The 56,911-nt window shown below is 67.2% G+C and carries 53 protein-coding genes and 1 tRNA gene (1 of these 54 cut by a window edge); 36 read left to right on the top strand and 18 right to left on the bottom strand.

What is annotated here, in order from left to right:
• Nucleotides 1–754: the 3' portion of a DMT family transporter gene (locus E3O62_RS10065; RefSeq protein ID WP_134398402.1), read on the top strand. 215 nt of this gene lie to the left of the window's left edge; only the last 754 of its 969 coding nucleotides appear in the window; its start codon lies beyond the left edge, outside the window; its stop codon occupies nt 752–754.
• 202 nt (nt 755–956) lie between these two features.
• Here the strand turns inward: E3O62_RS10065 and E3O62_RS10060 are convergent, their stop codons facing one another.
• Nucleotides 957–1,883 carry an ornithine cyclodeaminase family protein gene (locus E3O62_RS10060; protein WP_134398401.1) on the bottom strand — a complete coding sequence of 309 codons (927 nt, stop codon included), beginning with the start codon at nt 1,881–1,883 and terminating at the stop codon, nt 957–959.
• 419 nt (nt 1,884–2,302) lie between these two features.
• On the opposite strand from E3O62_RS10060, the gene E3O62_RS10055 reads away from it, so the two are divergent.
• Nucleotides 2,303–3,274, top strand: coding sequence for a carbohydrate kinase family protein (locus E3O62_RS10055; RefSeq protein WP_134398400.1), 972 nt, complete (start codon nt 2,303–2,305; stop codon nt 3,272–3,274).
• A 15-nt stretch (nt 3,275–3,289) separates the two neighbouring features.
• Here the strand turns inward: E3O62_RS10055 and arsM are convergent, their stop codons facing one another.
• The 4 genes from arsM to E3O62_RS10035 form a co-directional block, all read right to left on the bottom strand.
• Nucleotides 3,290–4,126 (bottom strand): arsenite methyltransferase, encoded by an 837-nt coding sequence (gene arsM / locus E3O62_RS10050; RefSeq protein ID WP_134394848.1) that lies wholly within the window; start codon nt 4,124–4,126, stop codon nt 3,290–3,292.
• Between the two features lie 98 nt (nt 4,127–4,224).
• The gene (locus E3O62_RS10045; RefSeq protein WP_134394849.1) at nt 4,225–4,977 is read right to left on the bottom strand and encodes an SGNH/GDSL hydrolase family protein; all 753 of its coding nucleotides are present in this window, start codon (nt 4,975–4,977) and stop codon (nt 4,225–4,227) included.
• A gap of 48 nt (nt 4,978–5,025) precedes the next feature.
• Nucleotides 5,026–5,634, bottom strand: a complete 609-nt coding sequence (locus E3O62_RS10040) for a HEAT repeat domain-containing protein (RefSeq protein WP_134398399.1) — start codon at nt 5,632–5,634, stop codon at nt 5,026–5,028.
• A 49-nt stretch (nt 5,635–5,683) separates the two neighbouring features.
• Nucleotides 5,684–6,148, bottom strand: coding sequence for a GNAT family N-acetyltransferase (locus E3O62_RS10035; protein ID WP_166784525.1), 465 nt, complete (start codon nt 6,146–6,148; stop codon nt 5,684–5,686).
• 55 nt (nt 6,149–6,203) lie between these two features.
• On the opposite strand from E3O62_RS10035, the gene E3O62_RS10030 reads away from it, so the two are divergent.
• Genes E3O62_RS10030 through E3O62_RS10020 form a run of 3 tightly spaced genes read left to right on the top strand, consistent with a single transcriptional unit; the run spans nt 6,204 to nt 8,273 of the window.
• Nucleotides 6,204–6,650, top strand: a complete 447-nt coding sequence (locus E3O62_RS10030) for a MaoC family dehydratase N-terminal domain-containing protein (protein ID WP_134398398.1) — start codon at nt 6,204–6,206, stop codon at nt 6,648–6,650.
• The gene (locus E3O62_RS10025; protein ID WP_134398397.1) at nt 6,647–7,081 is read left to right on the top strand and encodes a MaoC family dehydratase; all 435 of its coding nucleotides are present in this window, start codon (nt 6,647–6,649) and stop codon (nt 7,079–7,081) included. Before E3O62_RS10030 ends, E3O62_RS10025 begins: the two co-directional genes overlap by 4 nt.
• Before the next feature lie 13 nt (nt 7,082–7,094).
• Entirely contained in the window at nt 7,095–8,273 is a 1,179-nt protein-coding gene (locus tag E3O62_RS10020) for a UDP-N-acetylmuramate dehydrogenase (RefSeq protein WP_134394853.1), read from the top strand.
• 65 nt (nt 8,274–8,338) lie between these two features.
• Here E3O62_RS10020 and E3O62_RS10015 read toward each other — a convergent pair whose 3' ends face one another.
• The 4 genes from E3O62_RS10015 to E3O62_RS10000 all read right to left on the bottom strand — a co-directional run bounded on the left by E3O62_RS10015 (nt 8,339) and on the right by E3O62_RS10000 (nt 12,339).
• A complete protein-coding gene (locus E3O62_RS10015; protein WP_134398396.1) occupies nt 8,339–8,911 on the bottom strand; it encodes a hypothetical protein in 573 nt (190 codons plus the stop codon).
• Nucleotides 8,911–10,242 (bottom strand): PspC domain-containing protein, encoded by a 1,332-nt coding sequence (locus E3O62_RS10010; protein ID WP_166786457.1) that lies wholly within the window; start codon nt 10,240–10,242, stop codon nt 8,911–8,913. Before E3O62_RS10010 ends, E3O62_RS10015 begins: the two co-directional genes overlap by 1 nt.
• A gap of 403 nt (nt 10,243–10,645) precedes the next feature.
• Entirely contained in the window at nt 10,646–10,906 is a 261-nt protein-coding gene (locus tag E3O62_RS10005; RefSeq protein WP_134398394.1) for a hypothetical protein, read from the bottom strand.
• A gap of 230 nt (nt 10,907–11,136) precedes the next feature.
• Nucleotides 11,137–12,339 (bottom strand): pyridoxal phosphate-dependent aminotransferase, encoded by a 1,203-nt coding sequence (locus E3O62_RS10000; protein WP_166784524.1) that lies wholly within the window; start codon nt 12,337–12,339, stop codon nt 11,137–11,139.
• 171 nt (nt 12,340–12,510) lie between these two features.
• Here E3O62_RS10000 and E3O62_RS09995 point away from each other — a divergent pair.
• The 5 genes from E3O62_RS09995 to rplA all read left to right on the top strand — a co-directional run bounded on the left by E3O62_RS09995 (nt 12,511) and on the right by rplA (nt 15,330).
• A tRNA-Trp gene (locus tag E3O62_RS09995) sits at nt 12,511–12,583 on the top strand.
• Nucleotides 12,584–12,625: 42 nt separating this feature from the next.
• Nucleotides 12,626–12,901, top strand: coding sequence for a preprotein translocase subunit SecE (gene secE / locus E3O62_RS09990; RefSeq protein ID WP_104170385.1), 276 nt, complete (start codon nt 12,626–12,628; stop codon nt 12,899–12,901).
• 134 nt (nt 12,902–13,035) lie between these two features.
• On the top strand, nt 13,036–14,013 hold the full coding sequence (gene nusG, locus E3O62_RS09985; protein ID WP_134398392.1) for a transcription termination/antitermination protein NusG: 978 nt from the start codon (nt 13,036–13,038) through the stop codon (nt 14,011–14,013).
• Nucleotides 14,014–14,116: 103 nt separating this feature from the next.
• Nucleotides 14,117–14,548, top strand: coding sequence for a 50S ribosomal protein L11 (gene rplK, locus E3O62_RS09980; protein ID WP_134394859.1), 432 nt, complete (start codon nt 14,117–14,119; stop codon nt 14,546–14,548).
• A 92-nt stretch (nt 14,549–14,640) separates the two neighbouring features.
• Entirely contained in the window at nt 14,641–15,330 is a 690-nt protein-coding gene (gene rplA / locus E3O62_RS09975; RefSeq protein WP_104100759.1) for a 50S ribosomal protein L1, read from the top strand.
• A gap of 77 nt (nt 15,331–15,407) precedes the next feature.
• On the opposite strand, the gene E3O62_RS09970 is transcribed toward rplA, so the two are convergent.
• Entirely contained in the window at nt 15,408–17,012 is a 1,605-nt protein-coding gene (locus tag E3O62_RS09970) for an APC family permease (protein ID WP_241973414.1), read from the bottom strand.
• Nucleotides 17,013–17,176: 164 nt separating this feature from the next.
• On the opposite strand from E3O62_RS09970, the gene E3O62_RS09965 reads away from it, so the two are divergent.
• The 3 genes from E3O62_RS09965 (at nt 17,177) to E3O62_RS09955 (ending at nt 20,311) form a co-directional block, all read left to right on the top strand.
• Nucleotides 17,177–18,388 carry a CaiB/BaiF CoA-transferase family protein gene (locus E3O62_RS09965; protein ID WP_174720130.1) on the top strand — a complete coding sequence of 404 codons (1,212 nt, stop codon included), beginning with the start codon at nt 17,177–17,179 and terminating at the stop codon, nt 18,386–18,388.
• Between the two features lie 38 nt (nt 18,389–18,426).
• Complete coding sequence (locus tag E3O62_RS09960; protein WP_134398408.1) at nt 18,427–19,581, top strand: acyl-CoA dehydrogenase family protein; 1,155 nt, start codon at nt 18,427–18,429, stop codon at nt 19,579–19,581.
• Between the two features lie 70 nt (nt 19,582–19,651).
• A complete protein-coding gene (locus E3O62_RS09955) occupies nt 19,652–20,311 on the top strand; it encodes a GntR family transcriptional regulator (protein ID WP_134394861.1) in 660 nt (219 codons plus the stop codon).
• A gap of 10 nt (nt 20,312–20,321) precedes the next feature.
• Here E3O62_RS09955 and E3O62_RS09950 read toward each other — a convergent pair whose 3' ends face one another.
• The 3 genes from E3O62_RS09950 to E3O62_RS09940 form a co-directional block, all read right to left on the bottom strand.
• Nucleotides 20,322–21,224 carry an ATP-binding cassette domain-containing protein gene (locus E3O62_RS09950; protein ID WP_134398390.1) on the bottom strand — a complete coding sequence of 301 codons (903 nt, stop codon included), beginning with the start codon at nt 21,222–21,224 and terminating at the stop codon, nt 20,322–20,324.
• Between the two features lie 293 nt (nt 21,225–21,517).
• Entirely contained in the window at nt 21,518–22,948 is a 1,431-nt protein-coding gene (locus E3O62_RS09945) for an FAD-binding oxidoreductase (protein ID WP_134398389.1), read from the bottom strand.
• Between the two features lie 82 nt (nt 22,949–23,030).
• Nucleotides 23,031–24,521, bottom strand: a complete 1,491-nt coding sequence (locus E3O62_RS09940; protein ID WP_134398388.1) for a helix-turn-helix transcriptional regulator — start codon at nt 24,519–24,521, stop codon at nt 23,031–23,033.
• A 186-nt stretch (nt 24,522–24,707) separates the two neighbouring features.
• Here E3O62_RS09940 and aceB point away from each other — a divergent pair, with 186 nt between their 5' ends.
• Nucleotides 24,708–26,390, top strand: a complete 1,683-nt coding sequence (aceB, locus tag E3O62_RS09935; protein WP_134398387.1) for a malate synthase A — start codon at nt 24,708–24,710, stop codon at nt 26,388–26,390.
• A 108-nt stretch (nt 26,391–26,498) separates the two neighbouring features.
• Complete coding sequence (locus E3O62_RS09930; protein ID WP_241973413.1) at nt 26,499–27,035, top strand: GNAT family N-acetyltransferase; 537 nt, start codon at nt 26,499–26,501, stop codon at nt 27,033–27,035.
• Here the strand turns inward: E3O62_RS09930 and E3O62_RS09925 are convergent.
• The 3 genes from E3O62_RS09925 to E3O62_RS09915 form a co-directional block, all read right to left on the bottom strand.
• On the bottom strand, nt 27,032–28,459 hold the full coding sequence (locus E3O62_RS09925; RefSeq protein WP_134398386.1) for a deoxyribodipyrimidine photo-lyase: 1,428 nt from the start codon (nt 28,457–28,459) through the stop codon (nt 27,032–27,034). The two genes, E3O62_RS09930 and E3O62_RS09925, sit on opposite strands and share 4 nt — an antisense overlap.
• Nucleotides 28,456–29,487, bottom strand: coding sequence for an NADP-dependent oxidoreductase (locus E3O62_RS09920; RefSeq protein WP_241973412.1), 1,032 nt, complete (start codon nt 29,485–29,487; stop codon nt 28,456–28,458). The genes E3O62_RS09925 and E3O62_RS09920 overlap by 4 nt, the downstream gene beginning before the upstream one ends.
• Nucleotides 29,488–29,894: 407 nt before the next feature.
• Nucleotides 29,895–30,587 (bottom strand): YqaJ viral recombinase family protein, encoded by a 693-nt coding sequence (locus tag E3O62_RS09915; protein ID WP_134398385.1) that lies wholly within the window; start codon nt 30,585–30,587, stop codon nt 29,895–29,897.
• Between the two features lie 237 nt (nt 30,588–30,824).
• On the opposite strand from E3O62_RS09915, the gene E3O62_RS09910 reads away from it, so the two are divergent.
• The 4 genes from E3O62_RS09910 to rplL all read left to right on the top strand — a co-directional run bounded on the left by E3O62_RS09910 (nt 30,825) and on the right by rplL (nt 34,198).
• Complete coding sequence (locus tag E3O62_RS09910) at nt 30,825–31,496, top strand: response regulator transcription factor (RefSeq protein ID WP_370448909.1); 672 nt, start codon at nt 30,825–30,827, stop codon at nt 31,494–31,496.
• On the top strand, nt 31,493–32,995 hold the full coding sequence (locus E3O62_RS09905) for a cell wall metabolism sensor histidine kinase WalK (RefSeq protein WP_134398383.1): 1,503 nt from the start codon (nt 31,493–31,495) through the stop codon (nt 32,993–32,995). The genes E3O62_RS09910 and E3O62_RS09905 overlap by 4 nt, the downstream gene beginning before the upstream one ends.
• Nucleotides 32,996–33,246: 251 nt before the next feature.
• Nucleotides 33,247–33,762 (top strand): 50S ribosomal protein L10, encoded by a 516-nt coding sequence (gene rplJ / locus E3O62_RS09900; protein ID WP_104100771.1) that lies wholly within the window; start codon nt 33,247–33,249, stop codon nt 33,760–33,762.
• Nucleotides 33,763–33,814: 52 nt separating this feature from the next.
• Nucleotides 33,815–34,198 carry a 50S ribosomal protein L7/L12 gene (gene rplL / locus E3O62_RS09895; protein WP_134394871.1) on the top strand — a complete coding sequence of 128 codons (384 nt, stop codon included), beginning with the start codon at nt 33,815–33,817 and terminating at the stop codon, nt 34,196–34,198.
• A 134-nt stretch (nt 34,199–34,332) separates the two neighbouring features.
• On the opposite strand, the gene E3O62_RS09890 is transcribed toward rplL, so the two are convergent.
• Complete coding sequence (locus E3O62_RS09890) at nt 34,333–35,367, bottom strand: LacI family DNA-binding transcriptional regulator (protein ID WP_134394872.1); 1,035 nt, start codon at nt 35,365–35,367, stop codon at nt 34,333–34,335.
• Between the two features lie 313 nt (nt 35,368–35,680).
• Here E3O62_RS09890 and E3O62_RS09885 point away from each other — a divergent pair, with 313 nt between their 5' ends.
• The 16 genes from E3O62_RS09885 (at nt 35,681) to nrdF (ending at nt 55,079) form a co-directional block, all read left to right on the top strand.
• On the top strand, nt 35,681–36,997 hold the full coding sequence (locus E3O62_RS09885; protein ID WP_134394873.1) for an ABC transporter substrate-binding protein: 1,317 nt from the start codon (nt 35,681–35,683) through the stop codon (nt 36,995–36,997).
• Nucleotides 36,998–37,152: 155 nt separating this feature from the next.
• Nucleotides 37,153–38,286: a carbohydrate ABC transporter permease gene (locus E3O62_RS09880; RefSeq protein WP_134398382.1), complete on the top strand. Its 1,134-nt coding sequence runs from the start codon at nt 37,153–37,155 to the stop codon at nt 38,284–38,286.
• Entirely contained in the window at nt 38,283–39,257 is a 975-nt protein-coding gene (locus E3O62_RS09875) for a carbohydrate ABC transporter permease (protein WP_134394875.1), read from the top strand. Before E3O62_RS09880 ends, E3O62_RS09875 begins: the two co-directional genes overlap by 4 nt.
• A gap of 102 nt (nt 39,258–39,359) precedes the next feature.
• Nucleotides 39,360–41,297, top strand: coding sequence for an ABC transporter ATP-binding protein (locus tag E3O62_RS09870; RefSeq protein ID WP_134398381.1), 1,938 nt, complete (start codon nt 39,360–39,362; stop codon nt 41,295–41,297).
• A gap of 10 nt (nt 41,298–41,307) precedes the next feature.
• Entirely contained in the window at nt 41,308–42,672 is a 1,365-nt protein-coding gene (locus E3O62_RS09865; RefSeq protein WP_134398380.1) for a cystathionine beta-synthase, read from the top strand.
• 23 nt (nt 42,673–42,695) lie between these two features.
• A complete protein-coding gene (locus E3O62_RS09860) occupies nt 42,696–43,850 on the top strand; it encodes a cystathionine gamma-synthase (RefSeq protein WP_134394878.1) in 1,155 nt (384 codons plus the stop codon).
• 277 nt (nt 43,851–44,127) lie between these two features.
• Nucleotides 44,128–45,144, top strand: coding sequence for a LacI family DNA-binding transcriptional regulator (locus tag E3O62_RS09855; RefSeq protein WP_134398379.1), 1,017 nt, complete (start codon nt 44,128–44,130; stop codon nt 45,142–45,144).
• A 277-nt stretch (nt 45,145–45,421) separates the two neighbouring features.
• On the top strand, nt 45,422–45,631 hold the full coding sequence (locus tag E3O62_RS09850) for a hypothetical protein (RefSeq protein WP_134398378.1): 210 nt from the start codon (nt 45,422–45,424) through the stop codon (nt 45,629–45,631).
• Nucleotides 45,621–47,171 carry a multiple monosaccharide ABC transporter ATP-binding protein gene (gene mmsA / locus E3O62_RS09845; RefSeq protein ID WP_134394881.1) on the top strand — a complete coding sequence of 517 codons (1,551 nt, stop codon included), beginning with the start codon at nt 45,621–45,623 and terminating at the stop codon, nt 47,169–47,171. Before E3O62_RS09850 ends, mmsA begins: the two co-directional genes overlap by 11 nt.
• Entirely contained in the window at nt 47,168–48,502 is a 1,335-nt protein-coding gene (gene mmsB, locus E3O62_RS09840) for a multiple monosaccharide ABC transporter permease (RefSeq protein ID WP_134394882.1), read from the top strand. Before mmsA ends, mmsB begins: the two co-directional genes overlap by 4 nt.
• 48 nt (nt 48,503–48,550) lie before the next feature.
• Nucleotides 48,551–49,642: a sugar-binding protein gene (locus E3O62_RS09835; protein ID WP_134398377.1), complete on the top strand. Its 1,092-nt coding sequence runs from the start codon at nt 48,551–48,553 to the stop codon at nt 49,640–49,642.
• Nucleotides 49,643–49,835: 193 nt separating this feature from the next.
• The gene (locus E3O62_RS09830; protein ID WP_134398376.1) at nt 49,836–50,807 is read left to right on the top strand and encodes a type IV toxin-antitoxin system AbiEi family antitoxin domain-containing protein; all 972 of its coding nucleotides are present in this window, start codon (nt 49,836–49,838) and stop codon (nt 50,805–50,807) included.
• 370 nt (nt 50,808–51,177) lie between these two features.
• A complete protein-coding gene (gene nrdH / locus E3O62_RS09825; RefSeq protein WP_104099275.1) occupies nt 51,178–51,411 on the top strand; it encodes a glutaredoxin-like protein NrdH in 234 nt (77 codons plus the stop codon).
• 86 nt (nt 51,412–51,497) lie between these two features.
• Nucleotides 51,498–51,902 carry a class Ib ribonucleoside-diphosphate reductase assembly flavoprotein NrdI gene (gene nrdI / locus E3O62_RS09820; RefSeq protein ID WP_134394885.1) on the top strand — a complete coding sequence of 135 codons (405 nt, stop codon included), beginning with the start codon at nt 51,498–51,500 and terminating at the stop codon, nt 51,900–51,902.
• A 5-nt stretch (nt 51,903–51,907) separates the two neighbouring features.
• Nucleotides 51,908–54,040 (top strand): class 1b ribonucleoside-diphosphate reductase subunit alpha, encoded by a 2,133-nt coding sequence (gene nrdE, locus E3O62_RS09815; protein WP_134394930.1) that lies wholly within the window; start codon nt 51,908–51,910, stop codon nt 54,038–54,040.
• Nucleotides 54,041–54,104: 64 nt separating this feature from the next.
• Entirely contained in the window at nt 54,105–55,079 is a 975-nt protein-coding gene (gene nrdF / locus E3O62_RS09810) for a class 1b ribonucleoside-diphosphate reductase subunit beta (RefSeq protein ID WP_134394886.1), read from the top strand.
• Nucleotides 55,080–55,190: 111 nt separating this feature from the next.
• Here the strand turns inward: nrdF and E3O62_RS09805 are convergent, their stop codons facing one another.
• The gene (locus E3O62_RS09805; protein ID WP_134398375.1) at nt 55,191–55,628 is read right to left on the bottom strand and encodes a DUF1801 domain-containing protein; all 438 of its coding nucleotides are present in this window, start codon (nt 55,626–55,628) and stop codon (nt 55,191–55,193) included.
• A gap of 198 nt (nt 55,629–55,826) precedes the next feature.
• On the opposite strand from E3O62_RS09805, the gene E3O62_RS09800 reads away from it, so the two are divergent.
• A partial coding sequence (locus tag E3O62_RS09800; RefSeq protein WP_198413783.1) for a hypothetical protein occupies nt 55,827–56,911 on the top strand: 1,085 nt, incomplete at its 3' end.

Raw genomic sequence — 56,911 nt, 5'->3', positions numbered from 1 at the left:
CGGAGGCGCGCTGCTCGGGCTCACCCAAGCGGCGATTCTCTGGTTGGAGACGGCCGGCGTGGCCGTGACCTCGGCCACCAACGCAGGCCTGATCATCAGCCTGACGATCATCCTCACGCCGATCCTCGAGTCGGTCGCGGCGCGCAACTGGCTTCCGCGTTCGTTCTTCGTGGCCGCGGTGCTCGCGGTCGTCGGGGTGGCGCTGCTCGTTTCCGGCAACGGTTTTCGCGCCCCGAACCCTGGCGACCTACTCATGCTCGCCGCGGCGCTCGTGCGCGCCCTGCACGTCACCATGGTCGGCCGGGTGACCCGCGCCGCCGGCGCCGGCCGCCGGCCCGGCACGCTCACGATCACGCTGGTGCAGGCCGCCGTGGGTGCCCTGGTGTTCACCGCAGCGGATGCCCCGGGCACGCTTCGGGCGATCGGCGCCTTCGGTCCGGCCGCCTGGCTGGGGGTGCTCTACCTCGGTCTGGCCTGCAGTGTGTTCGCGTTCCTGGCCCAGACCTGGGCGATCCGGCACACCTCGGCCGCGCGGGCCAGCCTGCTGATGGGCACCGAACCGGTCTGGGCGGTGGTTGTGGGGGTGAGCCTCGGCAGTGAGAACCTCGGCCTGGTTGCGGTGCTCGGGGCAGGCCTGATCATCGCGGGCACCTCGTGGGGACAGCGGGTGGAGCGGGGGCACCGACTTCGGGCGGCGGCCGACGTGCTCGCGGTGCCGGCGCCGTCACATCCGTCGCCCGCGGCCGTCGGCTAAAGCAGGGTTTGGCTGCAGCTCGGCGTGCGCGCGCTCTCGCTCTCGCCTGCACTAAATCCAGCCCGAACGAATTCGACGGAGACTTTACCTGAAACGGTCTCAATCCCTCTGAGAAAAAACGCCCTGATGGGAAAATCTCCGTCGAATTGGTTCGACGCTACCCACGGCGCTCCGTGATGAACGGCGTACACGCGCGGTGGGATTACTTACGGAAGACGGCTTGGGCGACCACCAGGTCCTGCCAGGACATGCCGGAGCTCGTGAAGACGCGGGGGCGCGACTGGTCGACGGCGACCGTGCCGGTCAGGATGTCCCGCATCGGCACCAGGGAATCGGCCTGGATCACGCCCTCCCGGAGCGGGATCAGCACGTCGCCGCCCTCCCGCAGCGCGACCTGGCTGTCTTCGACGACGACCTGCGCGCGTCCGATCAGCGCGCTGGAAAGCTCGCGGGCGTCGGGCTCGTGCGACCCGACCGCCACCGTGCAGGAGTTCCGCGGCACCAGGGACCCGTCGAACAGCGGGGTGCGGGCGGTGGTGGCGCAGACGATGAGCTGAGCGTCGGCCACGGCGCCGGCGGTGCCGGTCTGTGCGGGCAGCCCGCCCGCCCGCACCTGCTCGGCCAGTGCCTCGGCGCGGCCCGGGTGTCGGCCGACCACGGTGACCCGGCCGACCCGGCGGATGGCGCGCATCGCCTCGACATGCCCGCGCGCCTGGGGTCCCGAGCCGAACACCACGAGGTGCTCCACCTCGGCGGGCGCGAGCAGGTCGGCGACGGCCGCCGACACCGCCGGGGTGCGCAGGGTCGTCAGTGCGATGCCGTCGAGCAGGGCGACCGGGCTGAGCGTGGCCGCATCCATCAGCAGGTAGACGCCCTGGATGCGTGTCCGGCCGAGCTGCGCGTTGCCCGGCGCGACGGTGGCGATCTTGACGCCCACGAACTCGGCGGACTGCGACGGCATGAGCAGCAGCTGGCCCCGGTCGAGGGGCAGGATGCTGCGGCTGAAATCAAGCGCCGGGTCGAGCCCAGCCCGCACAGCGGACTGCAGGGCACGTGCCGCGGTGCCGACGCCGACGCGGGCGAAGATCTCGCTGGCGGAGATCCACGGGGTGGGTGCATCGGAAGCCATGCTCCGACTGTACGTGTCGGAGTGTGGGGGCAGGTCACCCCGATGATGTCCTGCCCCCGACTAGGGGTGCTTCGCTCCGGTCTCATACGGACCCTGCAATCAGGGACTAAGGACCGGTGTTCGGGGAACAACCCTGCCTATATACGAGCGTACGACGATGCCGCGCCCGGCGGAAGGGTCTGAACAAACGCGGCCGCATTTGGTTTCGCAAGGTGACGCGGGCCGGCTCGGGTGACGCGGGCCGGCTCCGGGTAGCGCCCCGAACGAATTCGACGGCGATTTTGCGAGGATCGCCCCTGCACGCGCCCAAAAAGCCGTTCTGCACGAGAATCTCCGTCGCATCGGTTCACTATTGATGAGGACTCACGCACCTAGGCTTGGTGTGACGGGGTTGTTGGCAGGGGCAAGGGAGAGACCGAATGACGGAGCAGAACCTGACTGACCAAAGCCTGACTGACCAAAGCGCGACTGACCAAAGCCCGACTGACCAAAGCCTGACTGGCCAGAACCGGGTGGTCGTGGTCGGCGACGCACTCATCGACGAGATGCTGAGCCCCGGGTCCCGCCAGGAGTTCCCCGGCGGCGCCGCCCTCAACGTAGCCGTCGGCCTGGCCGTGCTCGGTGTGCCGACCACCCTGATCGCCATGGTCGGCGACGACGCCGACGGCGCCCGGCTGCGCGAGTTCCTCGCCGCGCACGACGTGACTTTGGTCGCCACACCCGGGCCGTTTGGCAGCTCCCGCGCTACCTCCGACCGCACCGACGCCGAGCCTACCTACGCCTTCAACGAGGCCGCGCAGAAGCGCCGCATCGAGTTCGGCCCGGCCGAGCGCGCGGCCCTGGACGACGCCCGCCTCGTGGTCGTGAGCTGCTTCCCTTTCGACGACACGGCCCAGACGGATGCCTTCATCGCCGCGGTCGCGGAGCCGGAACGCCGCCTCGTGATCGACCCGAACCCGCGTTCGGGCATGCTCGCCGACGGCGACCTGTTCGTGGCGAACTTCGAACGAATCGCCGCCCGGAGCCTCCTCACGAAGGTGGGGGACGAGGACGCCGAGCTGCTCTACCGCAGCACCCTCGAGGAGTTGCAGGAGCGGCTGCTGGCTGCCGGCACGCAGACGGTGCTGGCCACGGCCGGGCGCGCGGGGGCATCCGTTGCCTGCGGCGCCGATCTGCGGGTCAGCGAGCCGATCGCCGTGCTTCCCGGCGCCGTCGTCGACACCATGGGCGCGGGCGACGCCACCCTCGCCGGGGCCGTGCAGACCATGCTGACGAGGGGCGTGCCCACGGATGCCGCGGGCTGGCAGGCCCTGCTGGCCGACGCCATGCTGATCGCGGCCGCCACCTGCCGCCGGGAGGGTGCCCTGCTGCGCGTACCCACCGCGGGTTAGGCGGCGCTGGCCGGTCTAGGCGGCGCTGGCCGGCTTGACCGCCCGCACGATGGCGCCGTGCATCCCGTCGGTCACCTCGTGGGTCAGAGTGACGCTCACCTGCTCGAAGCCCGCGGCGGCGAGCAGGGACTCGTACTCCGTGATCGAGAGCGCGCCGGCGATGCAGCCCACGTGGGAGCCGCGCTCGGCCCGCTGGGCGGGCGCGAGGTGGTTCTCGGCCACGACGTCGGACACTCCGACGCGGCCGCCGGGCCGCAGCACGCGAAACATCTCCCCGATCACGGCGGGTTTGTCCGTCGACAGGTTGATCACGCAGTTGGAGATGACGACGTCGACGCTGCCGGAGCCCAGTGGGATCTCCTCGATCGTGCCTTTCAGGAACTGGACGTTCTGCGCCTGGGCTGCGACCGCATTGTGCCGGGCCAGGTCGAGCATCTCGTCGGTCATGTCGAGGCCGTAGGCGAAGCCGGTGGGACCGACCCGGCGGGCGGAGAGGAGCACGTCGATGCCGCCGCCCGAGCCGAGGTCGAGCACGGTTTCGCCGGCCTGAAGGTCGGCGACGGCCGTGGGGTTTCCGCAGCCGAGGCTGGCGAGCAGGGCAGCGCCCGGGAGGTCCTGGGTCGACGCGTCGTCATAGAGCGCGGAGCCGAAGACCAGGCTCTCGTCGATGGCGGTCGGCGCGCAGCAGCCGGTGGCGGTATCCGTTGCCGAGGCGGTAGCGTCGCCGCCGCAACACGTGACGTCGGGCGCGGCGGAGAGCAGAGACCGACGCCCCTCGTTCGTGACCGAGAGGGCCGCACTCGCGTAGCGGGCCCGCACCTCGTCGCGCACCGGGTTGCTGTTCTCGCTCATGGCGTTCTCCCTCGACTGAGTCCTGAATACATTGATGGTTATCGATGTAATCTACCGCTGAAGATCGATCATCGTCAATCCAAGCTGGCCCACTTCACTCAGGCGGCGTCGACCGGCTCCAGGGTGGGTCGCTTGGGCGGGCGGCCGTCTCCGGAGGAGCGTCCGGTGAGTCGGCGTCCGATCCACGGCAGCACGAACTCGCGGTAGTACGCGGCCGTGCTCTGCACCTGCTCGTCGGCCGCGGCGGGCGCATCCAGCCACTCCACCGGAACCGGCACCCCCAGCTCGGCCAGCACGTTTGTGGCCACCCGGGTGTGCCCGAGCGCGTTGAGGTGCAGCTTGTCGACCGACCAGAACCGCTTGTGCTCCAGCTCGGAGTCGGCCCAATTGTCGACGAGCGTGACGCCCGGCCGGTCGAAGGCGGCGCGCGCGGCATCCGCCAGCTGATCGCCGCGCCGGCGCATCAGGTTGCCGAGCGGCAGGTGGTGCGAGGGATTGCCGCCACTGAGCACCAGCACGTGCACGCCCTGCGCCTCGGCCCGGTCGACGACCTTCCGCATCAGGTTGACCACATAGGGGATCTCGACCCGCGGCCGCATCACGTCGTTGCCGCCGCCGCAGATACTGAGCAGGTCGGGGCCGAGCGCGAGCGCGGGCTCGAGCTGCTCCGCCACGATCGGGCCGAGCAGCCGACCGCGCACGGCGAAGTTGGCGTAGGAGACGGGGTGAGCGGATGCCGCGGCGAGCCCGAGCGCGACCAGGTCGGCCCAGCCGCGCACCTGGCCGCCCGGCAGGTCGTCGCCGACGCCTTCGGTGAAACTGTCGCCCATGGCCACAAAGCGATGGAACATCCGGACCCCCGTCTCGGTACTGTGTGTGTGTCCCGGTCCCGGGCTCGGCTACTCGCTCGGGTGGGTGTGCCGGGTTCCGTGGGTCTGCTCGGTGCCCTGGCCCTGCTCGACCGTAAGGTTCCACCGTGCGGTGAGCACGTCGCGGGCCTGCTGGGCCGCGCGGCGTACCTCTTTGTCGGGGTCGCGCAGACGCTGCACGATGGTGGCGAGGTGGTCGGCGGTGCCCTGGGCGGCCAGCGCGTGCAGGGCCGCGGCGCGCACGCGCGGAACCTCGTCGGTGGTCAGGCGCACCAGCTTGGGTGCCACCTCGAGGCCGCGCAGCAGGACGACCTTGGCGCACATCTCGCGCACTCGCCAAGCCTGGTTGTTCATGCCGACGACGATGTACGGTGCCGCCGTTTCGCCCCAGACGTAGAGCAGCGCACGGGCACCCCACAGCTCGGGCCAGTAGAGGGCGGGGGCGCCTTCGAGGATGCCCAGGGCGTGGCGTCCGCCGGCGTAGAGCAGGAAGTCCTTGCCGGCGTTCTTGGCGCGAAGTAGCGCGACGGAATTGTCGATGACGGCCTGTTCGCCATAGTGCGCGACGGCCGCATGGATGCGTTCGGCCGTGGGCAGGTCGATGGGAAGGTCGGGGTGTGGCTCTAATTTGTTAGGCATGACGTGTCTACGCTAGCAAGCGGGCGTGGCGCAGACCAATGCCGGACTGTCAGGCGGGGCGTTCCGGGGAGGCAAACGTGCGCTCGAACCCGGTCGCGTTCTCGTAGATCCCGTAGTTGCCGATCTCCCGGTAGCCGAGGCGCCGGTACAACGCGAGCGCCTCCGGCTGCGCGTGGCCCGTCTCCAGGCGCAGGTGCCGGTAGCCGAGTTGCTGCGCCACCTCCTCGAGGGCGGCGAGCAGGGCCACGGCGTGGCCCTGCCGGCGGTAGGCCGGGTTTGTCCACATCCGTTTCACCTCGCCGGTCGTGTCGCTCAGGCGACGGATGCCGCCACCCGCCACCGTCACGCCCTCATCGAGCAGCACGAGGAAGGTGCCGCTCGGCGGGGCGAAGGCATCCGCCGGCACGTCGTGCACCGAGTCGCCGTCGCCGTACCGCTCGTCATACTCCCGCGCCAGGTCGGCCAGGAGCGGGGCCACCTCAGGGTCACCCAGACGCACGTGCTTGATCTTCACACCAGCCAGTCTGCCCGATGGCGCCGTCCCCGGCCGAGGCCGGTACACTCGGCCTGTGTCTGTCAACCCCGAACTGCAGGGCCGGGTCTTCCCACCCGTCGCCCCCTATCTCGTCGGCCGGGAGAAGGTGCGTGAGTTCTCCCGCGCGGTCTTTGCCACCAGCCCGATCAACCTCGACCCGGAGGCCGCGCGCGCCGCGGGCTACGCCGACGTCGTCGCCCCGCCCACGTTCGCCGTGGTCGTTCAGGAGGCCACCCTGGCGCAGCTTCTGGCCGTCCCGGATGCCGGCATCGACTTCACCCGCGTCGTGCACGGAGACCAGCGGTTCATGTTCAGCCGCCCGATCGTGGCCGGTGACGAACTCACCGCCACGCTCCACGTGGCCGGCGTGAAGAGCCTCGGCGGCCACTCCATGGTGACGGCCGTGTCGACCATCGTCGACGCCGCCGGCGCGCACGTCGTGACCGCGACCTCCACCCTTGTCGTCAGGGGAGACGAATGACCATTATCGCTGCGCCCCGCCTCGCCGACCTGACCGTCGGAGACGTCGTCGCCGAAGGCACGTTCCCGCTCTCGCGCGACTCCCTCGTGCGCTACGCCGGGGCATCCGGTGACTTCAACCCCATCCATTACCGCGACGACGTGGCCGTGTCCGTGGGACTGCCCGGCGTGCTCGCGCACGGCATGCTCACCATGGGCTTCGCCGTTCAGCCGGTCGTCGCCTGGGTCGGCGACCCCGGCCGCATCGTGGACTATCAGGTGCGGTTCACCCGCCCCGTGCTCGTGCCGGCCGACGGCGCGGCGGTCGTGACCGTGGTCGCCAAGGTCGGCGCCATCGACACGGATGCCGGCGTCGCCCGCATCGACCTCATTGTGTCGTCGGGCGAGGTGACTGTGCTGGGCAAGGCGCAGGCACGCGTGCGCCTGGTCTGAGTGGTCGTTCCCGATGACGAGCCCCGCTGCCTCCGCACCAACCTTTGCCGACCTGACCACCATGGGCGTCGGCGGCCCTGCCGCCCGGATGGTGTCGCCCGCCACCGAGCAGGACCTTGTCGACCAGACCCTGATCGTGTGGGCCTCGGGCGATGAGTGGCTGCTGCTCGGCGGCGGATCGAACACGATCGTGGCCGACGAGGGCTTCGACGGTACGGTGATCCGGGTGCTGACCCGCGGGGTGGAGCTTGTCTCGGCTTCCTCTCCCGCGTCCCCCTCGCCGTCTGATGACCCGGACCGGCTGGTGCTGCGCGTGCAGGCCGGCGAGCCCTGGGACGAGCTGGTGGCCTACACCGTGGCGCAGGGCTGGTCCGGTATCGAGGCACTCTCCGGCATCCCCGGTTCGACCGGGGCCTCCCCGGTGCAGAACATCGGCGCCTACGGCCAGGAACTGGGCAACAGCCTGGCGGCCATCGACTTCCTCGACTACGACAGTGGCGAACGGCGACGGATGGAGGCTGGCGAGCTCGAACTGGGCTACCGCACCTCGGCTCTGAAACAGGGGCTCCGCGGTCTGGTTATCGCGGTCGAACTGAACCTGCACGACACACAGAGCGAGGCATCCGTTCTCGGCGGCGCGCTGAGCCGGCCGGTGTCCTACCCGCAGCTCGCGACCGCACTCGGCGTGCAGCTGGGTGACCGGGTGCCGCTCGCGCAGCTGCGGGGCGCCGTCCTGGCCCTGCGCGCCGGGAAGGGCATGGTGCTCGACCCGAATGACGCCGACACCCGCAGCGCCGGCTCCTTCTTCACCAATCCGATCGTGTCGCTGGCGTTTTCGCGCACCTTGCCGGACGCCGTGCCCCGCTGGCCGATCGGCGAGCAGGAACTCCCCGACCGGGTGATCCCGCTCGACGAGTATGCCGGCGTCGGGCCGATCCCCGGGGAACGGTCCGTGCCGCTCGTGAAGCTGAGCGCCGCCTGGCTGATCGAGCACTCCGGGATCTCGCGCGGCTTCCGGCTGCCGGGCTCCCGCGCCGCGATCTCCAGCAAGCACACCCTGGCGCTGACCAACACTGGCGGGGCCACCGCGGACGAGATCGCGCAGCTCGCCCGGCTGGTGGAGGCTCGCGTGCAGTCCGAGTTCGGCGTGATCCTGCAGCCCGAGCCCGTGCTCGTCGGGCTCGACGCCTAGCGAGGCCCGCGCCGCTCCCGCGGGCCTGAAACCGTCAAACCGGGGTGTGAGCGCGGGCGGGGGCGTCAGCCGGCTCGGCGGAGCGCGGCGATGATGCCGACCACAATGAGCAGGAGCCCGATCACGATCACGCCGCCGAGCAGCCAGAGCGTGGGATCGGCGGGAGCAGGCACCAGCACCCCGAGCAGCACGTAGCCGGCCAGGGCGAGCAGGATCACTCCCCAGACGATCGTGCCGAACAGGGGGCGGCGGAGGGGCCGCACGGATACCTCAGGGTACGCCGGTTCCGCGGCTTCGGCGGTCGGGGCCGCGGCGCGGGCCATCGGCACCGGCGCGACCGGAAACGGCGGGTCCGAGGCGAGAAACGCCGGTGCCGTCGCTGGCGGCTCGACGGAGGGCTCCATCGCGTAGTCGGGGATGGGGCTCGGATAGGCGACCGTGTGAGCCGGGGCTGCACGGGTGGTCTCAACCTCCACCTCGTGACCGTTCTCTGCATGGCCCTCGGGTTCGGCGGGCGCGGGGTCAGGGGATGCCGTCACGGACGTGACGGCATCCGTGGGCTGATCGTCGAGCGGCCGGGCGAACGGCGGGTCCGGCGGCGGGTTCGGCGGCTGGTTCGGGTCGGGGGTCGTGGTCATCAGGGTTCCAGACGCGAGGGGCCGACGACGGTGACCTGGCCGAGCACCGTCCAGACGCGGATGCGGGCCACGGTGCCGGTGCCGTCGTCGTTGAAGGTACGCGAGTCAGAGTAGAAGGCGCCGCCCTGCTGCACGGCGACCGAGCCGCCGACGTAGTCGATCCCGCCGGCCAGCGCATTCGTCTCCACCAGCACGGCCCGGTCGCGGGGCAGGATCAGCTCGGTGACGCCCACGCCCATCCAGATGTCGATCGGGCGGTCCTCCGCGCTCGCGGCGTTGAGGGCGGTGAGGTTGATGGTGGCTCGGCCGGAGAGCACGGCATAGCCCGGGGGAACAGCGTCGGCATCGGCGCTGACCGTCCAGACCGGGACGCCGACCGGGAAGAACGCGGTGCCGCTCGGGAATAGGCCCAGCAGCACCAGGGCCACCGCCGCGAGGAAGGCGAACCCACCCAGGGCGCCGCTCTGCTTTCCGCGAATGCCCGACACGATGATGCCAACGGCCAGCACCCCCAGCGTGACGGCCAGGCCCAGCACCAGCGCGGCATCCGACCTGTTGCCGCCCGACCACACGCCGGCGGCGACCGCGCCGCAGAGCAATGCCGACCCGAGCACGATCGCGCTGAAGCCGGCCCCGGGGCGAAGGTCACGCCAGGAGCCGCGTCCGGGTGGTGGCGCGATAGGGCCGCCGACGGTGACGGCGCCGCCGGCTGCCCCGGCTGTCCCGGAGCTGCCCGCTGCTTCGGCGGGCTGCACGGCCCCGAAAGCGACACCGGCCCCGATGTCTTCCGCGGCGGTGCTGTGCGGGGACCCGCCGGCCGGCGCCGTGGTGCGTCGGGCCAGGAAGAACACCAGCCAGATGAGCCCGATCGTCACCCCGACGCTCCAGCCCACCGCGAGTGTGGTCGCCAGCCAGTCGGGCAGCACGGCCGTCGGGCTCTGCCGCCACAGGCCGCGCGTGTAGGAGGCGAAGCTGATGCCCACCAGCGCGATGATCCCGATCATGACGGGCTCGAAGACGCCGCGAACGGCCTGCTCGGCATGGATGCGACCGGTCGGGTCGGGCAGGAGAGCCCAGCCGACCGCGTACGCGAACAGAACCGGACCGCCGAGGACGCCCAGCGCGATGGTCACAACTCGCACCAGCGTGGGGTTCAGCCCAGCTCGCAGTGCGACTCCGCCGCAGACGCCGGCCAGCCAGCGGTCGCTCCCGCGCACGACCCCCGCGGAACGGATTGCGGCGAAGAAGTCGTTGCTCCCGTCGGAGGGGGTCGGGGGAGTGCCGGGCCCCGCGGCCGACGGCGTCGTCTGGCTCTCGGGTACGTCGGTCATGCTGCCAGTGTGCTCGCGGTGACCCGAGCCGACAATGCCGGGTGTCGTTCGGTGAGTGAGTCCTGATGGCTGCGGGCGATGGGGTTCGCGGCTCGGGGCTCCGAGGCGGTTGTTCTGGAGGCCGACGCAGGCGCGCAGCGGACCGCGACGCGGGATGGACGTGCGCTGCAAACGCCATGTCGGTCGAGTCTGGGTCCTGCCGCGACTCGTCCCGAACGAATTCGACGGAGATTTCACTCTGAACAGCGCGTTTGGGCTCAAAAACGGGTGTTTGGCCCAAAATCTCCGTCGAATTGGTTCGACGCCGGGCCCGGTGCTCATCCTGTGATGGACAGTGCCCACGCGGTGCGGTCAGCTCTGACCTTCCGCGAGCGACACAACAAGCCGTTCAGGAATCACGCTCCTAGGTGTCCTTGCGGATCCAGCGAAACGTGACCCGGCTGAGCACGAGCCCCACCACCAGCCAGATGAGCAGGCTCAGCGCGATCAGCGGAAAGTCCCGAGAACCGCTCTGCTCGAGGTTCGCGAAGCTGTCGGGCAGGAACACTCCGCGCACGCCCCGCGCCATCCACTTCAGTGGGAATACGCTGGGCGCGTTCTGCATCCAGTCGGGCAGCAGGTAGAACTGCAGGTAGACGCCGGAGATGAACTGCAGGATCAGCACGATGGGGATGACCAGCGGCAGCGGAATGCCGACGATCAGGGCGGCGGTGTGATGACTGAGGAAGGCGCCGGGCGGTATCCGTCGCAGGATGGCGGTGCGGCGCTCGAGCGCGGACAGGGTGCCGGAGATTGTCCACAGCCCCGGCCGAACCTACAGGAGGGGGGCAGGAGGGCTCCTGACCCCCCCCTCCAAAGCTGTCGGTTCACCGGCGAGCCGTTAGGCGCGCTGCGCTAGGCGAAGAGCCGCTGGAGGCGCTGCACGCCCTCGAGCAGGGCCGCGTCGCCGAGCGCGTAGGAGAAGCGCAGGTAGCCGCTGGGGCCGAACGCCTCGCCGGGCACGACGGCCACCTCGGCCTGGTCCAGGATGAGGTCGGCCAGCTCCAGGGAGGTGGTCGGGGTGACGCCGCCCCAGGTGCGTCCGAGCAGGCCGGTGATGTCGGGGTAGACGTAGAACGCCCCCTGCGGCGTCGGCGTGACGATGCCGGGGATCATGTTCAGCTCGGCGACGATGACCTGTCGGCGGCGGTTGAAGGCATCCCGCATGGCGATCGCGGCATCTTGAGGGCCGTTGAGTGCGGCGATCCCGGCGCGCTGGGAGATGTTCGACACGTTCGACGACAGGTGCGACTGCAGGTTGGCGGCGGCCTTCATCGCGTCCTGCGGGCCGACCATCCAGCCGAGCCGCCAACCGGTCATCGCGTAGGTCTTGGCGACGCCGTTGACCAGGATGGTGCGGTCGGCCAGCGCGGGGACGGCCTCGACGATCGAGGTCGCCCGCACGCCGTCATACGTGAGGTTCTGGTAGATCTCGTCGCTGACGATCCAGAGGCCGTGTTCCTCGGCCCACTCGCCGATGGCCTTCGTCTGCTCGGGGGAGTAGACGGCTCCGGTGGGGTTGGACGGCGACACGAACAGCAGCACCTTGGTGCGCGGCGTGCGCGCCGCCTCGAGCTGCTCGACGGTGACGAGGTAGCTCTGATCACTGCCGGCGAAGACGTCGACCTGCACGCCGCCGGCCAGCCGGATCGACTCCGGGTAGGTGGTCCAGTACGGGGTGGGCACAAGCACCTCGTCGCCCGGGTCGAGCAGCGTGGCGAAGGCCTGGTAGACGGCCTGCTTGCCGCCGTTGGTGACGACCACCTGGCTGGGCGAGATCGCCAGGCCGCTGTCACGGAGCGTTTTGGCCGCAATGGCCTCACGCAGGTCGGGCAGCCCGGCCGCCGGAGTGTACCGGTGGTTCTTCGGGTCGCGGACCGCCAGTAGGGCGGCTTCGACGATGTGCTCCGGGGTGGGGAAATCAGGCTCGCCCGCGGCGAAACTGATGACCGGCCGGCCGGCGGCCTGCAGGGCCTTCGCCTTGCCGTCCACCTTGAGGGTCGCGGACTCCGCAATGGAGCCGATTCGGGTAGAGATGCGCTTGGATTCGTGGGCCACGCTTCGAGCATACGGGGCCGCCTCGTTCTGCTGGGGCTGTCTCGGCTTTACAGTGGCCCCCGGGTGACCTAGACTCGACGAGGTAATTGAATTCTGCCATGCTTTTTTGCGCCCGCTTGTCGGTTCATTCCGAGGTCCGAGTGTAACGAGGTAGTCTTGATTTCGTTCCATAGGGTGGTGGCTCAATTGGTAGAGCAGCGGTCTCCAAAACCGCAGGTTGCAGGTTCGAGTCCTGTCCGCCCTGCAAGTCGGTGGCATTCCGTCGGCACAGGAAAGGTGTAATCTGGTGGCCCGAAAAGTTGTCGACGAACCCAGTGAGGAAATCGTCGCAAACGCGAAACTCGCGCTCGATTCCAAGCGCGGTCCTTTCGCTCGGATGTCCCTGTTCATCAAGCAGGTCATGGCGGAGCTCCGCAAGGTCGTCACTCCAACCCGCAAGGAACTCCTCAGCTACACGGGTGTCGTGCTGGTATTCGTCGTCATCATGATGGCCATCGTTTCCGCCTTCGACTGGGTGTTCGCGCTCGCCGTCACCTACGTGTTCGGAACGCCGGGCGGGTAGTCAGCTTCCGGTGCCGCATCCGCTTCCAGCGGTCGCAGCCACGCATCAGAGAAGAAGAGTCACCGCAGAATTCAGGGCAAACGCTGTTTGGGTCACGGTTTCGTGCCCATGCAATAGAAAAGGATTGAAATTTAGTGACTGACACGAATCACGACGATGTCGACTGGGCCACCGCCGCCGAGCAGTCCCCCACCGAGGACGAGGCGCAGGAGGGCAACACCCTCGCCGCTGAAGAAGACTCCGTAGAGGCCGCCGAGCAGGTCGCCGTGCACGTGTTCGACCCGAGCATGGGCGTCGAAGTCAATCTCGACGCCGCGCTCGACGCGCTGGCCGAGTCCGCTGACCCCGACGCCGACGCTCTCGTCGATGAGGCCCTCGACATCGACTCCGCCGACGAGGCCGAGGCCGCCGTCGAGGCCGTGGAAGACGAAGTTGCAGTCGACGTTGAAGAAGCAACGGATGTCGATGCCGAGGCCGCCGAGGATGAGACCCCCGAAGACCCCTACGAAGAATTCCGCAAGGAATTGCGCTTCCAGCCCGGCAAGTGGTTTGTCATTCATTCCTACGCCGGCTTCGAACGCCGCGTGAAGTCGAACATCGAGAACCGCAAGCAGTCGATGGCCATGGAAGATTTCATCTACCAGGTCGAGGTTCCGATGGAAGACGTCGTCGAGATCAAGAACGGCCAGCGCAAGATGGTCACCCGCGTGCGCATCCCCGGCTACGTGCTCGTCCGCATGGACCTCAACGAAGACAGCTGGTCCGTGGTGCGTCACACGCCCGGCGTCACCGGGTTCGTCGGCAACGCGCACAACCCCACGCCGCTTCGCTTCGAGGAAGCCTTCGGCATGCTGAAGAGCCTCGTCGAGATCCAGGACGTCCCCACCGCCAAGACCGGCGGACACGGCGGCAAGGTCCCGACCCGCGCCCTCCCGGCCGAGATCGACTACGAGATCGGCGAGACGATCACGATCAAGGAAGGCTCGTTCGCGGGCCTGCCCGGATCGATCAGCGAGATCAAGGCGGAAAGCGGCAAGCTCATCGTGCTGGTTTCCCTCTTCGAGCGCGAAACCCCGGTCGAGCTCAGCTTCGACCAGGTCACCAAGCTCTAAAGGGTCTGAACACCCTCCCCACGGATTCAAGTTCACCGGGGCCCGTCCGGGCCACCGGGAGAGCGGCCCCTGGCTGCTCGTCATTACAAAGTAAGGAAGAACAATGGCACCGAAGAAGAAGGTAACCGGTCTGATCAAGCTTCAGATCAAGGCCGGCGCCGCCAACCCCGCACCGCCCATCGGGCCGGCGCTGGGTCAGCACGGCGTCAACATCATGGAATTCTGCAAGGCGTACAACGCTCAGACGGAATCTCAGCGCGGCAACGTCATCCCGGTGGAAATCACCGTCTACGACGACCGTTCATTCACTTTCATCCTGAAGACCCCGCCGGCGGCGGAGCTCATCAAGAAGGCGGCCGGCGTCGCCAAGGGCAGTGGTACCCCGCACACCGTCAAGGTTGCGAAGCTCACCCGGGCCCAGGTCCGCGAGATCGCCGAGGCCAAGATGGTTGACCTCAACGCGAACGACATCGACGCAGCGTCGAAGATCATCGCCGGCACCGCCCGCTCCATGGGCATCACGGTCGAGGCCTAACCACCTCCCCAGGCATCCCGCCACCAGCAGTACGTGGAAGAGCCAGCCAGGCTCGCACCACACTCTCAATTTCGTTTTACAGGAGATTCAACATGGCACAGAAGTCAAAGGCCTACCGGGCCGCGGCCGAGAAGATCGACGCAGACAAGCTCTACACCCCGACTGAGGCCGTCACCCTGGCCCGGGAGACCGGCTCCGCGAACTTCAACTCGACCGTCGAGGTCGCCCTCAAGCTCGGCGTCGACCCTCGCAAGGCTGACCAGATGGTTCGCGGTACCGTCATCCTTCCTCACGGCACCGGTCGCACCGCCCGCGTCATCGTCTTCGCAACGGGCCCCGCGGCCGAAGCGGCAATCGCTGCCGGTGCCGACGAGGTCGGTGGCGACGAGCTCATCGAGAAGGTGGCCGCCGGCTACACCTCGTTCGACTCCGCCGTCTCGACTCCGGAGCTCATGGGCAAGGTCGGGCGTCTCGGTAAGGTTCTCGGCCCGCGCGGCCTCATGCCGAACCCGAAGACCGGAACCGTGACGCCTGACGTCGCGCGCGCCGTGTCCGACATCAAGGGCGGAAAGATCGCGTTCCGCGTCGACAAGCACGCCAACGTGCAGTTCGTCGTCGGCAAGGTGTCCTTCACCGCCGAGCAGCTGAATGAGAACATCAGCGCCGCTCTCGAGGAGATCGTTCGCCTCAAGCCCAGCTCCTCCAAGGGCCGATACATCATGAAGGGTGCCGTTTCGACCACGTTCGGCCCCGGCATCGCGCTCGATGTGAACAGCATCTAGTCAGTTCCACCGCAGCCCGGCTGCACCAGGAAGGGCCCGTCGAAAGACTGGGCCCTTCCCTCGTTAATACCGGATGCTCACTCGCTAGCCATCGTGGGGCGTGCGTCTGTGCGTGCGGCGTCGTCCCGATCGGTGTTCTGCGGGTGCGCGCGAAGCATCGCGGCGACCGCGATCGCGTCGCCCTCCGGCTGGTGCGAGGTGGTGTGCGGTTTCGCGATGAAGAGGTAGAGCAGGCCGCTGCCCATCACAACAGCCAAACCGATCAGCACGATCCAGTCGTCGAGGAACACCCCGGTCGTGCCCGGGCGCGCCAGCAGGATCATGGCGGAGATCCCGTAGGCAAGGGCAATGATGTTCACGATGAACCCGAGTGGTCCCAGGCTGAACGGCCCGGCCGGACGCCACCCCTTGAAGCGCTGGCGGAGCGCGGCCAGAACCACGGCCTGGAATGCGACATAGATGCCGAGCACCGCGAAGGCCGTGATCTGGGTCAGGATCGTGCTGCCGCCCAGGTAGATCAGAACGCAGAGCAACAGCGGGATCGTGGACGCGACGATCAGTGCGTTGACCGGCACTGCCGTGCGCGGGGACACCTGGCCCAGCCAGGTCTTGCCGGGGACCATCCCGTCTCGTGCGAAAGAGAAGATCAGTCGGCTGGCCGCGGCCTGCAGGCTGAGCACGCAGGACAGGAAGGCCGTGATCGCCACGATGAGGAACAGAGTGGCACCGACCGTGCCGAGGGTCGCGTCCAGGATCGCGGGGATCGGGTCGATGTCGGTCCCGTCGACCACGGCCTGCAGGTCCGGCGCGGCCAGGACGTATCCGCCGAACGAGAACAGGGCGGAGACGCCGCCGACCAGGATGGTGAGGATCATGGCCCGGGGGATACCTCTGGCCGGGTCGGGCACCTCCTCGGCCACGTCGCCGCAGGCTTCGAAGCCGTAGAACAGGAACAGTCCGGCGAGCGCGGCCCCGAGGAACGCGGTGGCGTAACTGCCGTCACCCTCGGCTCCCAGGGTGTCGAAGAAGACGCTGAACTCCTGCTTGCGCTGGAAAAGGAGTAGGTAGAGGCCGAGACCGATCACGCCGATCAATTCCGCAGCGAGTCCGATCCGGGCCGCGCGGGCCAGCATCTTCGTGCCGGAGAAGTTGAACGCGAAGGCCACGACGAGAAAGAGCACCGAGAGCCCGAGCGTGACCTCTTTGGTGACGGGCGCGTTGATCAGGCTGGCGAGGAACCCGCTGCCGAATTCCGCGACGGCGGTGATCGTGACGAGCATCGCCCAGACGTAGACCCAGGCGGTCATCCAGGCGTACCTCTTGCCCCAGAGACGACGTGTCCACGGGTAGATACCGCCCGCGATCGGGTACTGGGACACCACCTCGCCGAAAACCAGTGCCACCAGCAGCTGGCCGGTGCCCACGATCACCAGCCAGAAGATCGCGGGTGGCCCGCCCGTGCTCAGGGCCAGGGCGAACAGCGAGTAGACGCCGACGAGCGGCGAGAGGTAGGTGAAGCCGAGGGCGAAATTGCCCCAGAGCGACATCGAACGATGGAAGGTGTCTTCGTAGCCGAGGGCCTTGAGGTGCTCGGCGTCGCCGAGCCCTTTCTTCTGGGATGACGCGTGTGATGACATGGGAACCTTTCCGATCGAGCCGGAGAGCGAGAATGTGCTCACCATAGTGCTGTCCGCGAGCGAACGCGCGGAACCGATGGATCCAACTTTCACCGAGAGTTCCCGTTCGCGGTTCCTGCCTCCGGGTCACGACCCGCCCGGTAGGATCGGATTCAGAGCGGCCACTGGCGGAGTCCCGTGGTCCGAGTCGACGGGGACAGAGGTGGGTCGTGCCGCAGGACGCAACCGGGCAGCCGTTGGCGGGCCTACGGGTCGCGGATTTCTCCCGGGTACTGGCCGGCCCCTACGCCACCATGATGCTGGCCGACTTCGGCGCTGACGTGATCAAGATCGAGAGCCCGGCCGGCGACGACACCCGGCAGTGGCTGCCGCCGGTCGACGCGCAGGGGGACTCCACCTACTTCGGGTCGGTGAACCGCAACAAGCGCAGCGTCGTCTGCGACCTCGGCACCGATGCGGGACTGGCCGTGGCCCGGCGACTCGCCGAGACCGCCGACGTCGTGGTGGAGAACTTCCGGCCCGGCGTGATGGACCGGTTTGCTCTGGGCTTCGAGCAGCTGCGGGCCGTCAATCCGAGCCTGGTCTACTGCTCGATCACGGGCTTCGGTGCCGGGGCCGGCGCCCGCCTGCCCGGCTACGACCTGCTCGTACAGGCTGTCGGCGGGCTGATGAGCGTCACCGGTCGCCCGGACGAAGAGCCGAGCAAGGTGGGGGTGGCCCTCGTTGACGTGCTGTCCGGACTCAATGCGGTCAGCGGCATCCTGCTCGCCCTGCGTGCGCGTGACGCGACCGACGCGAGCGGGACCGCCGGCCACCGGGTGGAGGTGGACCTGCTGACCACCCTCCTCTCCGCCCTGACCAACCAGGCCTCGGGCACCCTCGCGACCGGGCAGTCACCGACCCGGATGGGCAATGCGCACCCGAGCATCGCGCCCTACGAGCTGTTCGACGCCGCCGACCGGCCGCTGGTGATCGCGGTGGGCAACGACCGCCAGTTCCGCACCCTGGTGCGACTGCTCGGGGCTCCCGCCCTGGCCGACGACGACCGGTTCCGCGGTAACCCCGACCGGGTGCGGCACCGCATGGTGCTGAAAAAGATGCTTGAGGACCGGCTTCGGCCCGAGCCAGCGGCGCACTGGGTGGGCGTTCTGACGGATGCCGGCGTGCCGGCCGGCCAGGTCAACACCCTCGACGAGGCGTTCGCCTTCGCCGCCGCGCTGGGGCTCGACCCGGTGGTGGAACTGGGTGCGCCCGGCCGCACCAGCCGCCAGGTTGCCAACCCCATCCACCTCGCCGGTCGCCCGGCCGCCTACCGCCTGTGCCCGCCGCGGCTGGGCGAGCACGAGGGCGCCGACTGGCTCGCCCCCGTACCAGGCCCAGATCTCGCTCGTGTTCCGCCGACCCCCGAAGGACTCTCGTGACCGCCGCAGCCCGCCCCACCCCGCTTGTGCCCAGCCCGCTGGTCGACACCGTTTTCGACTTCGATACCCTGCTCGAGCCGGAGGAGATCGTCTGGGCGCGCGCGGCGCGCGCTTTCGCGACCAATCGCATCCTGCCGACCATCGAGGACGACTTCGAGGAGAAGCACTTCCGGGCCGAGCTGATCCCTGAACTCGGGGCGGCCGGGTTCCTCGGCATGCACCTCACCGGGTACGGCTGCGCCGGCGCGGGGGCAGTGAGCTACGGGCTGGTCTGCCTCGAGCTGGAGGCCGCTGACAGCGGCTGGCGCACCTTCGTCTCGGTGCAGGGCTCGCTGGCGATGTCGGCCATCCACAAGTATGGGTCTGAGGAGCAGAAGCAGCGCTGGCTGCCGGGCATGGCCGCCGGCCAGCTCGTGGGCTGCTTCGCGTTGACCGAACCGACCGGTGGCAGCGACCCGGCCGCGATGACGACCACTGCCACCCGGGGCGCCGACGGCTGGGTGATCGAGGGTGCCAAACGCTGGATCGGCCTGGCCAGCATCGCCGACGTCGCGATCGTCTGGGCCCAAACGGATGCCGGTGTGCGCGGCTTCCTGGTTCCGACCGACAGTATCGGTTTCACCGCCACCCCCATCGGCAAGAAGCTCTCGATGCGGGCGTCGATCCAGTGCGATGTGCACCTGGACGCCGTGCAGGTGCCATTCGATGCGATCCTGCCCGGCGCTGCCGGGCTGTCCGGGCCGTTCGGCTGCCTCAACGAGGCGCGCTTCGGCATCGTCTGGGGGGCCATGGGCGCCGCCCGCAGCTGCCTCGACGCCGCCATCCTGCGCGCGAAGACCCGTGAGGTGTTCGGCAAACCGATCGGGGCCACCCAGTTGATCCAGGCCAAGCTCGCCGACATGCTCGTGGAATACGAGAAGGGGGTGCTGCTGGCCCTGCACCTCGGTCGGCTCAAGGAGCGCGGCACGCTGACCCCCACCCAGATCAGCATCGGCAAGCTCAACAGCGTACGCGAGGCGATCCAGATCGCCCGCGAGGCCCGCGTCATCCTCGGCGGCGACGGCATCACCAGCGAATTCCCGGTGATGCGCCACCTGGCGAATCTGGAATCGGTGCGCACCTATGAGGGCACCGACGAAATCCACCAGCTCGTGCTTGGGAGGGCCCTGACCGGCCTGAACGCGTTCTCCTGAGGCCGCGGTGTGACATAGTGGCAAGCGGATTGGCCGTCAGGCCAATCGACGGGGGAGGGGCACAGTGGGGGTGACGGGGGGACAGACCGTGTTCGCGAACCTGCGTGCGCGCATCCTCTCGGGGGAATTGCCCGCCAGGGCCACGCTGCGGGAGACGGCGCTGGCCCAGGAACTCGGCGTCAGCCGCACCCCCGTGCGCGAGGCGCTGCGCCGCCTCGACGAGGCCGGCCTGGTGGAGTTCGTGCCGAACCGGGGTGCCACGGTCGTGGAATGGACCACCGAGCAGATCCGCGAGACGTATTTTCTTCGCGCGGCCCTCGAGAGCAGGGCGGCGGGCCTCGCGGCGGCGCGGATCGAGCCGGCCGACCTCGACCGGCTGGCCCTCCTGATTGACGCCATGGAAAAGTTCGTGTGCCGGGCCGACGCCGAGGGCATCGACCGGCTGGGCGTTCTCAACGCCGAATTCCACCGCATCATCGTGGCCGCGTCGGGCGTCACCCAGCTGATGGTCCTGACCGCGTCCGTCGGCCGCGCCCCGATGATGGCCTCGCTCTTCCGCCGCGACGCCGCCGCCTTCCGGGCCGGCAGCAACCACCAGCACCGCGACATCCTCACGGCGCTGCGGTCGGCAGACGCACTCTGGGCCGAAGTCGCCATGCGCTCGCACATCCTCGCAGCGCGCAACGCCGTGTCGCCGGGTCGGTCCGGATCGGGGACGGAACCGGCCTAACCGGAACCAGTCAGCCGCGCGCGGAGCGGGCCGCCTCGAGCAGGCTGTGGGTGTGCGGATGCCGCGGTGAAGCGAGGATCTCGGCCGCCGAAGCCTGCTCGACGACCCGTCCCGCTTCCACGACCGCTATTCGGTCGCAGGTGGCGGCCACCAGGCCGAGGTTCCGGGAGACCACGATGATCGACAGTCCGAATTCCTGGAGGAACCCGCGGCAGACCTCCAGTGCGGAGGGCTCGCCCGCAGCCTCGACGGCGCGGGTCGGCTCGTCCAGGATCAGGATGTCCGGGTGCTGTGAGAGCGCTGACGCGATCGTCACCTGGAGCAGCGCGGTCGGTTCGAGCTGGGTCGGAACCACCAGCGACGTCGCCCGCGGATCCGGCAGCCCGACCATCTCGAGGAGTTCCAGCGCATGCCGGGCGGCATCCGTTCGGGACAGACCCCCTGTCCGGCGCAGGGTTCGGGCAAGCTGGCGGCCGATGACCTGGTCCGGGGCCAGGCCCGTCGGCCCGGTAGGGGAAATGAGAGAGATTTTCGTGTCGCGCAGCCGGTTGAGGGTGCGCCGCGATGCCCCGACAAGCTCGATGCCGTCGATCAGGATGGAGCCGGCCGCGATTACCGCCGGCTCGGGCAGCCGGGCCGCGATGGCCAGGGCGATCTCGCGTGCCCCGGAACCGGTGACACCGACCAGGCCGATGACCTCACCCCGCGCCACCGAGAGGGAGATGCCCGTGGCCAGCACCGGGGCATCCGTCTGGGCGCTCTCGGTAATCTGCAGACCGCGCAGGTCGAGCAGGGCCGTGGCGCGGAATCCGTCGGAGGGAACGGGCTCATCGTCGGCCGACGTCGGGGCCGACGGGGCGGGGGAGCAATGAGGTGCGCCGGGGGGTTGCCAGGAGGGGAGGGAAGACTTCACGACTCATCCCTCCGTTCCGAACTCGATCCATTGGGTTTTACTGTATGCAATCTCCTCGAATCCCTGTGCTCAGAATTCCATATTTCTCTGAGTTGAACCCTGAATTGGGGCACTGTTGCATACAACTCTGGTGTCTTGTGGGAAAAAGATTCCGGTAACACCGGGCCGCTGAGCGGTGGGACGTGCCGGACGGGCTGGACGTGCCGGACGGGGCGCGCCCCGAGCTGCGGTGCGGTCAGTTCGGCTGACCAGTTCGTGCGCCGCGCACCGAGTGCGACGCGCGCTGTCGAGCCCTACGAGTCGAAGCCGAGGCCCAGCGCGTCGAGCGTCTTCAGGATGATGTTGCGGCGGCCTCGGTTGTGGTCGGCGCGGTCGAGTGACCAGCGCGTGGTCTGGATGCCCATCGAAGCGAGGGGCTCCGGTGGGAACGGGAGTGGCCGCCCGCGCACCATCTCCAGCTGGGTGCGCTCGGTCCTGCGCTCCGCCAGTTGGTCGAGCATGACCTTCGCCGCGAAGTGCGTCGCGGCCACGCCCAGGCCGGTGAACCCGGCGGCGTAGCTGATCCGTCCGCCGCGGGCCGTGCCATAGAACGCGCAGAACTGGGTCGACGTGTCGATGGCGCCGGCCCACTGGTGGCTGAAGCGCAGCCCGGCCAGCTGCGGAAATGTGGTGAAGAAGTGGCCGGCCAGTCGTTGGAAGCTTTCCGGGCGGTTCTCGTAGCCGCTCCGCACCCGGGCTCCGTAGTGGTAGATCGCGTCGTAGCCGCCGAAGAGAATGCGGTTGTCGGCGCTCAACCGGTAGTAGTGGAACTGGTTGGCCAGATCGCTCAGCCCCTGCCGGTTCTGCCAGCCGATGGCGGTGAGCTGAACGGGCGACAGCGGCTCGGTCATCAACACGTAATCGTAGACCGGCACCGTGGACAGGCGGTTGCGGGCCAGCAGCGAGGGGAAAACGTTGGTCGCCAGTGCGGTCTTCGTCGCACGCACCACAGCCGACTCGGTGCGGAGCCGGGTGCCCTGCGCCGGCGTGAGTCCCTGCGTGTCCAGGTTCGTCACCGGGGTGTGTTCGAAGATCTCGACCCCGAGTTCGGTGGCGACCCGGGCGAGCTCGGTGGCCAGCTTGCCCGGGTGCACGAGCGCGTTGCTTCGCTTGTGCCAGATGCCGGCCAGGTATGTGGGCGAGCCGACCTCGGCGCGCAGGGCCGCGGCATCCAGGAATACGCTGTCAGATCCGGTCGGTTCCCCACGCAGCCAGTCGACCTGGTGCTCCTCGACGGCCAGGTCGATGGCGCCGGTGCGCTCGAAGTCGCAGTTCAGCCCGAGCTCGGTGACGGCCCGCTCGATCTCGTCGAGGTTCTTGAGGCCGAGTTCGGTGAGCCGGTCGATCTCCGTCGGCCAGCGGCGTCGGCCGTTCTCCTCGCCGTGGGTCAGGCTGGCTTCGCAGAAACCGCCGTTGCGGCCCGACGCAGCCCAGCCGATCGTGCGCGCCTCGAGCAGCACCACGCGAGCGCCCGGGTTTTCCTGCTGAGCCAGCACGGCGGTCCAGAGTCCGAGGTAGCCGCCGCCGACGATGGCGAGATCACAGTCGAGGTCGGCCAGGAGGGTCGGGTAGCCGGTCTGCGGAGACACGTCGTCCAGCCAGAACGGCGCGGAGCGGGTGTCGGCGAGGGCGCCTGCGATGACGGATGCGGCGGGCCTGGCCCGCTCGAAAATGGTCGTTCCCACGGATCGTCCTTTGTTCGGCGCGGCTCTGCTACTCGTTCATCATCTCAGGCGCGGCCCCGTCGGCCATGCGCCCGCCCCGCCCTCATCTCACCGGCGCGTGCGACTCCAGGAACTGGAACACCTCGGTCTGGTCGACGCCCGGGAAGGTGCCCGTGGGCAGGGCGGCGAGCAGGCTGGTGGGCGTGCGCGCGGCCGGCCAGGACTGCCCGGACCAGCGCTCCGAGAGCTCGTCCGGCGCGCGGCGGCAGCACGACTCGTCGGGGCAGGTGGACACGGCCCGGTTGGTGGTTTCGCGGCCGCGGAACCACTTCACGTGCGTGAACGGCACGCCCACGCTGACCGAGTAGTCACCCTCTTTGGCCTTCTCGATCCGCGAGGTGCACCAGAAGGTACCGCTCGGGGTGTCGGTGTACTGGTACCAGGGGCTGAACCGGTCGGCGACGTGGAAGACCGTGCGTGCGGTCCAGTTGCGGCAGACCGTCGAGCCCTCGACCGCGCCGAGCGCGTCACTCGGGAAGCGCACCGAATCGTTTTCGTACGCCTTGATCATGGTGCCGGACTCGTGCACCTTCATGAAGTGCACCGGGATGCCGAGCCGGGCGGTGGCGAGGTTCGTGAACCGGTGCGCCGCCGTCTCATAGGACACCGCGAAGGCGTCCCGCAGATCCTCCATCGAGATACGTCGCAGGGTCTTCGCCTCGGTAAGGAGTTTCACGGTGTCTTTTTCGGGCAGCAGGATGGCCGCGGTCAGATAGTTGGTCTCCACCCGCTGAGACAGAAATTCCGCATAGTTTCCGGGCTCCTCGTGTTCGCAGAGCAGGGTGGCGAACGCTTGCAGAATGGGGGAGCGGGAGTCGCGGGACGCCGACTGCTCGGTGGGCAGGTAGATGCGCCGGTTGCGCTTGTCCGTCACCGAGCGGGTCGAGTTCGGTAGGTCGCCCACGTAGTGCAGCGAGTAGCCGAGGTGGGTCGCCATATCGGCCACCACCTGGTGGGAAACCGGCCCTCCGGTGTGGCCGACCGCGGCGAGCAGGCGTTGCGCCTGAGCCTCGAGCTCGGGAAAGTAATTGTCCCGGGCCCGCATGGTGGCTCGCAGCTCCACGTTCGCTCGCCGGGCCTCCTCCGGGGTTGCCGCCCGCTCCCGGTGCAGGCGCAGGATCTCGTTGTGCAGGCTCAGCAGTGTCTGCAATGTTTCGTCGCTCGTTCCCCGGCCAACGCGGATATGCGGCAGTCCGAGGGCGGTGAAGACGGGGCCCCGCTGAGCCCGCTCGACGGCGATTTCCAGCGCCGCCCGCTCGGACGGGGCATCCGTTTTCAACAGGTCGTCCACCGTGGTGCCGAGAGCGTTCGCGATGGTGCGCAGCATCGACAGGCGCGGCTCGCGCTTGCCGTTCTCGATCATCGACACCTGCGAGGGTGCCCGGTCGATGGCGGCCGCGAGTGTGTCCAGGGTCATCCGCCGGTTCGTGCGCAGTTCACGGATGCGCCGCCCCAGGGTGAGCGCATCGAGCCCTGCCTCCTCGGGAGGGGCCGCGGACAGGGAGGAGCGGAGGGCGGGATCGACGGTGACCATGCCCCATGCTCACACACTCCGGGGATAACTTCTCGTAGCCAGAAGAACTGCTGTTCTTCTGTTATGCCGGCAACGGCGTGACCGGGTCCCCTGGTCCACAGTGGGAATCAGGCAAGCAATGGCGCTCTCCCCAGGCGGCGCCAGTCACGCAGCACTCCCCGTTCAACTTCCGAAGGAGCTCAGCCCATGAACACCCCGCCCCTGGCGACATCCGACCAGGTCCAGGCCGCCAGTCTGACCACGAACACCGGCAGTTTCGCCACCATCGAACCGCACCTCGAGATCACCGGCGATCTCGGTCCGCGCTACGAGGAGATCCTCACGCCGGAGGCGCTGGTATTCCTGGCCGAGCTGCACGACCGGTTCGCCGGTACGCGGCAGGACCTGCTGGCGACGAGACTGCGCAAGCGCGTGGATGCCGCCAACGGGCGCGACCCGGGATTCCTCACCGAGACCGCGCACATCCGTCGTGACCTCACCTGGACGGTTGCCGGCGCGGGCCCCGGGCTGGTGGACCGCCGGGTGGAGATCACCGGGCCGACCGACCGCAAGATGGCCATCAACGCGCTGAACTCCGGCGCGAAGGTCTGGTTGGCCGACCAGGAAGACGCCACCAGCCCCACCTGGGCGAACGTCGTCGAGGGCCAGCTGACCCTGTTCGACCAGGTGCGCGGTCAGCTGAGCTTCACCAGCCCGGAGGGCAAGGAGTACGCCGTCACCGGCGACGCCACCGGCGCCACGCCCACCATCGTGATGCGCCCGCGCGGCTGGCAGCTGGTGGAGAAGAACCTGACGTTCGTCGACCGCGCGAACCGCCGCACGAACGCGTCCGGCAGCCTCGTCGACTTCGGGCTGTACTTCTTCCACAACGCGCAGCACCTGATCGCGGGCGGCAGCGGACCGTACTTCTACCTGCCGAAGCTCGAGAGCCACGTCGAGGCCCGTCTCTGGGACGACATCTTCAGTCACTCGGAGGACCGTCTCGGCATCGAGTACGGCACCATCCGCGCCACCGTGCTGATCGAGACGATCCAGGCCGCGTTCGAGATGGAGGAGATCCTCTACGAGCTGCGTGACCATTGCGCCGGCCTGAACGCCGGGCGTTGGGACTACATCTTCAGCATCATCAAGACGTTTCGCACCCGCGGGAGCCGGTTCGTCTTCCCCGACCGCAAGCAGATCACGATGACCGTGCCCTTTATGCGCGCGTACACCGAGCTGCTGGTGTCGACCTGCCACCGGCGCGGGGCGTATGCCGTCGGCGGGATGAGCGCGTTCATCCCGAACCGGCGGGATCCGGAGGTCACCCGGCGTGCCCTGGAGGCGGTGGCCGCCGACAAGAAGCGCGAGGCCACCGACGGCTTCGACGGCACCTGGGTGGCGCACCCGGACCTCATCCCGACGGCGCAGGCCGAGTTCGACCAGGTGCTCGGCGACCAGCCGAACCAGCTGCACCGCACCCGCGCCGAGGTGAGCGTCACGGCCGCCCAGCTGCTCGACGTGGAGTCCGTCGGCGGGCAGATCACCGAGGCCGGCGTTCACGACAACCTCACGATCGGGTTGCGCTACATCGAGTCCTGGCTGCGCGGCGTCGGCGCGGCGGCCATCGACAACCTGATGGAGGACGCCGCGACCGCGGAGATCTCCCGCTCACAGCTCTGGCAGTGGATCCACCACAACGCGATCACCGCCGAGGGCATCCGGATCGACGAAACCTGGGTCGAGGAACAGCTCGTCGACGTGTACGAGGCACTCGAGCGCACGCCCGGAGACCGGTTCGACGACGCGCTCGAGGTGTTCCGGGCATGCGCGCTCGAGCCCGAGTTCCCGACGTTCCTGACCGTGGGAGCGTACGCCCGCTACCTGTAGCCCTTGGCCGCGAAAGCGCGCACTCAGCCCGTTCAGCAGTTTGAGGGGGCATCGTGCGCGCTCTCGCGTGCAGTGGTGGGCTGGTGGGGGCGTCGATAAGCTGGATCGGTGATCGAGATTCGCACGGCGATGGCGACGGATGCCGCGGCGCTGGCCGAGCTGGCCGTCGCCACCTTCGCGCTCGCCTGCCCGCCACACACCTCGGCCGAGGCCATCGCCGCGTTCCTGCGTGACGTGCTCGCGGAGGGCAACTTCGACGCCTACCTGGCCGACCCGGACCGGCTGATTCTCGTGGCTGAAGTGGCCGGGGAGGCCGGGGTCATGCTCGGCTACACGATGCTCGTATTCGCCGAGCCGGCCGATGACGATGCGCGGGCGGCGGCCACGATCCGACCCACGGCGGAACTGAGCAAGTGCTACCTGCGCGCCGAGACGCACGGCCGCGGGGTGGCGGCGGCCCTGATGAACGCGACCCTGGACGCCGCCCGGGCGCGGGGCGCGGCCGGCAGCTGGCTGGGCGTGAACCAGGAGAACGCTCGGGCCATTCGCTTCTACGAGAAGAACGGGTTCGTCACGGTCGGCGAGAAGCGCTTCCTGGTGGGCGAACGGTACGAGGACGACTTCGTGTTGGAGCGGGCGCTCTAACCGGTGCCCTCCGCCCCGGCCGCGCGGGCCGCGATCGACTGCTCCTTCATCCCCTTGATCTGCTCGTAGGCGGCGAGGGCCGCCCGTCTCGTCTCGCCGAGGTCGACGATCGGGGCCGGGTAGGCATCCGTGCCGTATTCCGGCACGTTCTGACGGATGTACTCCGCGTTTGGATCGAACTTCTTCGCCTGCAGCTCCGGGTTGAAGACCCGGAAATAGGGGGCGGCGTCGGCGCCGGAACCGGCCACCCACTGCCAGCCGAACGGGTTGCTCGCGGCGTCGGCGTCGACGAGGGTGTCCCAGAACCACTGCTCGCCGAGCCGCCAGTCGATCAGCAGGTTCTTGATCAGGAACGATGCCGTCACCATGCGCACTCGATTGTGCATGCTGCCGGTGCGCCAGAGTTCTCGCATGCCGGCGTCGACGAGCGAGATCCCGGTGCGGCCGCGCTGCCAGGCTTCGAGCACGCGCTGGTCAAGTTTCGGCCAGGGGAAAGCGTCGAATTCGGGCCGCAGGTTGACGGTGGCGAGGGTGGGGTTGGTGAACAGCACGTGGTAGCTGAACTCCCGCCAGCCGATCTCGGTAAGGAATCGGGTCGCACTGGCCTGGGCGGGCCCGGTGAGGCCGATCCGGGCCCGCTCGGTCGCATGCCAGATCTGGAATGGACTGATCTCGCCCCAGCGCAAATGGGGCGAGAGTCGCGAGGTGACGGCCTGCGCCGGCTCGTCACGCTCGTCGCCGTATCGGCTGAGGGACTCGCTGAGGAAGATCTCGAGCAGGCGGTGAGCGGAGTCCTCGCCGGGCTGCCAGGTGGCCCGCAGCCCGGCCGCCCAGTCGGGCCGGGTCGGCAGGAGGCCCCAGTCGTCGAGTGCGTCGGAGGAGATCTCTCCGGGGAATCCGGGGATCGACTCGGGTGCGGGGTAGGGTGCGCGCGGCGGCGGGCCGGCCGTGCACGCCCGCCAGAAGGGGGTGAACACCGAGTAGGTGCCGCCCTGGCCGGTCTGGATCGTCCACGGCTCGAACAGGAGCGCGCCGGCAAAGCTGCGAGCCTCCGTTCCGGCCGCGGTGAGGCCCGACTTGATCCGGGTGTCCACCTCGCGCTCGGCGGCGCCGTAGCGGCGGTTCCAGAAGACGGCGTCGGCGCCGACGGATGCCGCGAGCGCCATGATCATGTCCTCGGCCGGCCCCCGGCGCAGCGTCAACCGGCCGCCGAGGCGTTCCAGCGAGTCGGCCAGTGAGGTGAGGCTTTCGTGAAGCCACCACCGGGCGGCGCCGCCGAGCGGCCGGATCCCGGCGGATTCCTCATCCAGCACGTACACCGTCACGATCGGCTTGCCGCGTTCGAGCGCGGCCTGCAGGGCCGGGTTGTCCGCGAGGCGCAGGTCGTCTCGGAACCAGACGAGGGACGGGCCGTCGCCGCTCACGAGCGCGGCCCGGCGGAGGCGGAGCCGGCAGAAGAGCCGGTCGGGTCATCCGTCACCCGCAGCACGATCTTGCCGCGGGTGTGCCCCTCCTCGATCAGGCGGTGCGCCGCCGCGCCGTCCGCGAGTGGGAACACCCGGTCCACGTGCACCCGAACGGCACCGTCGTCGATGAGTTCGGTGATGAAGTCGAGGGTGTGCCCGGAGGGCGCCACCTTGAAACCGGTCGCACGGATTCCTGCCGCCGCGGCCTCCGCCGCCATGGTCGGCCAGCTTCCGGTCGGCGCGTTCACCAGGATGCCGCCGGGGCGCAGCACGCCGAGCGACCGGGTGCCGGTGTCGTCGTGCACATTGCCGACCAGGTCGATCACCGCGTCCAGCCCGGAGAGCACATCCTCGAATCGGGTCTGGGTGTAATCGATGACGTCGTCGGCGCCGAGCTCGCGCAGGAAATCGAGGTTGCGGGTCGACCCGGTCGCGGTCACGTGGGCGCCGAAGGCCTTGGCGAACTGCACGGCGAAATGGCCGACCCCGCCGCTGCCGGCGTGGATCAGCATCCGTTGCCCGGGAGCCGCCGCGGCCAAGTCGACGACCATGCCCCACGCGGTGAGCGCCGCCACCGGTACGGCGGCCGCCTCGACGTGGCTGAGCCGCACGGGCTTGCGGGTGACGTTCAGGCTGGAGACGGTCACCAGCTCGGCGTAGCTGCCGGGGGTGCGGGGCACGCGGGCGATCCCGAAGACCGCGTCCCCGGGCTGCAGCGGGAACGCCTCGTAGGGCGCGCTGACCACGACCCCGCTGAAATCGAGTCCGAGCACGGCCGGGTAGGCGGGGATGGCCTTGGTGACGCCGCCGCCGGCCCTGGTCTTGGCATCGATCGGGTTGAGTCCGGCGGCGACGACCCGCACCAGGAGTTCATCGAAAATCGCGATCGGGGCGTCCACCTCGGCCAGGTGCAGCTCGTCGGCCGGGCCGGGGCGGTCGATCACGAGGGCGCGCATGGTCGGTGGGTGATTCGTGGCGTTTCCCATCTGCCCATTCTCTCGTGGGTTGCACGTCGCCGGGGCACAACCGGAACAAACAGGCCCATCCCGGTGTGCCTCGAATTGGGGGTGCAGGAGGCCGAATCTGGTGGCGGGGAGGTCTGGCTGGAAGGGGGGCCGGGCGCATAGTCTGTCCACATAAAGGGGGACCGACCCCGGTGTGAGGAAGAGTCCCTGGTTTCCCGCATCCGGTCTCTCTTGGGTTCGGTCCGTACCCCCACCGAGCCAGTACTCAGCACTCCGCCCGGCTCTTCTGAAAAAGTCGTACCGCACCCGAAGCGGCGCGAACTTGCTCGATCAGTAGTGGCGTGACGCCGAGGGGAAAGCCGCCTGCGACACCCGGCACGCGGCTTTCCCGCGGGCATCCGCGCGCTGCGACACCGGTGGACGACCGGTCAGGCCTGCGCGGGCGGTGGACCCGAGGTGGTCTGCTGGTTGAGCAGGGCGATCAGGTTGTTGGCATACCCCACCAGGATCGCGATCTGGTCTTCGTCACGGTCGATCCACCGGCACTCGGGCTCGGCGTTCACGGGCACGAAGTCCTGGTGCTGCTCCCAGACGAGCAGGGTGCGCTCGGCGCCGAGCACGTACTGCTGCCACCACACCTGACGCAGGTACGAGCGCGGGATGCTGCGCCAGGCCTTGCTCGTCGTCTTGATCTCGGCCAGCTCAAGGCCGCCGGCTCCCTGGCCCGAACCGGTGCCGACGCCGTCGGGGGTGGCCAGGTGCCGCCGGTGGTGGGCCGCGTGGAACAGGGCCGTGCTGGGCTCGATGCCGTAGCGCCCGAGCACCCAGGCCGCGATCTCGGGCTCCCGGGCGCGCCCGTGGTCCGTGAAGCTGTTGCCGTTGAAGTTGCTGCCGTTGAGCTTGTCGTAGACCGCGGTCTGCAGCGATTTCGGGGTGGCGAGCTTGGCGACATCCGTGGCCGTGATCCCCTGGGCGCGGGCCCGCAGCCAGGTCACCCGGTCGGTGGAATCGGCAACGATGCGCCGGAGGTGCGCCGCGGCGACCAGGGGCGCCACCGGCCGGGCGGCGGCGGGCGACGGATGCACCTCCTCATCGAACAGGGAGAGCAGCTGGTTCGTCACTGTTCCATTGTGCCTGTTCGCCGGGCCTGCCCACGCCGGGCGGCATCAGCCGTCGCGCTCTGGCTGCGGGGCGACAGCGGACGGATGACGCTTTCGCGTCACAGCAGACACCAAGACTGCGCATAGCCGATTCATAGCCAACACTCGGATACTGGTGATCATGAGCAGAGCGAGAACGAGCGAGCGGTCCGCGCACCGCGACTGACCAGGGCGGACGGCAGCGCCATCCGGGTGCTCGTGGTCGACGACGAACCCACGCTGACCGATCTGCTCCAGATGGCGCTGCGCTATGAGGGCTGGGAGGTGCGCACGGCCGGCGAGGGGCGTCAGGCGCTCACGATCGCCCGCGAATTCCGGCCGGATGCGATCGTGCTCGACGTCATGCTGCCCGACATCGACGGCCTGCAGGTGTTGCAGTGCATGCGGGCGACCGGCCACGAGACGCCCGTGCTCTTCCTCACGGCCAAGGACTCCCTCGACGACCGGCTCAAGGGCCTGACGGCCGGCGGCGATGACTACGTCACCAAACCGTTCAGCCTCGAAGAGGTCGTCGCCCGGCTCCGCGGGCTCATCCGCCGGTCCACCCTCACCGTGGCCGACTCTATGGATCCCCGCATTTCGGTCGGCGACCTCACCCTCGACGAGGACAGCTACGAGGTGTTTCGTGGGGGAGACGTGATTGAGCTGACCGCCACCGAATTCGAACTGCTGCGCTTCCTGATGCGCAACCCCCGGCGGGTGCTCAGTAAGGCCCAGATCCTCGACCGGGTGTGGAGCTATGACTTCGGCGGCAAATCCTCCGTCGTCGAGATCTACATCTCCTATTTGCGCAAGAAGGTCGATGCCGGCCGCATGCCGATGATCCACACGGTGCGTGGCGCCGGCTATATGCTGAAGACCGCCTCGTGACCCCGAATTCTCCCCGCGAGCCGGGCGCTCGCCGGCCACGCGCGCCGTGGACCCTGCGCCGGCGGCTGGTGCTCGCCGTCGTCGGCCTCCTCGCCCTCGTCAGCATCGGTATCGGGATGGTCAGCGTCGCCATTCTCCGTGCCTCCCTGATCGACGGCCTCGACCAGCAGCTGCAAAGCGCGTCGGACCGTTCAGGCGCCGTGATCGACGTGCGTCGGGATGCGGACGACGAGGGCGGCAACGGGGCATTCATCACACCGACGGCGCAAATGATTCTGTCCGGTCCGGCCCAGCAGCCCGGAACACTGGCCCTGGTCTACGACGGCTCGACCGTCACGGCCGGCTACACGGAGGAGGAGAGCGGGGATATCGCCAAGCTGACCGGTGAGCAGGTGCAGTTGCTGGCCGAACAGATACGGGAATCGACCGCGGTGACGGTGCACCTCGGCGAAGACGCCGGCAGCTACCGGGTCAGGGCCGACACGAACGGTAACGGCACCCTCTACCTGGTGGGCCTGCCGCTCTCCGGGGTGCAGAACACGGTCACCCAGCTGGGCATCATCATCGCGGTGGTCTCCCTGGTCGGAATCCTCATCGTCGCGATTCTGGCCACCTGGATCGTGCGGCTCGCCCTGCGCCCTCTGGTGCGCGTGACCGAGACGGCGGCGCGGGTGTCTGAGCTCCCCCTGGACCGGGGGGAGGTCTCGCTCGTCGACCGGGTACCGGTCGCCGACACCGACCCCCGCACCGAGGTCGGCCGGGTGGGATCGGCGCTGAACCGCATGCTCGACCACGTCGACGTGGCGCTCGAGACCCGTCAGGCCAGCGAACGCAAGGTGCGCCAGTTCGTCGCCGACGCCAGCCACGAGCTGCGCACGCCACTGGCGTCGATCCGCGGCTACGCCGAACTCACCCGCCGCTCCGACCAGGAATTGCCGCCGGACGCTCTCCATTCCCTGGGGCGGATCGAGTCGGAGTCGGTGCGGATGACCGGCCTGGTCGAAGACCTGCTGCTCCTCGCCCGTCTCGACGAGGGCCGGGAGCTGGTCAGCGGTCCGGTCGACCTGACCAGGCTGCTCGTGGACGTCGTCAGTGACGCCCACGCCGCCGGCCCGGGACGGGTGCTGGGCCTGGAGTTGCCCGACGAGCCGGTGGAAAACGTCGGTGATGCCGCGCGGCTGCACCAGGTGTTCGCCAACCTGCTCGCCAACGCGCGCATCCACACGCCCCCCGAGACCACGGTCGACGTGGCCCTCGTTCGCCAGAACGACCGCGTCATCGTGACGGTGACGGATGACGGCCCCGGCATCCCCGAGAACCTCCGGTCCACACTGTTCGAGCGTTTCGCCCGCGGCGACAGCACGCGCTACCGGGGAACAGGCAGCACGGGCCTCGGCCTGGCCATCGTCCACGCGGTCGTGGCCGCGCACCAGGGCGAGATCGAGGTCGAGAGCCGCCCGCGCTTCACCTGCTTCCGCGTCACCCTTCCCCTCTCCTGAGCTGAGGGGCAACGGATGCCGATTTGCACCGGCCTCCTCCATCCCGTATCGTGGGCGGCAGCCAAAGACCGCCGGTTATTGCCGTGTAGAAATGCACAGGCAATCGAAGGTTCATTCACGTGAACGGCCCGCGCAGGATTCGAAGTCAGACTGTATTCCTCCGGAATGCGCTCTCAGCTCCGGCGCCTGCGTCGGAGCTTTTTTCATGTCTGCTCCCCGGGCTACCGGCACATGAAACCAAGAGGAGCGCCATGGCGAACAAGGAAGCAACGGTCGCCGAGCTTACGGAGAAATTCCAGAGCTCGACCGCCGTTCTGCTCACCGAGTACCGCGGTCTCACTGTTGCGCAGCTCAAGTCGCTGCGCGTTTCCATCAGTGCGGACGCCACGTACGCCGTGGTGAAGAACACGCTGACCAAGATTGCGGCGAACAACGCCGGCATCACGTCGTTTGACGACGAGCTTGTCGGTCCGTCCGCAATCGCATTCGTTCACGGAGACCCTGTCGCCGTTGCGAAGACCCTGCGTGCCTTCACCAAGGCAAACCCTCTCCTGGTAGTGAAGGGTGGTTACTTCGACGGTAACCCGCTCACCGCCGCAGAGGTAGGCAAGCTCGCCGACCTCGAGTCCCGCGAAGTGCTGCTGGCCAAGCTGGCCGGCGCATTCAAGGCCTCGCTGTTCGGAGCCGCATATCTGTTCAACGCACCGCTGTCGAAGGCTGTTCGCACCATCGACGCGCTGCGTGAGAAGCAGGAGTCCGCGAACTAGGCATCTGCCTGGCATCGCGGTGAGTAACTAAGAAACTATAGGGAGAAAAATCATGGCAAAGCTTTCCACCGAGGAATTGCTCGAACAGTTCAAGGGCCTCACCCTCATCGAACTCTCCGAGTTCGTCAAGGCGTTCGAGGAGACCTTCGAGGTCACCGCCGCTGCACCGGTCGCCGCTGCCGGCGCTGCCGGTCCCGCCGCCCCCGCTGAAGAGGTCGAAGAGCAGTCCGCTTTCGACGTCATCCTCGAGGCTGTCGGCGACAAGAAGATCCAGGTCATCAAGGTTGTGCGCGAGCTCACCAGCCTGGGCCTCGGCGAGGCCAAGGCCGTCGTCGATGGCGCGCCGAAGGCCGTCCTCGAAGGCGTTTCCAAGGAAGCCGCTGAAAAGGGCAAGGCTGCTCTCGAAGCTGCCGGCGCCACCGCCGTCCTCAAGTAGTCGGGGCCCCGCGAGGGGTTCTCTACTTCTCGTAGAGGCGTGACGGCGCAAGCCGTGCTCACACAGAAGGCGTCGCATCCATCGGATGCGGCGCCTTCTGTCGTTCTGCCCGATCCGTCAGGCCCGACGCGCGGTCAGGCCCCGTGGGTGAGCCGTGGGCCGCTGGTGCTCGAGCGGATGACCAGGTTCGTGGGCAGCCGGGTCAGGTGATCCTCGTCGCCGTGCTGAGTGGGGTTCTCCAATTCCGCCAGGAGGGCCTGCACCGCGAGCCGGCCCTGTGTGCGCGGGTGCTGCTCGAGGGTGGTCAGACGGAACATATCGGCATACGGATGTCCGTCGATCCCGATCACGGACAGGTCGGCCGGCACCTGGATGCCCAATTCCCTGGCGGCGATGATCAAACCGATCGCGATCTCGTCGCTCGCGGCGAAGACCGCGGTGGGGCGGGTGCGCGGGTCGCCGAACACGGCGAGGCCCACGTCGTAGCCGCCCGGCATCGTGAACTCGCAGGCGTAGAACAGGCCCGAGCGTTCGGTGGGTAGGCCGGCGGCGCTCATGGCGGCGTAGAAACCGGTGAGCCGGTTGCTGTGCACCTGGAAGTCCATCTCGTCTTCTTTGCTGCCGCCGATGTGCACGATGTCCGTGTGCCCCAGGCTGAGCAGGTGCTCGGTGGCGAGCCGGGCCGCGGCAACGTCGTCGATGGCGATCGTGTCCACGCCGCGGATCGGTCCGCCGATTCCAACCAGCGGGCGGCCCAGGCGGTGCAGCAGGGTGACCTCCTCATCGCTGAGCGCCACACCGACCGAGATGACTCCGTCGAAGCGTTTGCGCGCGAGGAAGTACTCGAAGACCCGCTCCCGTTCGGGTGAGGGTGCCGGCAGGTTGTAGAGGGTCATGTCGTATCCCTCGTCCAGCAGCGCCTGTTCCATGCTTTCCAGAACCTCGGAGAAAAACCAGCGGCTGATGAACGGGATGATCACGCCGATGCTCTTGGTTCGGCCGGTGACGAGGCTGGCCGCGTTGGGTGACGCGACGTAACCGATCTCCCTGGCTGCGGCGATGACCTTGATCCGGGTCTGCTCCGATACATAGCCACGACCGCTCAGGGCACGGGAGGCTGTGGCCTTCGCGACGCCGGCGAGGCGTGCGACATCCGCAATTGCGCTCATTCCAGCCTCCGCCCTTGGACCCGTTTCCAACACTGTACAGCTCTGGCAGGCCCGCTGGAACCGGTTCCACTATATGCGCCGGAATGCGACACGTCCCGGCGAACGAACTTTCGAAGATTACGTGGAGGGAGTGCGATCTTTGCCATTCCGTGACAAATTTGATCTTGCGATTCGGCCCGGCGTACCGTAACTTGTGGTGTGGAACCGGTTCCTTATCTGATCGTTTTCGGCACACAAGCTGTTCCTGCAGCACCTGGGTGTTTGTCCGGGGATATCCCCGGCGCATCTTCATCAAACTCAACGAGGAGGAAAAATGCGGTCATTCCACCGCCGAATCACAGCACCCATCGCCATTGCGGCGATCGCCGGTCTGACCCTGGCCGGCTGTTCCGGTGGCCCCGGCAGCACGAACACCGACTCCGGAGCTGAAGGCGACGGCGTCGTCTCCGTCTACGGCACCATCGGTGACACCGAGGCCAAGCTCCTCGAGGAGTCCTGGGCTGCCTGGGAAGAAGAGAACAACATCGACATCCAGTACGAGGCGTCGAAGGAGTTCGAGGCCCAGATCGCCATCCGCGCCCAGGGTGGCAGTGCTCCCGACATCGCGATCTTCCCGCAGCCCGGCCTGATGGCCGACCTTGCCAGCCGCGACTTCCTCAAGCCCGCCCCGAAGGCCGTCGAAGACAACGTCGACGAGTTCTGGTCCAAGGACTGGAAGGCCTACGGCACCGTCGGGGACACGTTCTACGGCGCGCCACTGATGGCCAGCGTCAAGGGCTTCATCTGGTACTCCCCGGCTAAGTTCACCGAGTGGGGTGTCGAAGTTCCCGAGACCTGGGACGAACTCCTCGCCGTGACGAAGACCATCCAGGAGAAGACCGGCAGCGCGCCGTGGTGCGCCGGATTCGGCTCGGGCGACGCCACCGGCTGGCCGGGCACGGACTGGGTCGAAGACCTCGTCCTGCGTCAGGCCGGAGCGGAGACCTACGACAAGTGGGTTGCCAACGAGATCCCGTTCACGGACCCCGCAATCAAGGCCGCCTTCGACTCCGTCGGAGAAATCCTGCTGAACCCGGCCAACGTCAACGCCACGTTCGGTGACGTCCGCTCGATCAACAGCACCCCGTTCGGTGACGTGGCCACGCCGCTCGCCGCCGGAACCTGCGCGCTGCACCACCAGGCATCCTTCTTCGACGGCTTCATCACGGATGCCGGCGGAGAGGTCGGTCCCGACGGTGACGTCTGGGCCTTCATCACCCCGGCCGAAGAGGCCGGCAGCCAGGCCGTGACCGGTGGTGGCGAGATCGTCGCCGCATTCGCGGATGATGCCGACACCCAGGCCGTTCAGACGTACCTCTCCAGCGACGACTGGGCGAACAGCCGGGTGAGCCTTGGTGGAGTCATCAGCGCCAACTCGGGTCTGGACCCGGCCAACGCGAAGAGCCCCATCCTGCAGGAAGCCATCAAGATCCTTCAGGACCCGGAGACCACCTTCCGCTTTGACGCCTCCGACCTGATGCCCGGCTCCGTGGGCGCCGGCACCTTCTGGAAGGGAATGGTCAACTGGATCAACGGAGCCCCGACCGACGAGGTGCTCACCAGCATCGAAGCCGGCTGGCCCTCCAGCTAGTTCGATTCGGAACCAGCCCAACTAACAGCACCACAACCGTGCGGGTCGTCCTTCTGAAAAGGGGCGACCCGCACCCCCCTGCTGGTGTACCGTGGCGGTAGTTTTCCGCCCCACCAGCAAACTGTGAGCCCGCAGTCGTACTCGAGAGGTTTCATATGTCGGCGTTCCTTGCCTGGCTGGCTGACTTGCCGCCCCTGGTCCAAGTCCCCATCATCATCCTCGCGTTCGTCGCCCTGGTGGCCGCGATCCTGTTCTTCGTCGAGATAGCCCCGCGCAAGGGCACCGGCTACACCGTCATCCGTCTCGCCGTCTGCGTCGCCGCACCGCTGCTCATCCTGCTCGCCGCGGGATCGTACTGGTGGGCCATCGCCGCGGCCGCCGTTCTCGGCGGAGTCTTCTTCATCGTCGACTACCGTTCACGCTCCGGCGCCGGCTACCTCTTCCAGCTCTTCGGCTTCCTCGCACCGGCCATCCTGCTCCTCATCGTCGGACTCATCATCCCGACCATCCAGACCACGGTGCAGGCGTTCATGAACTCCCGCGGAACCGAGTTCATCGGCCTCGACAACTTCGTCTGGGTGTTCACCCAGCCGGAGGCCATCCGCACGGTGCTCAACACGATCGTCTGGGTGCTCATCACTCCGCTCGTGTCCACGGTCGCCGGCCTGGCCTACGCGGTCTTCATCGACAAGAGCCGCGGCGAAAAGTACTTCAAGATCATGGTCTTCATGCCCATGGCCATCTCTTTCGTCGGGGCGTCCATCATCTGGCGCTTCGTGTACACGGCCCGGCCGGCCGACCAGAACCAGATCGGCCTGCTCAACCAGGTTGTGGTGTGGTTCGGTGGCCAGCCCGTCGACTTCCTCGCCAACGCACCCTGGAACACGGTCTTCCTGATCGTCGTGCTGATCTGGGTGCAGACCGGATTCGCCATGGTCGTGCTCTCCGCCGCCATCAAGGGTGTGCCTGCCGAGCAGATGGAGGCCGCCGAACTCGACGGCACCAACGCCTGGCAGAAGTTCACCAACGTCACGGTGCCCGGCATCCGCGGCGCCCTCGTCGTCGTGTTGACGACGATCTCCATTGCCTCCCTCAAGGTCTTCGACATCGTCCGGACCATGACCGCAGGCGCCAACGACACCAGCGTCATCGCGAACGAGATGTACACGCAGTTCAAGAACTTCGAGCAGGGCCGGTCCGCCGCCTTCGCCGTGATCCTGTTCCTGCTCGTGCTCCCGATCGTCGTCTACAACGCCCGCCAGATTCAGAAGCAGAGGGAAATCCGATGAGCGCGATTCTTCCGGTTGAGCTCCCCGTCGACACGAACACCAAGAGCCAAATTCGCCGAGGCGAGCGCCGCCAGGAGTTCGCGGCGGCCAAGCGCACCAAGAAGCGGTTGACCAGCCGGGGCGCCACGATCGCGGCGCTCGTGATCGCCGTGCTCTGGACCGTTCCGACCTTCGGGCTCTTCGTCTCCTCCTTCCGCCCGGCGCAGGAGGTGCGCACCACCGGCTGGTGGACGCTCTTCTCGAACTGGGGTCTGACCCTCGACAACTACAGCGATGTGCTCCAGGCCGGCAACAGTCAGCTGAATCTGGCCGGTGCGTTCATCAACTCGATCGCGATCACCCTGCCGGCCACACTGCTGCCGCTGATCATCGCCAGCCTCGCCGCCTACGCATTCGCCTGGATCGACTTCCGCGGCAAGAACGTGCTGTTCATCGCGGTGTTCGCGCTGCAGATCGTTCCGCTGCAGATGGCCCTCGTGCCGCTCCTGCAGTTCTTCTCGCGGGGTGAGGTCTTCGGCTTCCCGGTGGTCTCCTCGATCAGCGACGCCGGCGGCTACTCGCAGGTGTGGATCGCGCACACGATGTTCGCCCTGCCGCTGGCCATCTACCTGCTGCACAACTTCGTATCGGAGATTCCTGCCGACGTCATCGAGGCGGCGCGGGTGGACGGCGCCGGTCACGGGCAGATTTTCTTCCGCATCGTGCTGCCGCTGACCATGCCGGCGATCGCATCCTTCGCCATTTTCCAGTTCCTCTGGGTCTGGAACGACCTGCTCGTGGCGCTGATCTTCGCGGACGGTGCGGTGGCCCCGATGACCAAGCTGCTGGCCGAGATCACCGGTACCCGAGGCCAGGACTGGCACCTTCTCACGGCCGGCGCGTTCATCTCGATCCTGGTCCCGCTGATCGTGTTCTTCTCCCTGCAGCGCTACTTCGTGCGCGGCCTGTTGGCCGGTTCGACGAAGGGCTAGCCGCATCAGCGACTGTGCCCGTTCCGCCGCTGGCGCCCACCCGGGCCGTTGCCGTCCGGAACGGGCACATTTGTGTGCCGCGCGGGAGTTTAGAGTGAATTCATGAGTGGAATGCACGGTGGCGGCGGTCGACGGGGGCGGGTCAGCGGCGCGGATGTCGTGGCTCAGCGGGCCGAGAACGCCGAGGCCCCGCGCATCCCGAATCTGCTGCGCCGGATCATCGGCCTGTTCGCGCCGCACCGCGCGAAGCTCACGGTCACCGTGGTTCTCGTGTTCATCAGCGCGGCGCTCTCCGTCGTGCCGCCCCTGCTCGTGCAGCGGGCCTTCGACGAGGGGCTCTTCCCGCCCGGCGGCAGCCCGGACGTGCAGCGTCTCGCCGTGCTCGTGGGGGTGATGATCGCCATCTACCTGGGGACGCAGTTGCTCGGTGTCTGGCAGACCTGGCTCACCGCCACGGTCGGCAACTCGGTGATGGGTGCCCTCCGGGTGCGCCTGTTCACCCACTTGCAGGCGATGGAGCTGAGCTTCTTCACGCGAACGAAGACGGGCGTCATCCAATCCAGGCTGCAGAACGATGTCGGCGGCGTCGCGAGCGTGCTCACCAACACCATCTCCAGTCTGCTCGGCAACGCCGTGACCGTGATCGCGGCGCTCGTCGCGATGCTCCTGCTGAGCTGGCAGCTGGCGATCGTCGCCATCATTCTGATGCCCGTGCTCGTCTTTGCCCAGCGCCGGGTCGGCCAGGTGCGGGCCCGCATCGCGTCCAGGACGCAGGAGTCGCTCTCGGATATGACGGCGATCACGCAGGAGACGCTGAGCGTGTCCGGCATTCTCCTCTCGAAAAGCTTCACCCGCCAGAAGACCGAGATCCATCGGTATGCCGACGAAAACGCCAACCAGGTCACGTTGCAGATCAGCCAGCAGATGAGCGGACAATGGTTTTTCGCCATGGTGAGCATCTTCCTCTCCAGCATCCCGGCGATCGTCTACCTCGTGGCCGGTCTGCTGATGGGCAGCGGAACGACCGACATCACGGCGGGCACGATCGTGGCCTTCACGACCGTGCAGTCACGGCTGCTGTTCCCGCTGCTCGGCCTGATGCGCGTCGCCCTCGACCTGCAGACCTCGAGCGCCCTGTTCGCCCGCATCTTCCAGTACCTCGACCTCCGGCCCGCGATCCGCGACGCCCCCGACGCCGCTCCCGTGCCGGCCCGCGGCGAGGCCGTCGGCCGGGTCGCCTTCGACGGGGTCACCTTCGCCTACCCGGATGCCGGCGCGGAATCGCGCCCCACCCTGGACGACGTCTCCTTCACGATCGAGCCCGGCCAGTTCGCGGCTTTCGTCGGCCCGTCCGGGGCAGGCAAGACCACCGTGTCCTATCTGATCCCGCGCTTCTACGAGGCCTCGGCCGGGCGGGTACTCTTCTCCGGCGTCGACGTGCAGGGCATCCAGCAGCAGTCCCTCGTCTCCCACATCGGCATCGTCAGCCAGGAGACCTACCTCTTCCACGCGACCATCGCCGAGAACCTCCGCTACGCGAAACCGGACGCGACGGATGCCGAGCTCGAGGCCGCCGCCCGATCGGCGAGCATCCACGACACGATCACATCCTTCCCCGCCGGCTACGACACCCTGGTGGGGGAGCGCGGCTACCGGCTCTCCGGCGGCGAGAAGCAGCGCATCGCCATCGCGCGGGTGCTGCTCAAAGACCCCGAGGTGCTGATCCTCGACGAGGCCACCAGCGCCCTCGACGCCATCTCCGAGCGCGTCGTTCAGGCCGCCCTGGACACCGCCTCCCGCGGGCGCACGACCATCGCCATCGCGCACCGGCTGTCGACCATCGTGTCCGCCGACGTCATCTTCGTCGTCGACGCCGGCCGGATCGTAGAGAGGGGCACCCACGCCGAACTGCTCGCCGCCGACGGCGTCTACGCGCGGCTGTACTCGAAGCAGGTCACGTCGCCGGTGCCCACGCCGCCCACGCCGCCCACGCCGATAGAGTTGACACGGCTCGAATCCGTGACGAAGAACCCTCGATGAAGGACTCTCGATGAAAATTGCCGACACCGTTCTCGACCTCATCGGTGACACCCCCCTGGTCAGGCTGCACAAGGTGACGGCTGACATCAGCGCCACCGTGCTGGTCAAGCTGGAGTACCTGAACCCGGGCGGCTCAGCGAAGGACCGCATCGCGGTGCGCATCATCGATGCCGCCGAGCGGGACGGCCTCCTGCTCCCCGGCGGCACCATCGTCGAGCCAACCTCGGGCAACACGGGCGTCGGCCTCGCTCTCGTTGCCCAGCAACGCGGCTACAAGTGCGTGTTCGTGCTGCCGGACAAGGTGGGCGAGGACAAGCGCAACGTGCTCACGGCCTACGGCGCGGAGATTGTGGTGACCCCGACATCCGTCGCCCCCGACCACCCGGACTCCTATTACAGCGTGTCCGACCGGCTGGCCCGGGAGATCCCGGGGGCTTTCAAGCCCAACCAGTACTTCAACCCGAACGGCCCGCTCAGCCACTACGAGACGACCGGGCCCGAGATCTGGCGGGACACCGACGGCACGGTCACCCACTTCGTCGCGGGCGTCGGCACCGGCGGCACCATCACGGGTACCGGACGGTACCTGCGCGAGGTCTCGGGAGAGAGCGTGCGCATCATCGGCGCCGATCCGGAGGGCTCGGTGTACTCCGGCGGCACCGGCCGGCCGTATCTGGTCGAGGGCGTGGGCGAGGACTTCTGGCCGGGCGCCTACGACCCGGAGGTCGTGCACGAGGTGATCGCCGTCTCCGACGCCGACTCCTTCGCGATGACACGCCGGCTCGCCCTCGAAGAGGGCATTCTGGTCGGCGGTTCGAGCGGCATGGCCGTCGTCGCCGCCCTGCGCGCGGCGAGAACCCTCGGCGCCGACGACACCATCGTCGTGCTGCTGCCCGACGGCGGGCGTGGCTACCTGGGCAAGATCTTCAATGACGGCTGGATGCGCAGCTACGGTTTCAGCAACGCGCCCGCCGGGCACACGGTCGGTGACCTGCTCTCGTCCAAGACCGGCGCCCTGCCGCCGTTCGTCTACGTGCACCCCAGCGCCACGGTGCACGACGCCATCGGAGTCATGACCGAGGCCAGCGTCTCCCAGGTGCTGGTGCTCACCGAAAAGCCCCCGGTGGTGATGGGTGAGGTCGTCGGTGCGATCGACGAACGCCGGCTGATGGAACTCGTCTTCTCCGGCGAAGCGAAACTGGCGGACCGCGTCGGCGAGTTCGTCGGCGACTCCCTCCCGCTGATCGGGGTGAACGAGCCCGTCGCGGCCGCGCGCGCCGCCTTCGCCGGCCACGATGCGCTGCTCGTCACCGACGGTGGCAAACCTCTCGGCGTCATCACCCGCCACGACCTGCTCACCTACCTGAGCGCCTGAACAGCATGACTAAGGACGAATCAATGGCTCGCACACGAAACTTCGACACCCTCGCCATCCACGCCGGGCAGGAATTCGACCCGACGACCGGCGCCGTGATCCCGCCCATCTACCAGACGTCCACGTATGTGCAGGAGAGCATCGGTCACCTGCGCGGCGGCTACGAGTACAGCCGCGGTGGCAACCCGACCCGCACCGTGCTTGAGACCCTGCTGGCCGCGTTGGAGGGCGGAAAGCACGGCCTCTCCTTCGCCAGCGGGCTCGCCGCGGAGGACACCATCCTGCGCGCGCTGCTCGCACCGGGCGACCACATCGTGCTCGGCAACGACGTCTATGGCGGCACGCACCGGCTGATCAACCGGGTGCACGGTGCCTGGGGCATCCTCAACTCCACCGTGGAGATGAGCGACCTCGCCGCCGTCGAACAGGCCATCATTCCGGGCGAGACGAAGATCCTCTGGGTGGAGACGCCCAGCAACCCGCTGATGAAGGTCTGCGACATCGCCGCTCTGGCCCGGATCGGCCACCGTTTCGGCGTGACCGTGATCGTGGACAACACGTTCGCCTCGCCCGCGCTGCAGCAGCCGTTGGCCTTGGGGGCCGACGTCGTCGTGCACTCCACCACGAAGTACCTCGGTGGCCACTCCGACGTGCTCGGCGGCGCCCTGATCATCAACGACGACGAGCTCGCCGAGAAGGCCCAGTTCCTGCAGTTCGCCGCCGGCCCCGTCTCGGCCCCGATGGATGCCTGGCTCACCGTACGCGGAATCAAGACCCTCTCGGTGCGGATGGACCGCCACTGCAGTAATGCCCAGGCGATCGCCGAGCACCTGCAGGGCCACCCGGCGATCGACCGGGTCTACTACCCCGGCCTGCCGACGCACCCGGGCCACGAGTTGGCGAAAAAGCAGATGAGCGGCTTCGGCGGCATGCTGTCGATCTCCTTCGTGGGCGGCGCGGCCGCGGCGCGTTCCTTCGCCGAGGCCACGCAGCTGTTCCAGCTGGCCGAATCGCTCGGCGGCGTGGAATCGCTGGTCAACTATCCCTCCGAGATGACTCACGCGTCGGTGCGCGGCACCGAACTCGAAGTGGCGGACAACATCATCCGGTTGTCCGTGGGCATCGAAGACGTCGCCGACCTCATCGACGACATCGACCGGGCGCTCGCGGCCGTTTAGGCGGACAGGTCCGTACAGCCGCGGCGGCCCTGGCTGCCGGGGATGATGAGGACCGGTGACCGTCGGCGCGCAAGGCATCGTATTCCGCTGGATGAATCAATCCCGGCCCACCATGCCCCCACTGGCATTCGTCGTCGATCCGGTGCGTTTGCCCGGTCACCCCGTCGCAGGGGGCGCGGTAGGGGGCCGCAGTGAGGTGCCTCGCGCAGCCTCTTCGGAGTGCATACTTGATCTGCGTTCACAATTGTGACCGTGCACATGCCGACGAGGTCTTCCTGTGACTATCGATCTGCCCAAGGGGCGTGCCCCGAGCATCCGTGATGTGGCGCGCCTCGCGGGGGTCTCGCATCAGACCGTTTCGCGCGTGCTCAACGACCATCCCAGCATCCGTGATTCCACCAAGGCGAAGGTGTTGCAGGTCATGGAAGACCTGCAGTACCGGCCGAACCGGGCGGCCCGCGCGCTGTCGCGCGGGCGTTCGCGCACCATCGGCTTGCTCTCGGCGGAGAGTGCCTACGGGCCGGCCAGCAGCATCGCCGCCATTCAGGACGCTGCCCAGGAAGCCGGCTATTACGTCAACACCGCGAACCTCACATCCGTCGACACGGAGTCGATCGAGGCGGCGCTGGAGCATCTGATGAACCAGTCCGTGGAGGGCATCGTCGTGATCGCGCCGCAGGTGCGGGTTTTCGACGCCCTGGAACAGCTGTCCATCGACGTGCCGTTCGTTACCCTGCAGTCCACCGGCCGCCTCGATAATTCCCTGTCCGTCGACCAGATGACCGGTGCCAGACAGGCCACGCGGCACCTGATCGACCTCGGTCATCGGAGTATCTACCACCTTGCCGGACCCCAGGACTGGATCGAGGCCGAGGCCCGAATGCGTGGTTTTCTCGACGAGATGTGGGAAATGGATGTGCCGACCATGGCGCCGATTCTGGGCGACTGGACCGCCGACTTCGGATACCGTGCCGGACGGGAATTGCTCCGGAGGCGGGACTTCACGGCCATCTTCGCGTCGAATGATCTGATGGCGCTCGGGTTCATGCACGCCTGCCGGGAGGCGGGCCTCGACCTGCCCCGCGACATGAGTATCGTCGGCTACGACGATATTCCCGAAGCGGCACACTTCTGGCCACCGCTCACGACAGTGCGCCAAGACTTCGCCGAACTCGGGCGGCGGTGCATCGCCCTCTTGCTCAGCAACCTCAGCGGCGGCGTGCCGATCGAGCGGAGCGACCCGATCGTTCCCGAGCTCATCGTGCGCGGCTCGACCGCACCGCCTGCGTTCTGAATTCGGAACATGCGCAACTTCGCCGCGATCACCGGTGACTGGTTCGCCTGCCTCCGCATCTTTCCCCGGAGTTCTGTGAGCGCATTCTCGAGCATTTCCCTGTTTCCGCCCAGCGTTACAGAAGCCGTATGCCGCACCGCCGGGACCGTCCGTGAGCCGGCTGGGCTCGGCGGAATGTCCTGACCTCCGACCCCGCTCATCGGAGCAACAGCCTGTTACGCAAGCGTGACAAAACGAAACTTGACACCGGGACTGTCACCGGGTCTATAGTGTCAATGTGATCGGTCACATGGACCCGATTTCCAACACTTTTTTTCAAACGCATGACATTGAGGTCAAGCTTGTGAGCACACTTTTTCACCTGCCCGGCAGCTCCGCTGCCGCCCTGCTGAGCGGGAGCGGGATGAGCCTTCGCGCGTCCATCCCGTTGTCGATAGGGGATACCGGCAGCGGCCCCGGGCGTGAGGAGTCCAACGATGTCCACTGACCACGTAATCCTGGAGATGCGTTCCATCACCAAGGAGTTTCCCGGGGTCAAGGCCCTGTCTGACGTCTCCATCACGGTGAATCACGGCGAGATCCACGCGATCTGCGGTGAGAACGGTGCCGGCAAATCCACCCTGATGAAAGTGCTCTCCGGGGTCTACCCCTCCGGCACATACACGGGCGACATCATCTACCAGGGTCAGAACGTGCACTTCAAGGACATCCGCTCGAGCGAAGAAGCGGGCATCGTCATCATCCACCAGGAACTGGCGCTCATCCCGGAACTCTCCATCACCGAGAACATCTTCCTCGGCAACGAGCCGACCAAGTGGGGTGCAATCGACTGGATCACCGCCAAGAAGACGGCACTCGAGCTGTTGGCGCGCGTCGGGCTGCGGGACGACCCCGACACCCTGATCAAGAACATCGGCGTCGGCAAGCAGCAGCTGGTCGAGATCGCCAAGGCCCTCAACAAGTCGGTCAAGGTGCTCATCCTCGATGAGCCGACCGCGGCCCTGAACGAGTCGGACTCCATGCATCTGCTAGACCTGATCCGCGGGCTCAAGGGCAAGGGAATCAGCTCGATCATGATCTCCCACAAGCTCAACGAGATCGAACAGGTCGCAGACTCGATCACAATCATCCGCGACGGCAAGACGATCGAAACCCTGAATGTCGTGGCCGACGGAGTCAACGAAGACCGGATCATCCGGGGCATGGTCGGGCGCAGCCTGGAGAGCCGTTTCCCGGACCGCACACCGCACATCGGCGAGGTCTTCTTCGAGGTGCGTGACTGGACCGTGCAGCACCCGCAGGTCGCCGAGCGCATGGTCGTGAAGGGTTCCAGCCTGAACGTACGCAAGGGTGAGATCGTGGGCATTGCCGGCCTGATGGGCGCCGGGCGCACCGAACTGGCGATGAGCATCTTCGGGCGCTCCTACGGCAACTTCCTCTCCGGCCACCTCTACAAGGACGGACAGGAAATCGTCCTGAAAAGCGTGGCCGACGCGATCGATAACGGCCTCGCCTACGTGAGCGAGGACCGCAAGGCACTCGGCCTGAACCTGCTCGACGACATCAAGCGTTCCGTCGTCTCGGCCAAGCTCTCGAAGATCTCGGCCGGGCAGGTCGTGAACGACTCCAAAGAATTCGGAATCGCCGAGGAGTACCGCAAAAGCCTGCGGATCAAGACACCCAGCGTCAATGCGGGCGTCTCCAAACTCTCCGGCGGCAACCAGCAGAAGGTCGTTCTGGCCAAGTGGATGTTCACGGACCCTGACCTGCTGATCCTGGATGAGCCGACCCGTGGCATCGACGTCGGCGCGAAATACGAGATTTACGGCATCATCCAGCAGCTCGCCGAACAGGGCAAGGGAGTCATCCTGATCTCTTCTGAGCTCCCGGAGCTCCTCGGCCTCGCCGACCGGATCTACACGGTCTTCGAGGGAGCGATCACCGACTGCATCCCGGCGGAGTCCGCCGATCCCGAAACCCTGATGAAAAGTATGACCTCCGCACGGAAGAAGGTTCAGAGCATATGAGTGAAGACACGAGTACCCGCAAAGGCGCTCTCGGTGATCTGAAAAGGATCTTCGGCAGCGGCAGCTCGAACCTGCGGCAGTTCGGCATCCTCTTCAGCCTGATCGCCATCATTCTGCTCTTCCAGTACCTGACCGACGGGCTGACGCTGTCGTCCGGCAACCTGATCAACCTGGTCAGCCAGTACTCCTATATCCTCATCCTCGCCATCGGCATGGTCATGGTAATCATCGCCGGCCACATCGACCTGTCGGTCGGATCCGTCGCCGCTTTCGTCGGCATCGTGGTGGCCACCGCGATGCGGGACTGGAACTTCCCGTGGCCGCTGGCAATCCTGCTTGGGCTGTTCGTGGGAATGCTGATCGGCGCCTGGCAAGGTGCGTGGGTTGCCTATGTCGGGGTTCCCGCCTTCATCGTCACCCTGGCCGGCATGCTCATCTTCCGCGGCGGCAACCAGGTCATCGGTAACGCCAACACGGTCCCCGTTCCTGACGGCTTCACGATCATCGGCTCCGGCTACCTTCCCGAGGTCGGCCCGAACACGGGCTACAACAACCTGACCCTGCTGCTGGGGCTCATCATCGTGGTCGCGGTCGTCTACTCCGAATGGCGGGCCCGCCGGGTTCAGAAGATCATGGGTTCGACGCCAGCACCGCTCTGGGTGAGCATCGTGAAAGTCGCCCTTCTCTGTGCCGTCATCGTCTACGCATCCGTCCTCTTCGCCGGTGGCCGTGTCGGCACTAGCTTCCCGGTCTCCGGAATCATCCTCGGCGTGCTCGTTCTCTTCTACGCGTTCGTCACTCGGAACACGATCTTCGGTCGTCACGTCTACGCGGTCGGCGGCAACAAGCTCGCCGCCGAACTCTCGGGGGTCAAGTCCCGTCGCGTGAACTTCCTCGTCATGATGAACATGTCGATCCTCTCGGCCCTGGCCGGCATGATCTTCGTGGCCCGCTCGGTGGCGTCCGGCCCGCAGGACGGCCTCAGCTGGGAGCTCGACGCGATCGCCGCCGTGTTCATCGGTGGCGCGGCCGTGTCCGGCGGAATCGGAACCGTCGTCGGCTCCATCATCGGTGGTCTCGTCATGGCGGTGCTGAACAACGGCCTGCAGCTGCTGGGCGTCGGCTCCGACTGGGTTCAGATCATCAAGGGCATGGTGCTCCTGGTGGCCGTGGGTGTCGACGTGTGGAACAAGAGCCAGGGTCGACCCTCCATCATCGGCCTCCTGACCCGGAAGAAGAAGACTGCCGAATTCCCGGCGGAGCCACCTCTGGTCGTGCCCGACGCGGGCACCCCGGAGAGCGCGCGGCCGCAGGCCACGCGGCCCAACTAGCCCAGATTTCCCCTTCACCAAACCACAACGAACAGAAAGTAATCGACAATGCGAAAGATTCTCGCGACAACTGCGATCGCCGCAGTGGCCTTGATGGCACTCTCAGGTTGCTCCACCCGCACGGACACCGCCGGCGAAGACGGCGCTGCTGCCGGCTTCGCCCAGGATTCGGTCATCGGCGTCGCCCTCCCCTCGAAGACCTCTGAGAACTGGGTCCTCGCCGGCGGGCTCTTCGAAGACGGCCTCAAGGAGGCCGGCTACAAGGGCGACGTGCAGTACGCCGGTGCCTCGACCACGGTCAAGGACCAGCAGGACCAGATCTCGGCCATGGTCACCAACGGTGCCAAGGTCATCATCATCGGTGCCGCTGACGGTGGCCAGCTCGCCACCCAGGTGCAGTCGGCCCGCGACGCCGGCGCCATCGTGATCGCCTACGACCGCCTCATCCTGAACACCGAGGCCGTGGACTACTACGTCGCCTACGACAACTTCAATGTCGGCGAGCTCCAGGGCCAGGCGCTCCTGGACGGACTGGCCACGAAGAAGCCGGAAGGCCCGTACAACATCGAGCTGTTCTCCGGTTCCTCGGATGACGCCAACTCCGCCGTCTTCTTCGGCGGCGCGATGAGCGTCCTGCAGCCGAAGATCGACGACGGAACCCTCGTCGTCGCCTCCGACCAGACCGACATCAAGCAGACGGCAACCGCCGGCTGGAAGGCCGAGAACGCTCAGAGCCGCATGGACGCGCTGCTTACCAGCACGTACAGCGACAAGACGCTCGATGGCGTTCTTTCCCCGAATGACACCCTCGCCCGTGCGATCATCACCTCGGTGAAGGCCGCCGGTAAGGACATCCCGATCGTCACCGGGCAGGACTCCGAGGTCGAGTCGGTCAAGTCGATCATGGCCGGCGAGCAGTACTCCACCATCAACAAGGACACCCGCGTGCTCGTTGACAAGGCCATCGAGATGGTCAACGTTCTCCAGAAGGGCGACACCCCCGAGGTCAACGACACCGAGTCCTACGACAACGGCAAGATCGTCGTCCCGGCCTACCTGCTGCCCCCGGTCATCGTGACCAAGGAAAACGCGGCCGAGGCATACGCGAACGACCCGAACCTCGCCCCGCTGACCGAGTAACAACCCGGCAGTACACCTGCATCACAGCATCTCGACACCAGGGCCGGCTCCTCACGGAGCCGGCCCTCTCGTGTGTCCGGTCGGGTGTGGGGGCCGCCGCGCCGTGTCGTCCCCAGGGGCAGGGACTCCCGGGTTTATCCACGGATGCCCGGGCGCACCTGCCCCGGCCGGCCCGCCGCCCACAGGGTGAGGCATGAGCGAACTCCTGGACATCGTCAGCGCCCGCCGCGACGGGCTCATCGCCTATGCCACGCTCCGGGAGCGCGGCCTCGACTCGCACTCCGTGGATGCCCTGATCCGTCGTGGCGAACTCGTGCGTACGCGCCGCGGCATCTACGTGTCGGGGGAGCTGTGGCGCGCCGCCGATCCCGATCAGTGCTACCGCCTGTTCGTGCTCTCGACGGCCCTGGCCTCGGGCCGGCCGCTCGTGCTGTCGCATGCGTCCGCGGCGGTGATGCACGGGCTGCCGCACATCGGCACCTGGCCCCGCACGGTGCACACGATCGATCCGGATGCCTTCGGCGGCAGCACCGCACGGTTCACGGCCAGCCATCGTGGGGCTCCGGCCTCGGAGCCGGCGCTCCTCGGCGGGATCGCGGTGACCTTGCTGCCGCGCACCCTGGTCGACGTCGCGGCGAGCACCAGCTTTCTCGTGGGCGTCACCATGATCGACCATGCGTTGCGGGTCGAGCGGGAGCGGGCCGCGGCCGAGGCGCGGCGGGGCATCCGTGGTCGCCGTGCCCTCACCAGGGAGGACCTGTTCGCAGAGCTTGTGGCGGTGAACCCGCGGGCCGGCGCGCGGCTAGCCGAGCGGGCCATCGCCTTCGGGAACGGGCTGTCGGCCAACGGCGGCGAGTCCCTCAGTCGGGTGCGGATGTTCCAGCTCGGCTTCGAGGTGCCCGAACTGCAGGTCGGTTTTCCCGCCATCGACGGCCACGACTACTGGGTGGACTTCTACTGGCGCCGCATCCGCAAGATCGGGGAGTTCGACGGCAAGCACAAGTGCACGCGCGGCGCGGTGCTCGGCGATCGGGATCCGGGGGAGGTCGTCTGGGAGGAGGAGCGCCGGGAGGGTGCGCTGCGTCACCACTCCGACAGCTTCGACCGCTGGGATTGGGCGACCGCGCTCTCGCCGCAGCGCTTCCACGGGGTGCGCCCCGGGTGACGTGCCGGCCGCCCGGCCGCCCCGAAGGGGGCACGAGCGTACGCGTCGCGGCGAGCGACACGCCGACAGGGTTTCCACAGGCTTGAGTTCTGCTCCCTGCGCTGCCTGTGGATAACTTAGACGCATTCCGCGTGATTCGGCTCGACTCGCATCCGGGGGGCTGTGCACAACCGGTGGAATGTCGGTGGATAACTACATACTTGTAACTACTGTATGTAGTGGCCATTCCCTTCGAGCATCACTAGATGTAGTATTGAAGTTCAACACACAGCACGTCTTGAACTTCAGATTTCACATGAAAACCGATTTTGAGCACTGATGTTTGAACCGATTTTGAATACTGATCCCTGAACGACGAGAAAGGCCCTCCATGGCAATCACGGTCTACACCAAGCCCTCCTGCGTGCAGTGCACTGCGACGTACCGCGCCCTGGACAACAAGGGCATCGAATACGAAATCCTCGACCTTTCGCTCGACGAGAACGCCCTGGAGGCCGTCAAGGCCCTGGGCTACCTGCAGGCTCCCGTCGTTATCACCGACGAGGACCACTGGTCGGGCTTCCGCCCCGACAAGATCAACGAACTCGCGCAGCGCCTCGCGTAGCGCCGCGGCGCCAGGGGGTGGCGTCGCAACAGACCGTAAAAAAGCGTCGTTTGGCGTGCCGACTTCTCAGCAACAGGAGGTGTTCCATGACCGATATCGTGTATTTCTCCAGCACCTCGGGCAACACGCACCGCTTCATTGAGAAGTTGGGTCGCCCGGCCGCTCGCATCCCGCTCTACGCACGCGATGAGCCGCTCCGGGTCAGCGAACCCTACGTGCTGGTCGTGCCGACGTATGGCGGCGGCGACAGCAAGGGCGCGGTGCCCAAACAGGTCATCACGTTCCTGAACGACGAGCAGAACCGCTCGCTCATCCGCGGCGTCATCGGCGCGGGCAACACGAATTTCGGCACCGGCTACTGCCTCGCCGGGGACATCATCGCCCAGAAGTGCAAGGTGCCCCACATGTTTCGCTTTGAAGTATTTGGAACTCCGGATGATGTGCGCATCGTCCACGACGGATTGGAATCATTTTGGAAGCAACAGCCGTGAAGACTATGGCTCACCCGGCTCCCGGCCTGGCGATGGATTATCACTCCCTCAACGCCATGCTCAACCTGTACGGCCCGAACGGGGAAATCCAGTTCGAGAAGGACCGCGAGGCTGCGCGGGAGTTCTTCCTGCAGCACGTCAACCAGAACACGGTGTTCTTCCACACGTTGCGCGAACGCCTCGACTACCTCGTCGAGAAGGAATACTACGAGCAGGCCGTGCTCGACCAGTACTCGTTCGAGTTCATCACCGACCTCAACAAGCTGGCGTACTCGAAGAAATTCCGCTTCCAGACCTTCCTCGGCGCGTTCAAGTACTACACCTCGTACACGCTGAAGACGTTTGACGGAAAACGGTACCTCGAGCGTTTCGAAGACCGAGTCGTGATGACCGCGCTGGGCCTCGCTCAGGGTGACGAGCAGCTCGCGATCTCCCTCGTTGAGGAGATCATCGCCGGGCGTTTCCAACCGGCCACCCCCACCTTCCTGAACTCCGGCAAGGCGCAGCGCGGCGAGCTCGTCTCCTGCTTTCTGCTCCGTATCGAAGACAACATGGAGTCGATCTCCCGCGGCATCAACTCGTCGCTGCAGCTGTCGAAGCGGGGCGGCGGCGTCGCGTTGCTGCTCAGCAACATCCGTGAGTCCGGTGCACCGATCAAGCAGATCGAGAACCAGTCCAGCGGCATCATCCCCGTGATGAAGCTGCTTGAAGACTCCTTCAGCTACGCCAACCAGCTCGGTGCCCGTCAGGGTGCCGGCGCGGTCTACCTGCACGCGCACCACCCCGACATCATGCGCTTCCTCGACACCAAGCGGGAGAACGCCGACGAGAAGGTGCGCATCAAGACGCTGTCCCTCGGCGTGGTCGTGCCCGACATCACGTTCGAGCTGGCGAAGAAAGACGAGGACATGTACCTGTTCTCGCCCTACGACGTCGAGCGCGTCTACGGGGTGCCGTTCGCCGACATCTCCGTCAGCGAGAAGTACCACGAGATGGTCGACGACCCGCGCATCAAAAAGTCCAAGATGAAGGCCCGCGACTTCTTCCAGACGCTCGCCGAGATCCAGTTCGAGTCCGGCTACCCGTACATCATGTTCGAGGACACCGTCAACGCGGCGAACCCGATCAAGGGTCGCGTCAACATGTCGAACCTCTGCTCGGAGATCCTCCAGGTCAACACCCCGACCACGTACAACGAGGACCTGTCGTACGACCAGATCGGTAAAGACATCTCCTGCAACCTCGGGTCGATGAACATCGCCCTGTCCATGGACTCGCCCGACTTCGGCAAGACCGTCGAGACCGCCATCCGCGGCCTCAGCTCGGTGTCGGAACAGAGCCACATCTCCTCCGTGCGCTCGATCGAAGACGGCAACGACAAGTCGCACGCCATCGGCCTGGGCCAGATGAACCTGCACGGTTATCTCGCCCGGGAGCGCATCTACTACGGCAGTGACGAGGGCATCGACTTCACCAACATCTACTTTTACACGGTGCTGTTCCACGCCCTCCGCGCCTCGAACAAGCTGGCCATCGAGCGCGGCCACGCGTTCGTCGGCTTCGAGGACTCCACCTACGCCTCCGGGACGTTCTTCGACAAGTACACCGACCAGATCTGGGAGCCGGCCACCGCGCGCGGCGCCGAGCTGTTCGCGCAGGCCGACGTGCACATTCCCACGCAGGCCGAGTGGGCCGAGCTCAAGGCATCCGTTGTGGAGCACGGCATCTACAACCAGAACCTGCAGGCCGTGCCGCCGACCGGGTCGATCTCCTACATCAACAACTCGACCGCATCGATCCACCCGATCGCGTCGAAGATCGAGATCCGCAAGGAAGGCAAGCTCGGCCGCGTCTACTACCCGGCGCCGTTCATGACGAACGACAACACCGGGTTCTACCAGGATGCCTACGAGATCGGCTACGAGAAGGTCATCGACACCTACGCCGCCGCCACGCAGCACGTCGACCAGGGCCTGTCGCTGACGCTGTTCTTCAAGGACACCGCCACCACACGCGACATCAACCGCGCGCAGATCTACGCGTGGAAAAAGGGCATCAAGACCATCTACTACATCCGTCTGCGCCAGATGGCCCTCGAGGGCACCGAGGTCGAGGGTTGTGTTTCCTGCGCTCTCTGAGTGAGTTCGTGCTGAGCCTCTCGACTACTGAACCGCCTGTGCACTGCCGACTAAGGAACAACCAATGATTGACAAGCTCAAGCTCGTCTCCCACGTTGACGCGATCAACTGGAACAAGATCGAAGACGAAAAAGACGTCGAGGTGTGGAACCGCCTCACGAACAACTTCTGGCTGCCGGAGAAGGTGCCGCTGTCCAACGACGTGCAGTCCTGGGCCACGCTCACCCCGGCGGAGCAGCTGCTCACCCTGCGGGTGTTCACCGGGCTGACCCTGCTCGACACGATCCAGGGCACAGTGGGTGCCGTGTCGCTGATTCCGGATGCGATCACGCCCCACGAAGAGGCCGTCTACACGAACATCGCGTTCATGGAGTCCGTGCACGCCAAGAGCTACTCGTCGATCTTCTCGACCCTCGCGTCGACGAAGGAGATCGACGAGGCGTTCCGCTGGTCGACGGAGAACGTCAACCTGCAGCGCAAGGCCGAGATCATCATGAAGTACTACCAGGGCGACGACCCGCTCAAGCGCAAGGTCGCCTCGGTGCTGCTCGAGTCGTTCCTGTTCTACTCGGGCTTCTACCTGCCGATGTACTTCTCCAGCCGCGCCCGCCTCACCAACACGGCCGACCTCATCCGTCTGATCATCCGGGATGAAGCCGTGCACGGTTACTACATCGGCTACAAGTTCCAGAAGGGGCTCGAGGCCGCCTCGCAGGAGCGCCGCGATGAGATCAAGGACTACACCTTCAATCTCATGTTCGAGCTCTACGAGAACGAGATCCAGTACACCCAGGACCTCTACGACGAACACGGGCTGACCGAGGACGTCAAGAAGTTCCTGCACTACAACGCCAACAAGGCGCTGATGAACCTCGGCTACGAGGCCATGTTCCCGAAGACCGTCACCGACGTGAACCCGGCCATCCTGGCCGCGCTCTCGCCGAACGCCGACGAGAACCACGACTTCTTCTCCGGGTCGGGCTCGTCCTACGTCATCGGCAAGGCCGTCAACACGGAAGACGCCGACTGGGACTTCTAGTCCCGGTCGTGTGACCGCACCGCCGACGTCGACAGTTCCGGTCGAGATCGCCCGCTATGCCGGGCGAACTCGACCGGAACTGTCTGTTTCGGCGGGGTGCGGGCCGGGGACCTACTCCTTGGCCGCCGGCGGCGCGGGGTCGTCGCCCCGGGACCAGGCGATCGCGACCAGCCGACGCAGAACACCGAGGTCGATGTCGTCGAGCTTCTTCACGTAGACGCACCCCGCCCCCTCCGTGTACGCGCCGAGCCGTGGGAGGAACTCGGCGCCCTCGGGGAGGTCTTTGAGCCCGTAGATCGACAGTTGCGCCTTGCGCGGAGAGAACCCCGTCTTCGGCCAGTCCCCGCGGTTGCGCGGCTTCGCGGGCGACACGTAGCGGTAGCTGCCGTAGCCCACGATTGATGGACCCCACAGGACAGGGTCGGCGCCCGTCACCTCGCGGAAGAGCGCGTCGAGGGCCATGCCGTCCGCGCGGCGGCGGGCGGGCGTCGCGGCCTCCAGGAAGTCCTCGACGGAGGCATCCGTCGGCTGCGTCTTCATTTCGGCCATGGCACCATTATGGTGCGGGCGCCCCTGACCGGGTATATGCGCCGAGGTTGGGACGCGTTTAGGGATTCAAACGCTCCAGGGACCATGCGTTTAGCTGTTTGAACGCACCCGCCGTTCCCGAGGATCCGGCGCAGACATACCTTCGTTGGAGGGATGGCCCACCCGAGGGTCTTCCCGCCGAGCGCAGGGGCAGCCACCATGAAACGAGTATTGAAGCGAACGGGCATCGCAACAACGATCACCGCCATCACGGCGGTGAGCGTCCTGGCCTTCGGTGGGGTTGCCTACGCGGACATCATTCAGGACAGCATCGTGGGTTCGGCCAGTGTCACCCTCGTTGCGGGATCGGAAACGGCCGGAAGCGCCACGATGAGGCTCAACGCCAACGGCAAGAGTGACGGCGACATCGGATGCAACATTGATGCGGGGGAGAGCCCGCTGAAACTCACCGTGGTCGCACCCTCCGGCGTCACGGCCAGCCCCAACCCCGTGGTCATCACGAACTGCACCGACGATTTCCCGGTCAGCTTCACAGCGGGCACCGCTGCCCAGAGCGGTACCGTGACGGTCCTCATCCTGGCGCAGCCGGCCGGCGGCGGAGAATTCAAGAACCAGGTCGGTATCCCCATCATCATCACCCAGCCGGTCCCGACGAACACCGCGCCTTCGGTCTCGGTCAACGGGGTGAGCAACGGGGCCAGCTATGAAATCGGTACCGTGCCGACCGCCACCTGCCTGGTGGTCGACGCCGAAGACGTCAACCCCACGGCCGCCTCCGTGACCACCGGGGCGCTGCTGAATGGCCTCGGCACCCAGACCACGACCTGCGACTACACCGACGCCGGCGGGCTCAACGCCCCAACGGCGACGGTGACATACACGGTCGTCGACACGGTCGACCCGACCATCGGATACACGCTCAACCCGGTAGACCCCGACGGTACCAATGGCTGGTACACGACGGACTCGGGCGTCCTGGTCCACTTCGCGTGTGAAGACGTCGGAGGATCCGGCATCGCCACGTGCCCGGCCGACGTGATCCTGATGGACGGTGCGGACCAGTCGGTGACGGGTACCGCGACCGATAATGCCGGTAATACCGCGTCCGTGACGGTGTCCGGGATCACCGTCGACACCGTCGACCCGACGATTTCGTACACGCTCGACCCGGCCGACGCGAACGCCGACGGCTGGTACACGAGCTTCGTGACAGTCGACTTCACCTGCACGGATGTCGGCGGGTCCGGCATCGCCGCCTGCCCGGCCGACATCACCCTGACCGA

The organism is Cryobacterium sp. TMT2-15-1 (assembly GCF_004402345.1).
GTDB lineage: Bacteria > Actinomycetota > Actinomycetes > Actinomycetales > Microbacteriaceae > Cryobacterium > Cryobacterium sandaracinum.
The sequence above is the reverse complement of the archived record's forward strand: the minus strand, read 5'-3'. Positions and strand labels throughout refer to the sequence as shown.

What these genes read in the sequence shown, in the direction of transcription:
- E3O62_RS10060 (WP_134398401.1), bottom strand. Translation starts at nt 1,883, where the DNA reads ATGGCTTCCGATGCACCCACCCCGTGGATCTCCGCCAGCGAGATCTTC.
- E3O62_RS10055 (WP_134398400.1), top strand. Translation starts at nt 2,303, where the DNA reads ATGACGGAGCAGAACCTGACTGACCAAAGCCTGACTGACCAAAGCGCG.
- arsM (WP_134394848.1), bottom strand. Translation starts at nt 4,126, where the DNA reads ATGAGCGAGAACAGCAACCCGGTGCGCGACGAGGTGCGGGCCCGCTAC.
- E3O62_RS10045 (WP_134394849.1), bottom strand. Translation starts at nt 4,977, where the DNA reads ATGTTCCATCGCTTTGTGGCCATGGGCGACAGTTTCACCGAAGGCGTC.
- E3O62_RS10040 (WP_134398399.1), bottom strand. Translation starts at nt 5,634, where the DNA reads ATGCCTAACAAATTAGAGCCACACCCCGACCTTCCCATCGACCTGCCC.
- E3O62_RS10025 (WP_134398397.1), top strand. Translation starts at nt 6,647, where the DNA reads ATGACCATTATCGCTGCGCCCCGCCTCGCCGACCTGACCGTCGGAGAC.
- E3O62_RS10020 (WP_134394853.1), top strand. Translation starts at nt 7,095, where the DNA reads ATGACGAGCCCCGCTGCCTCCGCACCAACCTTTGCCGACCTGACCACC.
- E3O62_RS10015 (WP_134398396.1), bottom strand. Translation starts at nt 8,911, where the DNA reads ATGACCACGACCCCCGACCCGAACCAGCCGCCGAACCCGCCGCCGGAC.
- E3O62_RS10010 (WP_166786457.1), bottom strand. Translation starts at nt 10,242, where the DNA reads ATGACCGACGTACCCGAGAGCCAGACGACGCCGTCGGCCGCGGGGCCC.
- rplK (WP_134394859.1), top strand. Translation starts at nt 14,117, where the DNA reads ATGGCACCGAAGAAGAAGGTAACCGGTCTGATCAAGCTTCAGATCAAG.
- rplA (WP_104100759.1), top strand. Translation starts at nt 14,641, where the DNA reads ATGGCACAGAAGTCAAAGGCCTACCGGGCCGCGGCCGAGAAGATCGAC.
- E3O62_RS09970 (WP_241973414.1), bottom strand. Translation starts at nt 17,012, where the DNA reads ATGGTGAGCACATTCTCGCTCTCCGGCTCGATCGGAAAGGTTCCCATG.
- E3O62_RS09940 (WP_134398388.1), bottom strand. Translation starts at nt 24,521, where the DNA reads ATGGTCACCGTCGATCCCGCCCTCCGCTCCTCCCTGTCCGCGGCCCCT.
- aceB (WP_134398387.1), top strand. Translation starts at nt 24,708, where the DNA reads ATGAACACCCCGCCCCTGGCGACATCCGACCAGGTCCAGGCCGCCAGT.
- E3O62_RS09920 (WP_241973412.1), bottom strand. Translation starts at nt 29,487, where the DNA reads ATGGGAAACGCCACGAATCACCCACCGACCATGCGCGCCCTCGTGATC.
- rplJ (WP_104100771.1), top strand. Translation starts at nt 33,247, where the DNA reads ATGGCGAACAAGGAAGCAACGGTCGCCGAGCTTACGGAGAAATTCCAG.
- rplL (WP_134394871.1), top strand. Translation starts at nt 33,815, where the DNA reads ATGGCAAAGCTTTCCACCGAGGAATTGCTCGAACAGTTCAAGGGCCTC.
- E3O62_RS09890 (WP_134394872.1), bottom strand. Translation starts at nt 35,367, where the DNA reads ATGAGCGCAATTGCGGATGTCGCACGCCTCGCCGGCGTCGCGAAGGCC.
- E3O62_RS09885 (WP_134394873.1), top strand. Translation starts at nt 35,681, where the DNA reads ATGCGGTCATTCCACCGCCGAATCACAGCACCCATCGCCATTGCGGCG.
- E3O62_RS09880 (WP_134398382.1), top strand. Translation starts at nt 37,153, where the DNA reads ATGTCGGCGTTCCTTGCCTGGCTGGCTGACTTGCCGCCCCTGGTCCAA.
- E3O62_RS09875 (WP_134394875.1), top strand. Translation starts at nt 38,283, where the DNA reads ATGAGCGCGATTCTTCCGGTTGAGCTCCCCGTCGACACGAACACCAAG.
- E3O62_RS09870 (WP_134398381.1), top strand. Translation starts at nt 39,360, where the DNA reads ATGAGTGGAATGCACGGTGGCGGCGGTCGACGGGGGCGGGTCAGCGGC.
- E3O62_RS09865 (WP_134398380.1), top strand. Translation starts at nt 41,308, where the DNA reads ATGAAAATTGCCGACACCGTTCTCGACCTCATCGGTGACACCCCCCTG.
- E3O62_RS09860 (WP_134394878.1), top strand. Translation starts at nt 42,696, where the DNA reads ATGGCTCGCACACGAAACTTCGACACCCTCGCCATCCACGCCGGGCAG.
- mmsA (WP_134394881.1), top strand. Translation starts at nt 45,621, where the DNA reads ATGTCCACTGACCACGTAATCCTGGAGATGCGTTCCATCACCAAGGAG.
- mmsB (WP_134394882.1), top strand. Translation starts at nt 47,168, where the DNA reads ATGAGTGAAGACACGAGTACCCGCAAAGGCGCTCTCGGTGATCTGAAA.
- E3O62_RS09835 (WP_134398377.1), top strand. Translation starts at nt 48,551, where the DNA reads ATGCGAAAGATTCTCGCGACAACTGCGATCGCCGCAGTGGCCTTGATG.
- E3O62_RS09830 (WP_134398376.1), top strand. Translation starts at nt 49,836, where the DNA reads ATGAGCGAACTCCTGGACATCGTCAGCGCCCGCCGCGACGGGCTCATC.
- nrdH (WP_104099275.1), top strand. Translation starts at nt 51,178, where the DNA reads ATGGCAATCACGGTCTACACCAAGCCCTCCTGCGTGCAGTGCACTGCG.
- nrdI (WP_134394885.1), top strand. Translation starts at nt 51,498, where the DNA reads ATGACCGATATCGTGTATTTCTCCAGCACCTCGGGCAACACGCACCGC.
- nrdE (WP_134394930.1), top strand. Translation starts at nt 51,908, where the DNA reads ATGGCTCACCCGGCTCCCGGCCTGGCGATGGATTATCACTCCCTCAAC.
- nrdF (WP_134394886.1), top strand. Translation starts at nt 54,105, where the DNA reads ATGATTGACAAGCTCAAGCTCGTCTCCCACGTTGACGCGATCAACTGG.
- E3O62_RS09805 (WP_134398375.1), bottom strand. Translation starts at nt 55,628, where the DNA reads ATGGCCGAAATGAAGACGCAGCCGACGGATGCCTCCGTCGAGGACTTC.